This is a genomic window from Streptococcus sp. SK140 (genome assembly GCF_000259525.1).
In the GTDB taxonomy this organism is placed as follows: Bacteria; Bacillota; Bacilli; order Lactobacillales; family Streptococcaceae; genus Streptococcus.
Genome location: NZ_AJML01000014.1, coordinates 1 through 54,308 on the forward strand (window position 1 = coordinate 1; position 54,308 = coordinate 54,308).

General features: G+C 39.6%; 70 protein-coding genes and 1 pseudogene (1 of these 71 running past the window's edge). 9 read left to right on the top strand and 62 right to left on the bottom strand.

Translation table 11 applies throughout. From position 1 onward, the window contains the following. Positions 1 to 62: 62 nt before the first annotated feature. From HMPREF1116_RS04000 to HMPREF1116_RS0102005, 9 genes are all read right to left on the bottom strand, one after another. The gene (locus HMPREF1116_RS04000; RefSeq protein WP_000029143.1) at positions 63 to 1,019 is read right to left on the bottom strand and encodes an ABC transporter permease; all 957 of its coding nucleotides are present in this window, start codon (positions 1,017 to 1,019) and stop codon (positions 63 to 65) included. 2 nt (positions 1,020 to 1,021) lie between these two features. Then, a complete protein-coding gene (locus HMPREF1116_RS04005; RefSeq protein ID WP_000038693.1) occupies positions 1,022 to 2,080 on the bottom strand; it encodes an ABC transporter permease in 1,059 nt (352 codons plus the stop codon). Continuing rightward, complete coding sequence (locus HMPREF1116_RS04010) at positions 2,080 to 3,609, bottom strand: ABC transporter ATP-binding protein (protein WP_000929863.1); 1,530 nt, start codon at positions 3,607 to 3,609, stop codon at positions 2,080 to 2,082. The genes HMPREF1116_RS04005 and HMPREF1116_RS04010 overlap by 1 nt, the downstream gene beginning before the upstream one ends. Before the next feature lie 141 nt (positions 3,610 to 3,750). Continuing rightward, positions 3,751 to 4,806, bottom strand: a complete 1,056-nt coding sequence (locus HMPREF1116_RS04015; protein ID WP_001036116.1) for a BMP family lipoprotein — start codon at positions 4,804 to 4,806, stop codon at positions 3,751 to 3,753. 89 nt (positions 4,807 to 4,895) lie between these two features. Beyond that, complete coding sequence (locus HMPREF1116_RS04020) at positions 4,896 to 5,285, bottom strand: cytidine deaminase (protein ID WP_000246078.1); 390 nt, start codon at positions 5,283 to 5,285, stop codon at positions 4,896 to 4,898. Further along, the gene (gene deoC / locus HMPREF1116_RS04025) at positions 5,272 to 5,934 is read right to left on the bottom strand and encodes a deoxyribose-phosphate aldolase (protein ID WP_000773722.1); all 663 of its coding nucleotides are present in this window, start codon (positions 5,932 to 5,934) and stop codon (positions 5,272 to 5,274) included. The genes HMPREF1116_RS04020 and deoC overlap by 14 nt, the downstream gene beginning before the upstream one ends. A gap of 17 nt (positions 5,935 to 5,951) precedes the next feature. Beyond that, complete coding sequence (locus tag HMPREF1116_RS04030; protein WP_001202926.1) at positions 5,952 to 7,235, bottom strand: pyrimidine-nucleoside phosphorylase; 1,284 nt, start codon at positions 7,233 to 7,235, stop codon at positions 5,952 to 5,954. Beyond that, a complete protein-coding gene (locus tag HMPREF1116_RS04035; RefSeq protein ID WP_155811939.1) occupies positions 7,232 to 7,822 on the bottom strand; it encodes a class I SAM-dependent methyltransferase in 591 nt (196 codons plus the stop codon). The genes HMPREF1116_RS04030 and HMPREF1116_RS04035 overlap by 4 nt, the downstream gene beginning before the upstream one ends. A 107-nt stretch (positions 7,823 to 7,929) precedes the next feature. Next, positions 7,930 to 8,208: a hypothetical protein gene (locus tag HMPREF1116_RS0102005; RefSeq protein WP_000647568.1), complete on the bottom strand. Its 279-nt coding sequence runs from the start codon at positions 8,206 to 8,208 to the stop codon at positions 7,930 to 7,932. Between the two features lie 122 nt (positions 8,209 to 8,330). Here HMPREF1116_RS0102005 and coaA point away from each other — a divergent pair, with 122 nt between their 5' ends. The 3 genes from coaA to HMPREF1116_RS04050 all read left to right on the top strand — a co-directional run bounded on the left by coaA (position 8,331) and on the right by HMPREF1116_RS04050 (position 10,129). Then, the gene (gene coaA / locus HMPREF1116_RS04040) at positions 8,331 to 9,251 is read left to right on the top strand and encodes a type I pantothenate kinase (RefSeq protein WP_000180472.1); all 921 of its coding nucleotides are present in this window, start codon (positions 8,331 to 8,333) and stop codon (positions 9,249 to 9,251) included. 52 nt (positions 9,252 to 9,303) lie between these two features. Next, positions 9,304 to 9,552 (top strand): 30S ribosomal protein S20, encoded by a 249-nt coding sequence (gene rpsT / locus HMPREF1116_RS04045; RefSeq protein ID WP_029689628.1) that lies wholly within the window; start codon positions 9,304 to 9,306, stop codon positions 9,550 to 9,552. A 64-nt stretch (positions 9,553 to 9,616) separates the two neighbouring features. Next, a complete protein-coding gene (locus HMPREF1116_RS04050; protein WP_000684224.1) occupies positions 9,617 to 10,129 on the top strand; it encodes a DNA topology modulation protein in 513 nt (170 codons plus the stop codon). A gap of 227 nt (positions 10,130 to 10,356) precedes the next feature. Here the strand turns inward: HMPREF1116_RS04050 and HMPREF1116_RS04055 are convergent, their stop codons facing one another. The 9 genes from HMPREF1116_RS04055 to HMPREF1116_RS04095 all read right to left on the bottom strand — a co-directional run bounded on the left by HMPREF1116_RS04055 (position 10,357) and on the right by HMPREF1116_RS04095 (position 18,829). Further along, complete coding sequence (locus HMPREF1116_RS04055; RefSeq protein ID WP_000357685.1) at positions 10,357 to 11,088, bottom strand: NAD-dependent protein deacylase; 732 nt, start codon at positions 11,086 to 11,088, stop codon at positions 10,357 to 10,359. A 229-nt stretch (positions 11,089 to 11,317) separates the two neighbouring features. After that, complete coding sequence (gene deoD / locus HMPREF1116_RS04060; RefSeq protein ID WP_000022075.1) at positions 11,318 to 12,028, bottom strand: purine-nucleoside phosphorylase; 711 nt, start codon at positions 12,026 to 12,028, stop codon at positions 11,318 to 11,320. 543 nt (positions 12,029 to 12,571) lie between these two features. Then, positions 12,572 to 13,282 (bottom strand): type 1 glutamine amidotransferase, encoded by a 711-nt coding sequence (locus tag HMPREF1116_RS04065; protein WP_000862847.1) that lies wholly within the window; start codon positions 13,280 to 13,282, stop codon positions 12,572 to 12,574. Beyond that, the gene (locus tag HMPREF1116_RS04070) at positions 13,279 to 14,514 is read right to left on the bottom strand and encodes a chloride channel protein (protein ID WP_029694756.1); all 1,236 of its coding nucleotides are present in this window, start codon (positions 14,512 to 14,514) and stop codon (positions 13,279 to 13,281) included. The genes HMPREF1116_RS04065 and HMPREF1116_RS04070 overlap by 4 nt, the downstream gene beginning before the upstream one ends. A gap of 4 nt (positions 14,515 to 14,518) precedes the next feature. After that, complete coding sequence (locus HMPREF1116_RS04075) at positions 14,519 to 15,328, bottom strand: purine-nucleoside phosphorylase (RefSeq protein WP_000173180.1); 810 nt, start codon at positions 15,326 to 15,328, stop codon at positions 14,519 to 14,521. Next, complete coding sequence (locus HMPREF1116_RS04080) at positions 15,325 to 15,885, bottom strand: DUF1697 domain-containing protein (RefSeq protein WP_000197381.1); 561 nt, start codon at positions 15,883 to 15,885, stop codon at positions 15,325 to 15,327. The genes HMPREF1116_RS04075 and HMPREF1116_RS04080 overlap by 4 nt, the downstream gene beginning before the upstream one ends. Position 15,886: 1 nt before the next feature. Beyond that, positions 15,887 to 17,098 carry a phosphopentomutase gene (locus tag HMPREF1116_RS04085; protein ID WP_000032829.1) on the bottom strand — a complete coding sequence of 404 codons (1,212 nt, stop codon included), beginning with the start codon at positions 17,096 to 17,098 and terminating at the stop codon, positions 15,887 to 15,889. Positions 17,099 to 17,110: 12 nt separating this feature from the next. Further along, positions 17,111 to 17,794, bottom strand: a complete 684-nt coding sequence (gene rpiA, locus HMPREF1116_RS04090; protein ID WP_000429255.1) for a ribose-5-phosphate isomerase RpiA — start codon at positions 17,792 to 17,794, stop codon at positions 17,111 to 17,113. A 105-nt stretch (positions 17,795 to 17,899) separates the two neighbouring features. Beyond that, the gene (locus HMPREF1116_RS04095) at positions 17,900 to 18,829 is read right to left on the bottom strand and encodes a peptidase U32 family protein (RefSeq protein ID WP_000411186.1); all 930 of its coding nucleotides are present in this window, start codon (positions 18,827 to 18,829) and stop codon (positions 17,900 to 17,902) included. A 138-nt stretch (positions 18,830 to 18,967) separates the two neighbouring features. Between HMPREF1116_RS04095 and HMPREF1116_RS04100 the strand changes: the two genes are divergently transcribed. After that, positions 18,968 to 19,243, top strand: a complete 276-nt coding sequence (locus HMPREF1116_RS04100) for a DUF3270 family protein (protein WP_001145235.1) — start codon at positions 18,968 to 18,970, stop codon at positions 19,241 to 19,243. A gap of 108 nt (positions 19,244 to 19,351) precedes the next feature. On the opposite strand, the gene HMPREF1116_RS04105 is transcribed toward HMPREF1116_RS04100, so the two are convergent. The 36 genes from HMPREF1116_RS04105 to HMPREF1116_RS04270 all read right to left on the bottom strand — a co-directional run bounded on the left by HMPREF1116_RS04105 (position 19,352) and on the right by HMPREF1116_RS04270 (position 46,854). Next, positions 19,352 to 20,686, bottom strand: a complete 1,335-nt coding sequence (locus HMPREF1116_RS04105) for a sensor histidine kinase (RefSeq protein ID WP_000482112.1) — start codon at positions 20,684 to 20,686, stop codon at positions 19,352 to 19,354. Then, positions 20,679 to 21,350, bottom strand: a complete 672-nt coding sequence (locus HMPREF1116_RS04110) for a response regulator transcription factor (RefSeq protein ID WP_000590623.1) — start codon at positions 21,348 to 21,350, stop codon at positions 20,679 to 20,681. Before HMPREF1116_RS04110 ends, HMPREF1116_RS04105 begins: the two co-directional genes overlap by 8 nt. Before the next feature lie 115 nt (positions 21,351 to 21,465). Next, positions 21,466 to 24,012, bottom strand: a complete 2,547-nt coding sequence (locus HMPREF1116_RS04115; RefSeq protein ID WP_001149149.1) for a M1 family metallopeptidase — start codon at positions 24,010 to 24,012, stop codon at positions 21,466 to 21,468. Positions 24,013 to 24,134: 122 nt separating this feature from the next. Continuing rightward, a complete protein-coding gene (locus tag HMPREF1116_RS04120; protein WP_000188811.1) occupies positions 24,135 to 24,575 on the bottom strand; it encodes an ASCH domain-containing protein in 441 nt (146 codons plus the stop codon). After that, positions 24,572 to 25,420, bottom strand: a complete 849-nt coding sequence (locus tag HMPREF1116_RS04125) for a putative PEP-binding protein (protein WP_001180930.1) — start codon at positions 25,418 to 25,420, stop codon at positions 24,572 to 24,574. The genes HMPREF1116_RS04120 and HMPREF1116_RS04125 overlap by 4 nt, the downstream gene beginning before the upstream one ends. Before the next feature lie 41 nt (positions 25,421 to 25,461). Further along, the gene (locus HMPREF1116_RS04130) at positions 25,462 to 26,193 is read right to left on the bottom strand and encodes a GNAT family N-acetyltransferase (RefSeq protein ID WP_000418701.1); all 732 of its coding nucleotides are present in this window, start codon (positions 26,191 to 26,193) and stop codon (positions 25,462 to 25,464) included. Continuing rightward, a complete protein-coding gene (locus HMPREF1116_RS04135) occupies positions 26,180 to 26,680 on the bottom strand; it encodes an NUDIX hydrolase (protein ID WP_000403620.1) in 501 nt (166 codons plus the stop codon). Before HMPREF1116_RS04135 ends, HMPREF1116_RS04130 begins: the two co-directional genes overlap by 14 nt. 39 nt (positions 26,681 to 26,719) lie before the next feature. Continuing rightward, complete coding sequence (locus HMPREF1116_RS04140) at positions 26,720 to 27,325, bottom strand: DUF6707 family protein (RefSeq protein ID WP_000864987.1); 606 nt, start codon at positions 27,323 to 27,325, stop codon at positions 26,720 to 26,722. A 59-nt stretch (positions 27,326 to 27,384) separates the two neighbouring features. Continuing rightward, complete coding sequence (locus HMPREF1116_RS04145) at positions 27,385 to 27,936, bottom strand: hypothetical protein (protein ID WP_231161320.1); 552 nt, start codon at positions 27,934 to 27,936, stop codon at positions 27,385 to 27,387. 23 nt (positions 27,937 to 27,959) lie between these two features. Continuing rightward, a complete protein-coding gene (locus tag HMPREF1116_RS04150; RefSeq protein ID WP_000447967.1) occupies positions 27,960 to 28,547 on the bottom strand; it encodes an SMI1/KNR4 family protein in 588 nt (195 codons plus the stop codon). A gap of 54 nt (positions 28,548 to 28,601) precedes the next feature. Beyond that, complete coding sequence (locus tag HMPREF1116_RS04155; protein WP_000800850.1) at positions 28,602 to 28,961, bottom strand: hypothetical protein; 360 nt, start codon at positions 28,959 to 28,961, stop codon at positions 28,602 to 28,604. Positions 28,962 to 29,080: 119 nt separating this feature from the next. Continuing rightward, positions 29,081 to 29,566, bottom strand: coding sequence for a pentapeptide repeat-containing protein (locus HMPREF1116_RS0102015; RefSeq protein WP_001199625.1), 486 nt, complete (start codon positions 29,564 to 29,566; stop codon positions 29,081 to 29,083). A 262-nt stretch (positions 29,567 to 29,828) separates the two neighbouring features. After that, on the bottom strand, positions 29,829 to 30,191 hold the full coding sequence (locus HMPREF1116_RS04160) for a hypothetical protein (protein WP_231161321.1): 363 nt from the start codon (positions 30,189 to 30,191) through the stop codon (positions 29,829 to 29,831). A gap of 121 nt (positions 30,192 to 30,312) precedes the next feature. Beyond that, on the bottom strand, positions 30,313 to 30,864 hold the full coding sequence (locus HMPREF1116_RS04165) for a DUF4304 domain-containing protein (protein WP_025171241.1): 552 nt from the start codon (positions 30,862 to 30,864) through the stop codon (positions 30,313 to 30,315). A 230-nt stretch (positions 30,865 to 31,094) separates the two neighbouring features. After that, positions 31,095 to 31,379, bottom strand: coding sequence for a hypothetical protein (locus tag HMPREF1116_RS04170; RefSeq protein WP_000333246.1), 285 nt, complete (start codon positions 31,377 to 31,379; stop codon positions 31,095 to 31,097). Between the two features lie 98 nt (positions 31,380 to 31,477). Beyond that, entirely contained in the window at positions 31,478 to 31,918 is a 441-nt protein-coding gene (locus HMPREF1116_RS04175) for a hypothetical protein (RefSeq protein WP_001292491.1), read from the bottom strand. Positions 31,919 to 32,033: 115 nt separating this feature from the next. Continuing rightward, positions 32,034 to 32,507, bottom strand: coding sequence for a hypothetical protein (locus tag HMPREF1116_RS04180; protein ID WP_001103905.1), 474 nt, complete (start codon positions 32,505 to 32,507; stop codon positions 32,034 to 32,036). A gap of 48 nt (positions 32,508 to 32,555) precedes the next feature. After that, a complete protein-coding gene (locus tag HMPREF1116_RS04185; protein WP_000247515.1) occupies positions 32,556 to 33,074 on the bottom strand; it encodes an Imm26 family immunity protein in 519 nt (172 codons plus the stop codon). A gap of 100 nt (positions 33,075 to 33,174) precedes the next feature. Then, positions 33,175 to 33,897, bottom strand: coding sequence for a hypothetical protein (locus tag HMPREF1116_RS04190; RefSeq protein WP_000776426.1), 723 nt, complete (start codon positions 33,895 to 33,897; stop codon positions 33,175 to 33,177). 165 nt (positions 33,898 to 34,062) lie between these two features. Continuing rightward, a complete protein-coding gene (locus HMPREF1116_RS04195; protein WP_000870785.1) occupies positions 34,063 to 34,452 on the bottom strand; it encodes an Imm50 family immunity protein in 390 nt (129 codons plus the stop codon). A gap of 98 nt (positions 34,453 to 34,550) precedes the next feature. After that, positions 34,551 to 35,177 (bottom strand): hypothetical protein, encoded by a 627-nt coding sequence (locus HMPREF1116_RS04200; protein ID WP_000386785.1) that lies wholly within the window; start codon positions 35,175 to 35,177, stop codon positions 34,551 to 34,553. A gap of 364 nt (positions 35,178 to 35,541) precedes the next feature. Continuing rightward, entirely contained in the window at positions 35,542 to 35,694 is a 153-nt protein-coding gene (locus tag HMPREF1116_RS12305; protein WP_007554681.1) for a hypothetical protein, read from the bottom strand. 30 nt (positions 35,695 to 35,724) lie between these two features. Then, entirely contained in the window at positions 35,725 to 36,261 is a 537-nt protein-coding gene (locus HMPREF1116_RS04210; protein ID WP_231161322.1) for an immunity protein, read from the bottom strand. Between the two features lie 20 nt (positions 36,262 to 36,281). Further along, a complete protein-coding gene (locus HMPREF1116_RS04215) occupies positions 36,282 to 36,689 on the bottom strand; it encodes a hypothetical protein (RefSeq protein ID WP_025171242.1) in 408 nt (135 codons plus the stop codon). Positions 36,690 to 36,732: 43 nt separating this feature from the next. Continuing rightward, positions 36,733 to 36,939 carry a hypothetical protein gene (locus tag HMPREF1116_RS12310; RefSeq protein ID WP_231161323.1) on the bottom strand — a complete coding sequence of 69 codons (207 nt, stop codon included), beginning with the start codon at positions 36,937 to 36,939 and terminating at the stop codon, positions 36,733 to 36,735. Positions 36,940 to 37,174: 235 nt separating this feature from the next. Further along, on the bottom strand, positions 37,175 to 37,513 hold the full coding sequence (locus tag HMPREF1116_RS04220) for a DUF7716 domain-containing protein (protein ID WP_001225543.1): 339 nt from the start codon (positions 37,511 to 37,513) through the stop codon (positions 37,175 to 37,177). Positions 37,514 to 37,531: 18 nt separating this feature from the next. Then, the gene (locus tag HMPREF1116_RS04225) at positions 37,532 to 37,951 is read right to left on the bottom strand and encodes an SMI1/KNR4 family protein (protein ID WP_000490219.1); all 420 of its coding nucleotides are present in this window, start codon (positions 37,949 to 37,951) and stop codon (positions 37,532 to 37,534) included. An 18-nt stretch (positions 37,952 to 37,969) separates the two neighbouring features. Further along, a complete protein-coding gene (locus HMPREF1116_RS04230; RefSeq protein WP_000817381.1) occupies positions 37,970 to 38,305 on the bottom strand; it encodes a hypothetical protein in 336 nt (111 codons plus the stop codon). 36 nt (positions 38,306 to 38,341) lie between these two features. Next, a complete protein-coding gene (locus HMPREF1116_RS04235; RefSeq protein ID WP_000167126.1) occupies positions 38,342 to 39,040 on the bottom strand; it encodes a 3-oxoacyl-ACP reductase in 699 nt (232 codons plus the stop codon). Beyond that, the gene (locus HMPREF1116_RS04240; RefSeq protein WP_000141913.1) at positions 39,033 to 39,269 is read right to left on the bottom strand and encodes a DUF2829 domain-containing protein; all 237 of its coding nucleotides are present in this window, start codon (positions 39,267 to 39,269) and stop codon (positions 39,033 to 39,035) included. Before HMPREF1116_RS04240 ends, HMPREF1116_RS04235 begins: the two co-directional genes overlap by 8 nt. A gap of 109 nt (positions 39,270 to 39,378) precedes the next feature. Further along, positions 39,379 to 40,407, bottom strand: a complete 1,029-nt coding sequence (locus HMPREF1116_RS04245; RefSeq protein ID WP_000822920.1) for a DNA/RNA non-specific endonuclease — start codon at positions 40,405 to 40,407, stop codon at positions 39,379 to 39,381. Positions 40,408 to 40,558: 151 nt separating this feature from the next. Beyond that, positions 40,559 to 41,485, bottom strand: coding sequence for an aldo/keto reductase (locus tag HMPREF1116_RS04250; RefSeq protein WP_000875207.1), 927 nt, complete (start codon positions 41,483 to 41,485; stop codon positions 40,559 to 40,561). Positions 41,486 to 41,588: 103 nt separating this feature from the next. Next, the gene (gene metG, locus HMPREF1116_RS04255; protein WP_001291387.1) at positions 41,589 to 43,586 is read right to left on the bottom strand and encodes a methionine--tRNA ligase; all 1,998 of its coding nucleotides are present in this window, start codon (positions 43,584 to 43,586) and stop codon (positions 41,589 to 41,591) included. 134 nt (positions 43,587 to 43,720) lie between these two features. Next, positions 43,721 to 44,980 (bottom strand): ABC transporter permease, encoded by a 1,260-nt coding sequence (locus HMPREF1116_RS04260; protein WP_001180401.1) that lies wholly within the window; start codon positions 44,978 to 44,980, stop codon positions 43,721 to 43,723. Position 44,981: 1 nt separating this feature from the next. Next, positions 44,982 to 45,683 (bottom strand): ABC transporter ATP-binding protein, encoded by a 702-nt coding sequence (locus HMPREF1116_RS04265; RefSeq protein ID WP_000811466.1) that lies wholly within the window; start codon positions 45,681 to 45,683, stop codon positions 44,982 to 44,984. Continuing rightward, a complete protein-coding gene (locus tag HMPREF1116_RS04270) occupies positions 45,667 to 46,854 on the bottom strand; it encodes an efflux RND transporter periplasmic adaptor subunit (protein ID WP_000824154.1) in 1,188 nt (395 codons plus the stop codon). Before HMPREF1116_RS04270 ends, HMPREF1116_RS04265 begins: the two co-directional genes overlap by 17 nt. 239 nt (positions 46,855 to 47,093) lie before the next feature. Between HMPREF1116_RS04270 and gor the strand changes: the two genes are divergently transcribed. Together gor and HMPREF1116_RS04280 are read left to right on the top strand one after the other, a co-directional pair. Beyond that, entirely contained in the window at positions 47,094 to 48,440 is a 1,347-nt protein-coding gene (gene gor / locus HMPREF1116_RS04275; protein ID WP_001209547.1) for a glutathione-disulfide reductase, read from the top strand. A gap of 329 nt (positions 48,441 to 48,769) precedes the next feature. Next, positions 48,770 to 49,309, top strand: a complete 540-nt coding sequence (locus HMPREF1116_RS04280; RefSeq protein ID WP_000709005.1) for a biotin transporter BioY — start codon at positions 48,770 to 48,772, stop codon at positions 49,307 to 49,309. A gap of 57 nt (positions 49,310 to 49,366) precedes the next feature. Here the strand turns inward: HMPREF1116_RS04280 and HMPREF1116_RS04285 are convergent, their stop codons facing one another. After that, positions 49,367 to 49,582, bottom strand: a complete 216-nt coding sequence (locus HMPREF1116_RS04285) for a YdbC family protein (protein ID WP_000807425.1) — start codon at positions 49,580 to 49,582, stop codon at positions 49,367 to 49,369. Between the two features lie 95 nt (positions 49,583 to 49,677). Between HMPREF1116_RS04285 and HMPREF1116_RS04290 the strand changes: the two genes are divergently transcribed. Continuing rightward, a complete protein-coding gene (locus tag HMPREF1116_RS04290) occupies positions 49,678 to 49,998 on the top strand; it encodes a hypothetical protein (RefSeq protein ID WP_000653831.1) in 321 nt (106 codons plus the stop codon). A 30-nt stretch (positions 49,999 to 50,028) separates the two neighbouring features. On the opposite strand, the gene HMPREF1116_RS04295 is transcribed toward HMPREF1116_RS04290, so the two are convergent. From HMPREF1116_RS04295 to rpsP, 7 genes are all read right to left on the bottom strand, one after another. After that, positions 50,029 to 50,367: an ATP cone domain-containing protein gene (locus tag HMPREF1116_RS04295; RefSeq protein WP_001196044.1), complete on the bottom strand. Its 339-nt coding sequence runs from the start codon at positions 50,365 to 50,367 to the stop codon at positions 50,029 to 50,031. Between the two features lie 12 nt (positions 50,368 to 50,379). Then, a complete protein-coding gene (gene trmD, locus HMPREF1116_RS04300) occupies positions 50,380 to 51,099 on the bottom strand; it encodes a tRNA (guanosine(37)-N1)-methyltransferase TrmD (protein WP_000686938.1) in 720 nt (239 codons plus the stop codon). Then, positions 51,089 to 51,607 carry a ribosome maturation factor RimM gene (gene rimM / locus HMPREF1116_RS04305; protein WP_001105913.1) on the bottom strand — a complete coding sequence of 173 codons (519 nt, stop codon included), beginning with the start codon at positions 51,605 to 51,607 and terminating at the stop codon, positions 51,089 to 51,091. The genes trmD and rimM overlap by 11 nt, the downstream gene beginning before the upstream one ends. A 36-nt stretch (positions 51,608 to 51,643) precedes the next feature. Then, positions 51,644 to 52,426: an alpha/beta fold hydrolase gene (locus tag HMPREF1116_RS04310; protein WP_000819209.1), complete on the bottom strand. Its 783-nt coding sequence runs from the start codon at positions 52,424 to 52,426 to the stop codon at positions 51,644 to 51,646. A gap of 93 nt (positions 52,427 to 52,519) precedes the next feature. Next, positions 52,520 to 52,855, bottom strand: a complete 336-nt coding sequence (locus HMPREF1116_RS04315) for a MazG nucleotide pyrophosphohydrolase domain-containing protein (protein ID WP_000654200.1) — start codon at positions 52,853 to 52,855, stop codon at positions 52,520 to 52,522. Between the two features lie 43 nt (positions 52,856 to 52,898). After that, complete coding sequence (gene kphA / locus HMPREF1116_RS04320; protein ID WP_000379617.1) at positions 52,899 to 53,138, bottom strand: RNA-binding protein KphA; 240 nt, start codon at positions 53,136 to 53,138, stop codon at positions 52,899 to 52,901. Positions 53,139 to 53,157: 19 nt separating this feature from the next. Then, complete coding sequence (gene rpsP / locus HMPREF1116_RS04325) at positions 53,158 to 53,430, bottom strand: 30S ribosomal protein S16 (protein ID WP_000268760.1); 273 nt, start codon at positions 53,428 to 53,430, stop codon at positions 53,158 to 53,160. Positions 53,431 to 53,603: 173 nt separating this feature from the next. Between rpsP and HMPREF1116_RS04330 the strand changes: the two are divergent. Continuing rightward, positions 53,604 to 54,136 (top strand): annotated as a pseudogene (locus HMPREF1116_RS04330) (hypothetical protein). A 108-nt stretch (positions 54,137 to 54,244) separates the two neighbouring features. Continuing rightward, on the top strand, positions 54,245 to 54,308 hold the 5' end (the start) of the coding sequence (locus HMPREF1116_RS04335) for a DeoR/GlpR family DNA-binding transcription regulator (RefSeq protein WP_000284183.1). It continues 680 nt past the right edge of the window; the window shows 64 of its 744 coding nt (coding positions 1-64); the start codon lies at positions 54,245 to 54,247; the stop codon falls past the right edge of the window.

Sequence of the window (54,308 nt, forward strand, 5' to 3'; positions counted from 1 at the left end):
AGTTAGATTTTTTCTGTCTAACTTTTGGGATGCAGTTCAGTTTCAAACCGACGCTTTTTTGTTTATTTAGATTTGATATAGTTGATACCATCTGCTTTCGGTGCAACAGCTTTACCAAAGAAGGCTGCTAGTACGACAATGGTCAAAAGATATGGTGCAATTTGCAAGTAAACGGCTGGGACTCCTTGCAAGAAAGGAAGTTGAGAACCGATAACTGCTAAACTTTGTGATAGTCCAAAGAAGAGACTTGAAAGCATAGCACCAACAGGATTCCATTTACCGAAGATCATAGCAGCAAGTGCGATAAATCCAGGTCCAACGATGGTTGTAACTGAGAAGTTAACGGAAATTGACTGAGCGTAGATAGCTCCACCGATTCCTCCAAGGAAACCTGAAATCACAACTCCAAGATATCTCATCTTGTAGACATTGATTCCTAAAGTATCTGCTGCTTGTGGGTGTTCACCAACTGAACGGAGGCGAAGTCCAAAGCGAGTTTTAAAGAGGGCAAACCATGCTAAGAATGAGAAGGCAATTGCTAGGTAACCAAGTAAACTTGTTGACTTGAAGAAGATATCTCCGATAACTGGGATATTAGCCAAAAGAGGGAAATCAAAACGTCCAAAAGTTTGCGTTAAGTTATCCGTTTGTCCCTTGTTATAAAGCACCTTCACCAAGAAGACTGCCAAGGCTGGCGCCATCAAGTTAAGTACGGTACCACTGACAACATGGTCAGCACGAAAATGAACTGTAGCTACTGCGTGAATCAGTGAGAAGATAGCTCCGACTAATCCACCAACTAGAAGAGCCAACCAAGGAGTTAATGCTCCCAAATCTTGTGCAAATTCAAGGTTAAAAACAACTCCAGAGAAGGCACCCATGACCATGATTCCTTCAAGTCCAACGTTAACAACTCCACCACGTTCAGAGAAAACGCCTCCGATACTTGTGAAAATAAGTGGTGCTGAGTAAATCAACATTGAAGAAACCATAAGGGTTAGCATTGTTGTAATCGACATCCTTATTTACCTCCTTTAAGTTGTTTTCTTGGTTTGACAAAGCGTTCGATGATGTAGTGAACGCTGACAAAGAAGATAATTGAGGCTGTAACGATACTTACAAGCTCAGATGGTACTTGAGCAGCATTCATACCAGGGGCTCCAACTTGAAGCACTCCGAACAAGAAGGCTGCAAAGAGAATTCCAATTGGTGAGTTTGCAGCAAGTAGACTGACCGCCATACCATTAAATCCAATTGCCAATGATGAACCTTGAACATAGACGTTTTGGAAGGTACCAAGTCCTTCTACAGCTCCACCTAGACCTGCAAGAGCACCTGAGATAATCATTGATAGAATAATGGTGCGTTTAGCTGAAATACCTGCGTATTCAGAAGCATTTGGATTGAGACCAACTGCACGGATTTCAAAACCGAGAGTTGTCTTCTTAAGCAAGAACCAGATAACTGCAACTGCAATGATAGCAAAGAAAATCCCAATATTCATACGAGAGTTTCCTGTTAACTCAGCAAGCCAAGGTGTTTGATAAGTTGCGTTTGCACTTACTCGGATAGATGAGTCTGTACTTTGCATGATATCTTTAGGGAAAGAGTGGATAAAGGCATTACTTGTATAGAGAACAATGTAGTTCATCATGATGGTTACGATGACTTCAGATGTTCCAAGATAGGCTCTTAAAATACCAGGAATGGCACCAACGATTCCTCCAGCCACCAACGCAATGACAACCGTCGCAAGAATCAACAATGGACGTGGCAAATCTGGATTTGAAAGAGCGAACCAGCCACTCATAACCCAACCAGCGAGTGCTTGTCCTGGAAGCCCGACATTAAAGAAACCAGCACGACTCGCAACTGCAAATCCAAGAGCAATCAAGACTAATGGCCCCATGGCACGGAAAATTTCACCGATTCCACGAACACTACCAAAGGCTGTGTAGAACAACTCTTCATAACCCCAAATAGCATCATAGCCAAAAATCCACATGACGATGGCTCCAAGCAAGATTCCAAGGATAACAGAAATCAAGGGAACCGAAATTTGTTGTAATTTTTTAGACATCACTCTTCTCCTTTTTCCAATTCACCACCAGCCATCAAGACACCAAGCTCTTGCTTGTTGGTTGTTTCTGGCGTTACAATCCCTTGAATCTTACCATCATGGATAACAGCGATTCTATCTGAGACATTTAGAATCTCATCTAGTTCAAAGCTGACTACAAGGACAGCTTTCCCATTATCACGTTCTTGAATCAAGCGTTTGTGAATGTATTCAATGGCACCGACGTCCAAACCACGAGTTGGTTGGCTGACGATGAGGAGATCCGGATTTCGATCAATCTCCCGAGCGATGATTGCTTTTTGTTGATTTCCTCCAGAAAGGGCAGAAGCTGGAACAATCTCACTAGCAGCACGAACATCAAACTCCTGCATTAATTTTTTCGCATAGTCAATGATATTCGTATAATTTAAAATTCCCTTCTTGCTAAGAGGTTCTTTATAGTAGGTTTGAAGAGCGATATTTTCAGAAATCATCATTTCCAAGACCAAACCATCACGGTGACGGTCTTCCGGAACGTGACCAACGCTCAGTTCAGTAATTTGACGTGGATGCAATCCTACAATGGACTGGCCTTTCAATTCCACACTACCAGACTCAATCTTACGAAGTCCTGTGATAGCTTGGATCAATTCAGACTGACCATTTCCATCAATTCCGGCAATTCCGACAATCTCACCAGCTCGAACATCGAGTGAAAGATTCTTAACAGCAGGAACGCCACGGTTTTCATGAACAACCAAGTCTTTGATGGAAAGAACGACTTCTTTAGGTTGTGGTGCTTGCTTCTCAGTTTTGAAGGAAACAGAACGTCCCACCATCATTTCTGCCAAGTCAGCATTAGTTGCACCAGCAATTTCAACAGTCTCGATAGATTTACCACGACGGATAACTGTAACACGGTCAGACACAGCACGAATTTCATCCAACTTGTGAGTAATAAGGATGATTGATTTGCCTTCCTTAACTAGGTTCTTCATGATAGCCATCAACTCATCAATTTCTGATGGTGTTAAAACAGCAGTCGGTTCGTCAAAGATAAGAATGTCTGCTCCACGATAGAGAGTCTTCAAAATCTCAACACGTTGTTGAGCTCCGACAGAGATATCCGCTACCTTAGCAGAGGGATCTACCGCCAAACCATAGCGTTCAGACAATTCATTGATTTCTCGAGTTGCGCGAGCAATATCTAGCACACCGTTTTTGGTCAATTCACTTCCCAAAATGATATTTTCAGCAACTGTGAAGGCCTCTACCAACATAAAGTGTTGGTGAACCATCCCAATCCCTAGACTAGCAGCTTTCGATGGCGAGTCTAGTTTTACAACTTGACCGTTAACCACAATTTCACCACTAGTTGGTTCTAGAAGCCCTGCAAGCATGTTCATAAGAGTGGACTTACCAGCTCCATTTTCTCCTAAAAGTGCATGAATTTCACCTTTACGAAGTTCAAGGTTAATCTTGTCGTTAGCGACAAATTCACCAAAAACTTTGGTAATTTCACGCATCTCAATGACATTTTCGTGTGCCATGTGCTCTTCCTTTCAGAGTTTTATTTTGTTTCAATAAAACCTGCTAAAGAAACTTAGCAAGCTCTATTGAGACAAAACACTTTGTCTCAATTCTTAAAGAAGCGGCCACAGGCCGCTCCCCTAAGAAATGACTTTCATCCATTATTTTTCAGGAACTTTTACACTTCCATCAAGGATTTTAGCTTTTGCATCTTCAACAGCTTTTTTACCTTCTTCAGAAAGGTTAGTTGTTACTAGATCAACCCCTTTATCCTTCAATGAGTAAACGATCACTTGACCGCCAGGGAATTCACCTTTTTCAGTTTTGTTTGCAATATCTTGAACTGTTGTTCCGACTTGTTTCAAAGTAGAAGCAAGTACGAAGTTAGCTTCTTTACCGTCTTTAGAAGTATATTTACCTTCTTCAACTTGGTCACGGTCTACACCGATAACCCAAACTTTTTCGTCTTCATTTTTGCTTTCATTCAAAGATTTAGCTTCTGAGAAGACACCTGCACCAGTACCACCAGCTGCTTGGTAGATTACGTCTGCACCTGCAGCGTATTGAGCTGCAGCGATTGTTTTACCTTTAGCGGCATCACCAAATGAACCAGCGTAGTCTACTTGTACTTTGATAGATGGGTCAACTGACTCAACACCAGCTTTGAAACCAGCAGCGAAACGAGAAATAACTTCAGATTCCATACCACCTACAAAACCAACTTGTTTTGTTTTAGTAGTTTTAGCTGCTGCTACACCTGCAAGGTAAGCTGCTTCGTTATCAGCAAATGTTACACTTGCTACGTTCTTTTGATCTTTAATCACATCATCAATCAAAACATAGTTCAAGTCTGCATGTTCTTTCGCTGCTTCTTCAACTGCATTGTGAAGGGCAAAACCAACACCATAAATCAAGTTGTAGCTTCCTGCTGCTTGGTTCAAGTTGTTAGCGTAGTCAGCTTCACTTGTTGATTGGAAGTATGTGTAGCCTTTATCTTTTGCAAGATTGTGCTCTTTACCCCAAGCTTGAAGACCTTCCCAAGCTGATTGGTTGAATGATTTATCATCAACACCACCAGTATCTGTAACGATAGCTGCTTTAGTCTTCAAATCAGAAGATGAAGATGCTGCGTTACGAGAAGAGCGATTACCACATGCAGCAAGTCCAAATGCTGCTACTGCAACTAGACCAAGGCCTAGCCATTGTTTCTTGTTCATTACTGAACCTCCTAAATAAGATGCGCAACGAAGTTGCAAGTATGGATTGATTGGTCACAAGGACCTTGTCACTCAGAGAGTGACACAGACTATTGCAAGTCTGTAAATGAGTATGGAAGTAATTCCCCGACCGTCATCTCGACCGTCGTTTTATCTTTGGCGACTAGAGTCACCTTTAGATCTGGTTTAAAAAATTCGACCATAACCTGTCGGCAAGCACCGCAAGGCGAAATAGGTTTCTCAGTTTCCCCATAAACAATCAATTCTGAAAACTCTCGTTGTCCTTCAGAAACTGCCTTAAAGATAGCTGTCCTTTCGCCACAGTTAGTCAAGGGATAGCTAGCATTTTCAATGTTAACCCCTGTATAGATACTTCCGTCCTTGGCTACCAAAACAGCGCCAATCGGAAAATGTGAGTAGGGAACGTAAGCTTTTTTACTAGTTTCAATCGCTAAATCAATCAACTCAGTAGTCGCCATCTGCTAACTCTCCTTTTAAGATTGCTACACCAGAAGATGTTCCAATACGAGTAGCTCCAGCTTCAACAAAGGCAACAGCATCTGCATAAGAACGAGCACCACCAGCAGCCTTAACCCCCATATCAGGTCCAACTGTCTGGCGCATTAATTTAACATCCGGTAGGGTTGCACCACCTGTTGAGAAGCCTGTTGACGTCTTGACAAAGTCTGCTCCTGCTTTCTGAGCTAGCTGACAAGCTAGAACTTTTTCTTCATCAGTCAACAAACAAGCCTCGATAATAACCTTAACCAGTTTGTCTCCGCTTGCTTCAACAACAGCTCGAATATCTGACTCAACTAAATCAGCATTCCCAGACTTGAGTGCTCCAACATTGATAACCATATCAATCTCATCAGCACCATTTTGGATAGCTTCTTTGGTTTCGAAAGCTTTAACAGCAGATGTTGTGGCTCCAAGAGGGAAGCCTACAACCGTACAAACCTTAACATCTGTGTCTGCAAGACCAGATTTGGCATGAGCAACCCAGCAAGGATTGACACAAACACTGGCAAAATCATAATCTTTGGCTTCAGATAACAAACGATCAATTTGTTCCACTGTTGCATCTTGTTTTAAAAGCGTATGATCAATGTATTTATTTAATTTCATTTCGGTTTTTCCTTAAATTAGGAGATGATTTCGATAATTTCACGCGATTTTATCACTTCATCACTTATTTTAATTTTAACATATTTTTGGAAATCTGTAACTAGTTCCGGAGAAATTTTGCCATTTGTATATACTTTTGCAACAATTTCACCCTTTCTGACAAAGTCTCCAACTTTCTTCTCAAAAACAATCCCTGTCTCAAAGTCAAGGGCGTCTGTTTTCACTGCACGACCAGCACCCAATCTCATGGCAAAAAGACCAAACTCCATGGCTGGAAGTTCTGCGATAATACCATCCTCTTGAGCAGGAATATCAACTATATGGTCAACTTTTACTGGACGATAGAGGTCTTCTAAATCTCCACCCTGAGCTACAACCATCTCTTCGAATTTCTGGAGTGCCTTACCATTTTCAAGATGTTGCCTTACTTCCTCAACAGTTTTTTCAACATTTGCTAAAGATAGCATAATCTGGGCTAACTCGCAGATAAAATGACTAATATCTTCACGTCCCTTACCTTGAAGAATTTCTAGTGCTTCTAGGATTTCCAAGCGGTTTCCAATGGCACGTCCCAAGGGTTGACTCATGTCCGTAATGACTGCTACTGTCTTGCGACCTACAGCTTTACCAAGATTTACCATAGTTTGAGCCAATTCACGGGCCTCGTCCACTGTTTTCATGAAGGCACCTTCACCAACAGTAACGTCAAGTAAGATGGCGTCAGCTCCAGCTGCAATCTTTTTACTCATGACTGAGCTAGCAATCAAGGGAATAGTATCAACCGTTGCCGTCACATCACGAAGGGCATAGAGCAATTTATCAGCCTTAACCAGTTGATCAGACTGGCCAATAACTGAGACCCCAATCTCTTGAACTTGTTTGATAAATTCATCCTGATTTCGTTCGATCTGAAAACCTTTGATGGATTCTAACTTATCAATGGTCCCACCAGTATGACCCAAACCTCGACCACTCATCTTAGCCACTGGAACATCAAAACTAGCTACCAAGGGTGCTAAAATTAAGGTAACCTTATCTCCCACTCCACCAGTAGAGTGTTTATCAACCTTTATACCCTCAATAGCTGATAAATCAAATTCTTGACCTGTCTTCACCATGTTCATAGTTAAGTCAGAAATCTCATCGATAGTCATTCCCTGAAAATATACTGCCATAGCAAAAGCCGCCATCTGGTAGTCAGGGACGATTCCAGATACATACCCTTCAATCAGCCATTGGATCTCACTGGAGCTTAGTTCTTGGCCGTCTCTTTTTTTCTGGATTAGATCTACTGCTCTCATTCTTTTACACTTCTAAGGATGTAATATCCCTTATCTTTCTTTACAACCTCGCAATTGCCAAATACGTCTTCCATCTTACTTTTGGCACTTGGGGCTCCTTGTTTTTTCTGGATGACAATAGTCAAATCACCACCGTCTACTAAAAAGTCTATACTTTTTTCGATGATTTCGTGAACTACTTGCTTGCCTGCACGTATGGGTGGATTCGAAATGACATGGTCAAATTGTCCTTCTACCTGCTCATAAATATTAGACTGGAAGATAGTCGCTTGAACTTTGTTTTTTACTGCATTTTGCTGGGCTAAATCCAGGGCACGATTATTGATATCCACCATAGTCGCCTGAGCACCATAAGCCTTAACCAAAGACAAGCCTATTGGACCATAGCCACAACCAACATCAAGAATTTTTTCACCTTCTTCGACATCTAAACATCTTAGTAAGAGCTGGCTACCAAAATCAATCATTTTTTTACTAAAGACACCTGCGTCTGTCAAAAAGGTCATCTTTTGCCCAAGTAGCTCAACTCTAAGTTCATGAACGTCATGGGCTGCGTCTGGATTTTCTGCATAATACATTTTACTCATGACACTATTTTACCATAAAAATAAGTTATTTGTAAATCGTTTACAAAGGTATCAAGCCCTTGAATCACATTGTATTTTTTCAAAAATAATATAAGTTCTGATTAGGATTAGGGACCTAGTAAAAAGCTCCCTACTGCCATGGTAAGCGGAAAAGCAAAGATACAAGCTAAACCAAAAAAGAAGAGCCACCACTTTCTTTTAAAGAAAGCTAACACAAGGTAGCCAAGTCCTATGAGTGGCAATAAGATAAAAAGGACAAAGATAGTCCAGTTATAGGAGTAAGATCCTATTGAAAAGGAAAAATTCACCCAGTTTGGTGATAACCATAAAACAACTACAAATAGGCTGATAAAAACCAGCGTTTTTTCTCTTAATCTAGCTTTCATCTTAGTCCTCCTTTATAGGTTTTTCCTCTTAGATTTTAACAAAGAAAGCGCTTTTTCTCAATTGGTCAGATGGTTATTCTTTCTAAAATATGGTATACTAAGATATCAAACGAGGATATAGTATGACCAACGAATTTTTACATTTTGAAAAGATAAACCGCGAAACTTGGCAATCCTTGCATCGCAAAACAACCCCTCCCCTGACCGAGGAAGAGTTAGATTCTATTAAGAGTTTCAATGACCAGATTAGCCTTCAAGACGTTACGGATATCTATCTGCCACTGGCACATCTGATTCAGATTTACAAACGTTCCAAAGAAGATCTTGCCTTTTCAAAAGGCATTTTCCTTCAAAGAGAGAGCAAAAAACAGCCCTTTATTATCGGAGTTTCAGGAAGTGTTGCCGTAGGTAAGTCAACTACTAGTCGACTCTTGCAAATTTTGCTTTCTCGTATAGTTCCTGGAGCAAGTGTTGAACTGGTTACTACGGATGGTTTTTTATACCCAAACAGTGTCTTAATTGAGCAAGACATTCTCAACCGCAAGGGTTTTCCTGAGAGCTACGACATGGAAGCTTTGCTCAATTTCCTAGACCAACTTAAAAATGGGCAGGATGTTGATATACCTGTTTATTCCCATGAAATCTATGATATTGTCCCTGGTCAAAAACAACGAGTAGAAGCCGCTGATTTTGTCATTGTTGAGGGAATCAACGTATTCCAAAATCCCCATAATGACCGTCTCTATATTACTGATTTCTTTGACTTTTCAATCTATGTCGACGCCGCAGTCGAGGATATTGAAAGCTGGTATTTGGATCGTTTCTTAAAACTTCTTAGCTTTGCTCAAGATGATCCAAGTAGCTATTACTACCGTTTCACTCAACTTCCTCTTAGTGAAGTCAAGGATTTTGCCCACCAAGTTTGGACCAGTATCAACCTAACCAATCTCCAGAATTACATTGAACCTACACGAAATCGTGCAGAGGTCATTCTCCATAAATCTAAAAATCACGAAATTGATGAAATTTACTTAAAAAAATAATTTTCCCTTGTCAAAACGTAAGTTTTCAGATATAATGGTATAGTTAGTAAAAATGGAGGTAAGAACATTGGCAAACATTAAATCAGCTATCAAACGCGCTGAATTGAACGTTAAACAAAACGAAAAAAACTCAGCTCAAAAATCAGCTATGCGTACTGCTATCAAAGCTTTTGAAGCAAACCCATCTGAAGAACTTTACCGTGCTGCCAGCTCAGCTATCGATAAAGCAGAAACTAAAGGTTTGATCCACAAAAATAAAGCTAGCCGTGATAAAGCACGTCTTGCAGCTAAACTTGGTTAATTATTAACTGCATACAAAATGAGCTCTTCGGAGCTTTTTTTGTGCACATTTTCTGGAGGTTATTATGAAAATAGCTATCATTGGATATTCTGGATCAGGCAAATCCACTCTGGCAGAAAAACTAGCTAATCACTACTCTATCCCCAAACTTCATATGGATACTCTCCAATTTCAGCCAGGGTGGCAAGATAGTGACCGTGACTGGATGCTGAACGAAATGAAAACTTTTCTAGCCAACAACGAAAACTGGGTCATTGATGGCAACTACTCTTGGTGTTGTTATGAGGAAAGAATGGAGCAAGCTGACCAGATCATCTTTTTAAACTTCTCTGCTTGGAATTGTCTGCTAAGAGCCTTTAAGCGGTATTTAAAGTACAGAGGAAAAGTGAGAGAAAGTATGGCTAAGGGATGCCCCGAGCAATTCAATTGGGAATTTATTCGTTGGATTCTCTGGGATGGACGTACAAAAAATGCTAAGGAAAGATACCAATACTTAAACAATACTTACCCAGAAAAGATTCGTATTCTCCATTCTCAAGCAGAGATTGATTGTTTTTTGCGATCTTTAAAAAAGTAAACAATATAGTAGCATTTCATTAAAATCAGCATGTACTGATTGACTAAAAAAGGAAGATTTTCATCCAGAAAATCTTCCTTTTTTCCTTTTATTCAACAATTAAAAATAACTCAATCAAATTATAAATCAAATATAAGATTCCTTAGAAATGAAGAGAATCGTGTTCATAGTTTCTGAGGCGTGATACAAAAAACTGAAGGAAGTATAGTCCTACTTCTTTCAGTTTTTTATTGTCTCAATTTAGAAAAAACTTCTCCGATCTTACCTTCGATAACTAAATCAGCTTGGCTGTCTTGAGGAGTGCTGGACTTGTTGATAACGACAAGATTTGACCCTGAAAAATAATTGATGAGGCTAGCTGCAGGATAAACGACTAAGGAAGTTCCTCCAATAATCAATAAATCTGCTTGCTGAATGACTTGGGCTGCTCGACTAAATACGTCCATATCTAGCGATTCCTCATAAAGAGTTACGTCAGGTTTAACCACATTGCCACAATCTAAGCAGTGAGGAACTGGACCTTCAAGTGCCAAAAATGCATTCAAATCATAAAATCGATGACAGCCCAAACAGTAATTACGATCTGCACTACCGTGCAGTTTCAAAACTTTCTGAGACCCCGCCATTTCATGCAAGCTATCAATATTTTGCGTCACAATCGCCTTTAATTTACCTGTTTTTTCTAACGACGCTAGATAATCATGTGCTAAATTTGGCTTGGCATCTGGATAGACGAGATACTTTTTGTAGAAATCAAAAAAATCCTCTGGATAGCGTTCAAACATGGTGCGTGAAACCAATTGCTCGGCAGTAAAATGGCGCCCCAACTTAAGACTATAAACACCATCAGAACTTCGAAAATCAGGAATATTAGACTCTGTAGAAACCCCTGCACCACCGAAAAAGACAATTCTCTGACTTTTATCTATCAGTTCCTGTAATTGTTCAATCTTATCCATTTCACCCCTCCTTTAGTTTTTGTTCTAAAAAAGTTGAAAACCTTTAGCTTCTGTCAACCAGGCTTTCAACTTTATTTGATTATGATTTAAATGTTAAACTGACTACTTTTGATCCTTTGACACAATTTGACTTTCTTCAAAGTCCTTATTCTCATCTATTATAGGATTGAAGCAATGAACATGCTTATCATTTCGAGAACAAGAGTAATCACATGAATGGAATCTAACTTTAGTCTGCAATCAAGGTTTCTAGACCAACCTTCATCATATCTGTGAAATTATTTTGGCGCTCTTCTGCTGTAGTGTCTTCTTCTGGGTTAACCAAGCTGTCAGAAATCGTCATAATAGCAAGAGCATCAACATGGTGTTGGGCAGCAAGATAGTACAGAGCTGCTGCTTCCATTTCCACCGCTTTTACTCCCCACTTACCAAGTTCGATATTCTTCTCAAAGTAGTTTGAGTAGAAGACATCTGATGACAAAACATTTCCGACGTGAGTGGTCATGCCAAGGTCTTTGGCAATATGGTAGGCTTTATCAAGTAAATCAAAGCTAGCGATTTGTGGAAAATCATATTGAGGCCAATCATTGCGGATAATGTTTGAGTTGGTAGCAGCTGCTTGTGCCAAAACTAATTCACGGACATGAACATCCTCATTCAAAGAACCAGCAGTTCCGACACGGATCAATTTCTTCACTCCGTAGTCTACAATCAACTCACGGGCATAGATAGAGATTGATGGCATTCCCATCCCTGTTCCCATAACAGAAACACGGTGTCCTTTGTAGGTACCTGTGTAACCAAACATGTTACGGACTTCGTTAAAGCAAACAGCATCTTCAAGGAAATTCTCAGCGATAAACTTCGCACGAAGAGGATCCCCAGGAAGAAGAATTTTATCAGCAATTTCACCCTGCTTAGCAGCAATATGGATAGACATAATATAAGATACCAAGGGCGTAAAAGAGGCAAAGTAAAAATAGGAAATCCGACAAAGATGCCTCGCATCTAGGAGGATTTATCTTTTTTACACAGCCTCTAGCCCGGGTTCAGTTTCAAACCCGAACTACCCTTCCTTTCATTTTTTATAAACAAGACAGGCGACAGAGAACAAAGTAAAAATAGGAAACTGGCGACGCATTGTAAATGCTAGACAGTTTATCTTTTTTACACAGTTCTCCGCCCGTATTCAGTTCAGCTAATACGGTTAACCCATCCTTTCTTTTTTAATTGAGTAATTAGAAAAGCTTTCCGCTCGTGTTCAAATTAGAACACACGCTCTACCTTTCTATAAGATACCAAGCCCGTAAAAAGCACAGTGAAAATAGGGGATTGACGCAGCAAGTACTGGACTTGCAAGGCAATCGATCTTTTTCACACAGCTTTTAGGGCGGGTTCAATTGTAAGTTAGTTTTGAAAGTTGAGGCGATTACGGGTTCAATTTCAAACCCGAACTCCCTTTCCTTTTCTTTCATTTTTATATTTATTTTGTTAATGAATCCAAAAATGCATAGAGTTTTGCATTCATTTCTTGATAATCATATGCACGAATAGCTTCAGGCTTTTGAACATAAGTCAAATTCTTGCTTTGTTCTTCCAAAACTTCTTCACCATCCGCAGCAATTAAGAGCTCTACTGCTTCTGGATCAAATTCCAAATGAGCTTGGAAGGCATAGTGTTTAAGACTAAAGCGAATAATCTGACGTGGACAGCCTTGACTGGTCGCAAGGACGATAGCATCTTCTGTCAATCCTGGCATATCGCCATGCCAGTGTCCTGTATTTAGAGTCGGTCCAAGAACTTTGACATGTTCATCTTTTAAACCAGCTTCAGTAAGTGTTATTGGATAAACACCAATCTCACGCTCTGGACTATGTTCATACTCTGCGCCATAAGCAACAGACAAGAGCTGAGCACCAAGACAGACACCAACAATATAACGATCTGCCTTCATAGCCTTTTGAATCAGCTCAATCTCTGCCTGAGGATCGTAGTATGGAAAAGTTTCCCGATCTTCATCTGGCGATTGAGGTCCTCCCATTACGATCAAAAAGTCGATCTCATCCACTGTCTCTGGTAATGCTTCATTCTCATAGACTTTGGTCGTGGTCACTTGATGGCCACGCTCCTGCGCCCATTTTAGATAAGCGCCCGGCACTTCAAAGGTTTCATGTAAAATAAAGTGAACCTTCATCCTTTCTTCTCCCATCTCTTTCGAATCACGTAAGACAGACCAGCCGCAAGTACAAGCGGAATTGTCAAACTCCAAGTTTGGCCTGTAAATCCAAGGCTCAGGGCAATGGCTGTCAGAGGAGCTTTTAAGGTCGTCCCTAAAAAGACGGTCGCTCCTAGTAACATCCCTAGAGCAGGATCTAGATGAATCCCAACTGCTGTCAAAAGCAAGGTCACTAGGTAGCCAGAGCCAATCCCTAAGGCAAATGATGGTGTCAAAGTTCCCCCATAAGCACCATTGCGCAAGAGGAGATAAACCAGAAACCCCTTCACTGCAAGAGCCAGTGGAAGATAAGGAATCGACTGGCTAGACAAGAGGGCTTGCGCTAGTACCTGGCCATTTCCCATAAAGATAGGGAAAAAGGCTACTAGGCTCCCCAGCACTAGAAAGGCTAGAGGAAGAGCCCAAAGAATCGTCCCATCCTTCCGCCGTTTGTGACTAGCCCGCTTGGCGAGGAAAGTAAAGACCAGAGCCAAGGGAGTAACCAAGAAAGCAATCACAATAGCCTGAAAGAAACTGCTAGCCGACCATGAGACTGCGGACAGGTGATAAATAGCCTCTTGACCAATGATGGACTGAGCGACCCAGGTGGCCAGATAAGTGCTGATCAAAACCAGTAGAAGGTTTTGCCAACTGTAGGCGAGTCCTAAGGTCTCAAAGACAAACAAGCTACTGGCAAAGGGAACTTGATAGACCGAAGCTAAACCAGCTCCAGCACCACAGGCAATCAAGACTTTTCGCTCTTTGAGGGCTAGAGAAAAACCTTTCGCCAAGCGACCAGCTAGAAGAGCCCCGACCTCACGTGGTGCTCCTTCTTTTCCGACCGATGCACCTGCTCCGACAATCGCAACCTGCATACCTGCATGAAGGAGCTGGGCTAAGGGCGCTGGTTCTCTGTCTCCAGCTAAGTCAATTTGCTGGCGAATAGACAGAATCTTATAACGCTTTTGCAGGACATACCAGAAGCCAGCTGACAAGCACCCAGTCACACATAAGACCAAAAATCTACGGAGACCTCCAGCTTCTTGAAATTGCTGGAGTAAATCCGACTCATCTTGGCCAAAAGCCAGCCCTTGCACCCCTTCTAGTAGATAATGACAGGCAATTCCGACCAGACCCGTCCCTATTCCTAATGATAAAGTGGCTAGAAGCACTCTCAGTCCATAGGGAATACTTTGGAGTCGTACTCTCATAGTCTTACAATTCAGCAAGAATCGCTTTCAGCAAGCCTTTAAAGTCGCCTTTGACACGTTCGGTCACTTCTACTACTTCTTCGTGGTTAAGTTCCTCTTGGAAACCAGCCGCAAAGTTGGTAATACATGAAATACCAAGAACTTTCAAGCCAGAGTGAGCTGCCACGATAACTTCAGGAACAGTGGACATACCAACCGCATCTGCACCAAGTGTCTTATATGCACGGATTTCAGCTGGAGTTTCATACGTTGGACCAGTTACACCGATATAAACACCATCATCAAGTTTAACACCAAGTTTTTCAGCAACTGCATGAGCTGTAGCACGATATTCTGGAGTGTAGGCTTTTGACATGTCTGGGAATCGTGGACCGAAGTCATCCAAGTTTTCACCGATTAGAGGGTTTTGGCCTGTCATATTGATGTGGTCAGTGATAGCCATCAAAGTACCAGGACCAAAGCCGATACCTCCAGCAGCATTGGTAACAATCACACCTTCACAGCCTAAAACTTTCATAACACGAACTGGAAAAGTCACAACTTCAAGAGGATTTCCTTCGTAGAAGTGGAAGCGTCCTTGAAGGGCTAAGACTTTACGTCCTGCAAGCTCACCGTAAACTAATTTTCCAGCGTGTCCAACAACAGTTGAACGTCCCCAGTTTGGAATTTCAGCGTAGTCTACAACAACTGGATTTTCGATTTCTTCAGCAAGTTCTCCCAGTCCTGATCCAAGAATCAAACCGAACTCTGGTGCTTCTACTCCCTTTTCTTTTAAGAAAGCAGCTGTTTCATTGATTTTTGCTAATAATGTCATTGTCTGTCTCCTTCATAATCTTTTAAAAATTGACCGATTTTGTCAAAAGTTTTAGCATTTCGAATAGTAATATTACGATAGAAAGGCATCTTTAGCAGGTACTTGTGATAGGCTGTTTTGCTATAGGTTTCTTCTGAGAATTTGCCCCAGAAGATTCCCAGTTTCCCGAAATGAAGCACTTCATCTACCAGTTCCATACTTTCGACTTTCTCGATGACTTGCTTGGTATCCAGTCCCTCAGTATAAAAGAGAACATCCTTTCGAGCCATTTCTTGGAACCACCATTCCGGAAGAGTTCTAAGCTCCTCTTCGTAATCTTCTTGACTTAACAAGGAAAAATGTTGGATAAATGGATAATGCTTGTCAAAGAAAGCCTGTAAGATCTCCACTAGTTGAGTCTTCGAGATACTTGTGTCAAAGAAAATATTGCCACTATTGATGTAGGTTTCAACAGTTTCCAATCCCAACTCTGTCAATTCTTGACGAAATTGGGCCATGACCACCTTATGTTTCCCACCGACATTGATCCCTCTAACCAGTAATGCCAAGCGAGTCATCTTAAACCAATTTATCTAAGAAGCTTTCACCAATCATAGCCTTATCTACGCCAAAGTTATCAGCGATTGTCGCAGAAATATCAGCAAAATGACCGATTGGTAGGTGTCCATTTCCTTTTAATGATGGGCTGTAGACCAAAAGTGGAATGTATTCACGAGTATGGTCTGTACCAGCATAAGTAGGATCATTACCATGGTCAGCAGTAATCATGAGTAGATCATCTTCAAGCATAGCTGCGATGATTTCTGGCAAGCGTTCGTCAAACTCGTGCAAGCAATCGCGGTAGCCGTGGGCATTGCGACGGTGACCATAGAGAGCATCAAAGTCGACCAAGTTAGTGAATGAGAATCCTTTTTCAAACTCAGTAAGGCCCATTGTTGTCAAAAGCGTATCAATTCCATGGCTATTTGACTTATTGTGGCCCATATCATGGTTCACCCCAGCACCATTAAAGATATCGCTAATCTTACCTACTGAGTAAGTATCAATACCTGCTTCGTTGAGTTTGTCCAAAACTGTTGGAGCAAATGGTGATACAGCCAAGTCACGACGATTTGCAGTACGTGTGAAGTTTCCAGGCTCACCAACATAAGGACGTGCAATGATACGACCTAGAAGAGCTGGACGTTCCAATGTAATCGAACGAGCGTACTCACAAATACGATAGAGTTCATCCAAAGGAATAATGTCTTCATGGGCAGCTATTTGAAGAACCGGGTCAGCTGATGTATAGATAATCAACTCACCTGTTTCCATTTGGCGTGGTCCAAAATCATCGATAACAGCAGTTCCTGAGTAAGGTTTGTTTGCTTCACGGATTACTTTACGACCTGAAAATTCTTCAATCTTTGTAAGGATTTCTTCTGGGAATCCATTCCAGAAAGTATCGAAAGGTTCAGTGATATTGAGGCCCATGATTTCCCAGTGACCTGTCATGGTATCTTTACCTAATGACACTTCCTCAAGTTTAGTGTAGTAACCACTAGGATTTGCTTCTGCGGGAACAGTTTTTAGTGCTGTCTCACGCTCGATATTCCCAAGACCAATCTTAGCCATGTTAGGGACATTCAAACCAACTGATTTTGAAATATGGCCAAGTGTATCAGATGCTCCATCTGGAACCCCTGCATTGACAAAGTTATTAGCATCTGGTGCTGCACCGATTCCTACAGAATCAAGTACCACCAAGTGAATACGTTTAAATTTTGACATTGTTTGCCTCCTTTATTTCCCTTTTGTTGAAGTTAAAATCTGAACGCCAGCTTGCCCTGCAACAATGACTTTATCAACCATTTGATTAAATAAACCGTGCTCAACAATACCGACCTGAAGATCCAGTTGATGACCAAAAGCAATCGGATCTTCAATAACACCTAAATCAAGATCAATGATGAAATTTTTCATATCCGTCACAAAGCGTTGCCCATCTTTTTCACGAAAACTTGGCTTGTAACCAGCTTTTTCAAAACGACGGAAAACCTGTTCTGCTCCGTATTGGACAACTTCGACAGGTAGTTTGAAAGCGCCCAGTTTCTCAACCATTTTGCTCTCATCTACCACCCAGATATACTGTTTGGTTGGTGTCGCAACTACTTTTTCCATTAGAAGCGCACCACCGCCTCCTTTGATACCATTAAACTGGCGATCTACCTCATCAGCTCCATCAACAGTCACGTCCACCTCATCCACCTCGTCAATCGACTTAAGTGGGATATTCAATCCTTGTGCCTGTTTTGTCGTTACACTCGAGGTCGTTACTGCTGTAATTTGAAGTCCTTCTTCTTTAATTCTACGTCCGATCTCCTCTACGAAATAATAGGCAGTCGAGCCTGTTCCAAGTCCTACAACCATTCCGTCGGTTACGAACTCAGCAGCCTTGATGCCTGCTATTTTTTTCAGATTTTCCACTTAAACACCTCCAAACAAAAAGCTACTTTTATTATAACATGAATACGCTTTAAATTCATCCTTGCACTAGAAAAACCCGAACATTTTATTTCGGGTTTCTGATTCTTATTTAACCATGTCAGGATCGTAGTCATAAAATCCTGTGTCAAGGAAACGATTTTTGGGATGTAGTTTACGGACTTGCTCATCCAACAAGAAGGCTTGGTCATGCGTAAAGCTTCCCTCTTGAATCAAACTACGGGCTTGGATGAAGAGTTTTGCAATCTCAACAAAATCTTGCCCTGGAGTATAAAGTCCTTCTAGCTTCCAATGAGTGAAACCATGTTCTACCAACTCTGGCAATTTAGTCATCAAATCAAGGTCGTTATTGGCAAAAATGTGAGTTCCATGATTGTCTTCAAAAATAGAGTAATGGCTATCTGGATCACTAGGCTCTGCTAAGAAGAGGTCACGTTGACGTGTTTTTTCATCATCAATCTGAGTAAAATTATAGTAATTCTGCAGGAGTGGACGCTTAGAGTGGTGGATAACACTTGCTCCATAGACCAAAATTTCAGCAGGAATTTCCAAAATTTCAGGCATTTTAAAGAGCTCTGCAGATGGAATTTCGCGAGCCAATACTGCCTCAGAAGCGCCAGCCTTTTGTCCCCAGAAATTAATCTGACGGCTGCTAGTTACCATCGTTGAGGCATCATAGATAGTTTTAAAAGAATAACCATCACGATTGACAACATAAAAGACACCCGCATCCCCAACAGTAATGTAGTCTGTTTTAATTTCTTCCAAGAAATCAAGAAAGGGTTTGATACGATCCATCATATCCTGATGCATAAGGGCATTGACCGCTACGATCAATTCCTTACCTGCATCATGAACCAGACCAGCGATGGTTCTCAGTTCATCATAAGAAAAAGTCTTTGGTAGGCGAAGCCCAAAATCTTTCTCACCGACATAGATGCGGTCAACTCCCGCCTCTAGTAATTCTTTTACTTGTTCAATGCTTTCAGCAGTTGCTGTAATAATAATCTTTTCCATAAGAAAAATTATACCACATTTCTGAAAAATCAGCTATTCCCTAAAATGATAAATTTACTTATTATTTTTGTAACCTTACTGTAATAATTTTTTTCTTGAAAAATGGTAAAATGAAAGAGTACTGTTAAGGAGAGAATCATGCCCGTAAGAAAATATCAATCGTATGAGTTTGAAGAAGAGGAAACTCAAACAACGCTATACCAAGACTATGTTCCAGAAACCACTTCCGTTGCTAGTTTGAAGGAAGTTCTTTTCTTTGTAAACATTGCTTGTTTTTGCGTCTTTTTAGCCTTATTTAGCTTCATCTTTTTAGCCCTCAAGTTTAATACAGTTCTGGCTTTTAGCCTAGCAATTGCCTTGAGTTTAGCGGCATCAAACTTTCAACGTTCAATGATTAAGAAGAAATTATATTAGATTCAAAAGGTCGGGATTTTTGTCCCGACCTATTTTTTCTACGATAACTAAAGAGCTGCGACTAGAAAAGCGATACTTGGTCTACCGCTTTCTAATTCACAGCTTTTTTTATTTATTTTTACGCTTGGATGGTGTTTGGATGGCGATTTTTACTTCAAAAATCGTACCATGTGGTTTGTTATCCTTAACACTGATGGTTCCTTTTAAGGCATCGACAATCTGTTTTGCTAAAGACAAACCTAACCCAAAGCCGCCTTTTTGGCGAGTACGAGCTTTGTCAACTCGATAAAAGCGATCAAAAATTTTCTTTTTATCTGCTGCAGAAATACCAATTCCATCATCAGCTACTGACAAATAGAGATTACGCTCCGTCGTAGCAATGACAAAATGAATATCTCCTTCTTCTTCAGTGTACTTGACAGCATTGTCAAACAAGATAGTCATCAGTTGCTTAAGAAGAAGCTTATCTGTTATGATGGTCCGATGAATACGATTTTCAAAATGAAAAGCACGGTTATTTTCAGACGCAATCATTTCATAGTTGGTAAAAGTTGTGTTAAAGAAATCCGGCTCTACCTCTCCTAACTCCGGTTTAATACCGTCATCACGACGAGCTAAATTAAGTAGATTAGTCGTTAAAAATCGCATGTTCCGAACTTCTTCTAGACTGGAGGCAATACTCTCACTTGACTCCATAATGGTTGCCTCAGGTTTTCTGAAAAGAGTTTCTAGACGATTTTGAAGAACAGCCAACGGAGTTCGTAACTCATGACTGGCATTTTCCACAAAGCTCTGTTGCTTTTGCATGCTCTCAAGTAAAGGTTTGACACTGACACGCGCAAGATAAAGGCTGGCAAGGATGGATAAAATCCAGAAGCTAGCCATGACTACCACGATTAATTGCTCGTGATTTTGACTGATTTGCTCTATCTGACTGGTATTCATCAAAACCGCTGCATACTTGATATTGGTCGAGACAGAATCGATATTTATTTCAGATAAAATCACTCGGTAAATCTCATCCTGCCCATAGCTATTCTGAACATGAAGCTGTCTAATGTGATTCAAATCCTTTTTATTAAATGTAACCCTATCAAGACCTAAAAAGCGATTTCCAGCTACTAGTTGATTTAAATTAGAGTCCAATAAAATCACTTCTGTATTGGAACTGACCGTTGGTTTTTTATCCGTTGATGGAGTCACGGATTGACTATTGAAATCTTTGACTTCATCTGTTGCTCGATTAACAGCCAACTGGATGACATCTTGAGGATTGCCACTGAGAGACAGAAGCTTCTCATCAACCGATGTGTAGAGACTGGAGTGCATAACCTGCAAGATAATCAAGGTCATAGCAGAGAAAATCAGAGTAAATACTCCAAAGTTACGGATAAAGTAGCTAAAATCTTCTGCATACCAATTCTTTTTAAATTTATTAAACATGTTTTAAAATATACCCAACACTACGCAAGGTTTGGAGGTTTTCAGCAAAGACTGATCCCTTTAATTTCTTACGAACTTTTGATACGTAAACCTCTACGACAGAGATAGTGGTGTCACTATCAAATCCCCACAAACGGTCAAAAATCTGGGTTTTGGGTAAGATTACATTTTGATTTTGGAGGAAATAAACCAAGAGATCAAATTCTTTACCCAATAATTCAACAGCAGTCTCATTGACTTTAACCTCATTAGTAGAGAGATTGACAGTCAAATCACCATAGGAAAGGGTATTTTCATTGAATTTGCCAGAACGTTTGAGCAGGGCCTGGATACGCATCTTGAGTTCTTCTAGATAAAATGGTTTTGTTAGATAATCATCTGCCCCAAGCTCAAATCCGTGTCCCTTATCATCGAGACTTTCCTTGGCTGTCATGATCAGAACAGGAGTCGAAATACCTTTTTCGCGCAATTCTTTTAAAACTTGGAACCCATTTTTTTCAGGCAACATCAAGTCCAATAGAATCAAATCATAAACACCACTTTCAGCCTCATAAAGACCTTCTTCTCCATCAAAAACCTGCATGACATCTGCAAAATCATCCAAGAAATCAAAGACTGAATTTGACAGGCCTAGGTCATCTTCCACTAATAGAATTTTGATCATCAAAAATTCCTCCTTATTATACCTATTATAGCAAAAATATCTTAAAAAAAACTCAACTTCCCTTGTTTTTCCAAGAGAAAGTTGAGTTTTTGTCATCTATTTAGACTAGAATCTTTTAAGCTTTGCTATATTGAGCTACAACTGCTTCAACTGCTGCTTTTTCACGCTTAATCAATTCAACGCGAGCTGCGATATCCTTAATTCCCATGCGGATATTACGGCTAAGGGCAAGGTCAGAAAGTTGTGGTTCATAGAATGCCTTGTATTCTGCCAAGCGTTGCTCTGTTTTAAAGATGTGTGATGGGAAGATGACAAAACTGTCAAAACTCATATCACCACCAAGAGCTGCCTTAATCCAATCCCAGTTTTCACGTGCCCACACCCATACAATTTCTTGAGTTGCTTGGTGTCCGAGGAATTGGAGATACCATGCTGAAAGGTCCTGTGGTTTCACGACAAATTTGTCCTTCCAAGTTGCAAGCAGTGTTTGGATGTTCTCTGCATCTGTCGCATAAGCAAGGGCTGCTGCCAATTGGCGTTTAAAGGCGGCATCTGTCGCATGAGTATAGAGATCGAGATAAGTTGCGACCAATTCCTTAGTCTCATGGTGTTTCATTTCATTGATGAGAACTTGTGAACGAATAGCTGCTGGAAGTCCTGAAAGATTATCCTTGTGGGCTGCGAAAATTTGGCTAGCAACTTGACTAGCTTCTTCATCATTTGAACGAATCATCATAGAAATGGTTAATTGACGAACCAATTCATCCTCATCAGATTCACCTTCTTTAGCTTCAAAGCCAAGACGGTCATAGTTGTAACGAGCCAGTTTAGCAATAAGGGCTTTAAAGGCTTTTTCTGCCTCTGTTCCTTCATCAATGAAGCGTTCAAGGGCTGTAATAACTTGAGAAACGGCAGCAACAACTAGGTAAGATTCTTCTTGTGCCAATTGATCCACTACTGGAAGCAAGTCTGCGTATGAAATGTGACCAGCTTCAGCTAGCAAACGACGTTCTTGAACGATTTGAAGTTTGCTTGTGTTATCAAGTTCTACTAATTCTGAAAGAACAGCATCCAATAAGTCGCCTTGATAGTCTGTAATGTAATGTGCTGTATTTTCTGTGTTAAGACGAAGGGCTCCTTTGTTTTCAGCAAGAAGTGCTGCATAGCCAGGAATTTCGATGCTTTCTGTTTCGAGAGTATCTGGTAGTCCTTTCCAGTTGCTGTTAAGTGGCACTACCCAGAGACGGTTCTTGTCTTCGTGTTCACCGATGAAGAATTGTTTTTGTGAAATCTTCAAAACATCATTTTCAACTGTGGCAGTAAGGACTGGATAACCAGGTTGTTCCAACCAAGAATCCATGAAAGCTGCTACATCACGACCAGATGCTTGTCCAAGTGCATTCCAAAGGTCACGACCAATGGTATTTCCGTATTGGTGTTTTTCAAAGTAAGCATGCAAACCTTTAGCAAAATCAGCATCTCCTAACCAACGGCGAAGCATGTGCATGAGACGGCTACCCTTAGCATAAACAATAGCAGGGTCAAAGAGAGTATTGATTTCGTCTGGATGAGTCACTTCTACGTGAACTGACTGAACACCATCTGTCGCATCACGTTTAAGAGCTGAAGGAACACCACTTGTTTGGAAGTCTTCAAAGATATTCCAGCTTGGTTCGATGGCGTCCACACAGACATATTCCATCATGTTAGCGAAGCTTTCATTGAGCCAAAGGTCATCCCACCACTTCATAGTCACAAGGTTACCAAACCATTGGTGAGCAAGCTCATGGGCAATGACAAGAGCAACTTGTTGACGACTGGCAAAGGTTGAGTTTTCGTCCACAACCAAGTAAACTTCACGGTAAGTGACAAGACCCCAGTTTTCCATAGCACCTGATGAGAAGTCAGGAAGGGCGATATGAAGAGATTGAGGAATTGGATATTTGACACCATAGTAGTCTTCGTAAAATTCGATTGAACGAACAGCGATGTCTAGTGAGAATTCAAGGTTAGAAAGTGGATGTGCTTTGGTTGAGTAAACACCTACCAAAGTACCATTTTTAGTTGTAGCAGTTACCCCTTGCAAGTCTCCAGCCGCGAAAGCTAGCAAGTAAGAAGACATACGTGGAGTTGTCTCAAATTTCCAGATACCAGTTTCCTTGCGGTTTTCAACGTCAATCTCTGGCATGTTAGACAAGGCCAATTCACCTTCTGCTTGGTCAAATCGAAGAGCTAGATCAAAGGTTGCTTTGGCTTCTGGTTCGTCCACACATGGGAAGGCTTCACGAGCAAAGTGACTTTCAAACTGAGTTGACAAAACTTCCTTCTTAACACCATCAACTGTATAGTATGATGGGTAGATTCCTGTCATGTTGTCTGTGATTTTACTTGAAAATGCTAGAACCAATTCAACTGAACCAGCTTCTTCAAGTTCGATATGAAGAGCTTCGTTTTCATTATCAACTGTAAATGGACGAGCTTGGCCTGCTACTTCAACAGAAGCAATTTCTAGGTCTTTTTGGTGAAGGGAAATACGGTCACTTTTAGCTTGACCAGAAATGGTTACTTTTCCTGAAAACGTCTTGGTCTCACGACTCAAGTCTAAAAACAAATCGTAATGTTCAGGAACAAATTTTTCGATATAATGTTCTACTGCTTGCATCATTTTCTCCTATTCTAAATTTCTGAGCAAATGCTCTAGTTCAAACATACCTATTTTATCATATTTTAAGTCAGAAAAAAGCTTTGGACGATGATTTCCAAAACTTTCTTCCTTCTAGTAGTCTACAGAGGGTAGACCTTGCGAAATTCTTCCAAAACAACCTTGCTTTCAGGTGTAAAAGTCAAACCTGCTTCTCCTAGGCAGTCTCTGAAAAAGTCCTCATGAACCTGACGCCAGTAGGCCAGAGATTTGTCTCCTTCGCCTTCCTTGTAGGCATGGTCGGCTGAAACCTGATGGAAAGGCTGAACGGAAACCTTTGTAATTTCGACGATGCAAACAGCTTGATCCTTACTGTCTAAAATAACATCAAAGGTCCCTTCTTGGGGAAGAGGTTCGTCCTCTACTGCGTAAAGATCGTAAGCTGAAGCTGTTGCTGTTTTTTCTCCTTTAAAGACCAGATCCGCTAAAAGGTCTGGATCCACTCCAAAGGCCCAGGCGTCTATCTCATCTCCGATAGAGGGGTTGATTTGCTTGTAGGCATTCCACATTTCTTGAGGTGTCATAGGTTGCTCCTTTGTATTTTTTTACTTTCTTCTTTTACACGTTTGAGATGGTCTGGATGGTCAATCTCTAAATTAAAAATCTCTGGAATAGAACTGTAGTGGATCATGCATTTGATATCCATCTGATTCATTCTTTGCATGAAAGAAGCATTCAGATATCCTGCCACGGCGAAATCTATCTTTTTCGTCCTTGCTTTATCCTGTATCTGTCTCAGCATTTCTAACATAATGGGACTTTCCATATCATGCCATTGACTGTTCCTCACAGTCGCAAAAACAAAAGAAGTCAAATCATTCATTCCCACTACAATCTTTGAAATACCAGTTTCCAGTATCCTGTCCAAGTCAAAATAAGCTGACGGTAATTCAATCATTGTGCCAACTTTTCCAGCAAAACCATACTGATGTAACACTCTAATAGCTTGTTTTAATTGGTCGGCATCATTGACAAAAGGAAAAATAACGGACAAATTGGGATTGGTTTGATAAACTTCTGTAACGACATATGCCTCAGCCTGAAATTCATCCAAACACGCCAGTAAACGCCTAGTCCCTCTATATCCAAATAAGGGGTGGCGTTCATCAAAATACTCTTTAGTCCCGTCTAGACAATTTGCTTCTGCATTTGTTAACTCTGAAAAGCGATACCAGACTTCTTCATCTGGGTACAAATGGCAAATAGTGTCTAGATAATCTTTTACAAATTGCTGACAACTTTTTAGCAGTATATTTTGACTAATCTCCCTCACCAAATATTCGCCACGAATCATGCCGACGTGGTGCAATAGTTGTGGGTAAACTTTTTCAACAATTCTTTCGCCACTAAGAGCTAGTTGATTTTGCATAGCCATTCACCTCGTCTTAAAAGATACATTATCACATATCATTATATGACACTTTCCTCTAGTTCAAAAGCTTCATAAGGTTCAGCTAACTTATATCCTAAAAATTCTGCTACTTTTTTAGAAGCCTCGTTATGAGCATCCCAAAGTGGAAACATATCTCTATTATTTAAACTCTCTAGAATCATTGTAGCACCAAGCTTTTTTGCAAATCCATTTCCTTGTTCGTTTGGTCTAGTTGCAACTTCCACTTCAACTGCTCCACGGTAAACTAACCCTGACGAAATCCCAGCAATCACTTCATTATCTTTAAGAATAACAAAGCCAAATCCACCTTTTAAAGCAAAATCTTGGTAGGACTCAAATTCCCCCTGTAAATCTTGTGACCATTCTTCCTCAGAAAGGCAGTTATAAATACGATTATCAATAGGCACAATATTGTAACCTTCCTCTATATGAGTAACTAGATCATTTAGAAATTCAACTTTAAAATTTGCCTTATCCTTAAAAGAATAGCGAGTAAAAGAAATTAACCCACCTTGCTGATGCAGAAAATCTTGCCACTTAGTGTCTTCTGAAATAATAATCTTATAATCTAAACCATATTGCCTAACAAAATCTTCCCAAAATCTGGAATCCAACTCCCCTGCTAGGTATAGAAAATTCCCAATATCATAAAAGCTCGTTGTCCTATCACTGTTTCGATAAACAGTCCCGATTTGAGATTTAAGACCATAGAGAACCATATATTTCTTCCATGTTTTAAATAGTTCCATTATTCCTCAATTTTACCTTCCAATTCTTATAGCTTGTCATGTCCAATTCTGGAAATCCTCGTAACTCTGCCTTCGCCTTCAATACTAAGGGTGAGGCATTTTCTTGGGTCATTTGCTCAATAGGGACCCAAACTACATTTGCTGAATCATTGCTTCCATCAAGAACCTCTTGAGGAAGGGATTGTTGAGTGCCTTCGAAATCGAGTACGATATCATAAAAGGCCATGATATGGTGAACTGCGAAGTCTTCACCATTTTCTTGAACCATCACATCGTAAATTCTAGGATTTGAATAACTGCTAAGAGAATACCCTGTCTCTTCAAGAACTTCTCTCTTGAGAGTTTCTGTCAGCCCCTCCACTACTTCCTGACTACCACCAGGTAAATCAAAACGATGTTGATAAGGTCCTCTCGTTTTCTCAATGCAAAGCAATTTCCCATTCTCATAGCAAATGCCATAGACACCAAAGTGATTTTTGATTTCCATATTCCACTCTTTCTAAAAGTCAAAGATTTCTAGCTCACCTTATCCCTTAAAAGGAAAGAGGCTATAGATTTCATGTTCCTTGATATACTTCTTCAGTATCTCCATATTCTCTTCAATTTTTGCCTGAATATCTGTCTCTTCACACGTTGACTCAGCAATAAAGAGGTGAATCTTCAATAAATCTGTCAAGTATAGCAGACGACGTTCCATTTCTGATTCAGGACTTGAAGCTTGCTTAATTTTTGCAAGCTTTTGCTCCAAGCTATCACCATTCAAAAATCTCTGATGAACTCTCCTTCTTATGTTTTGAGTGGATTCCTCCCCTTGTTCTAACGGAGACAAAAGGAGTTTTTTATAGGCAGATAGCTTATTTTCTGTTTCTCTTTCCATATAGGCCAATAAAACCAGAGAACTATCAACAAAGGTCCAAGTGTTATAATCCCCTTCAAATGGGACTTGTATGACATTCTCCAATAATTTCTTAGCCATTTCCTCTTGACTATCCAGATAAAGTAAATAGGCCAGATGATTCAGCGACTCGAGATAGCTAGCTTGGGGTTTTTTATTCTTTTTGGGAACCTGGTTTAAATACGATACTAACTCAGCATCATTTTCAACCTCTTCGATTAGTTCTTTCACTTTCATTTCTTTTCTCCTATCCAGTTCACTTTTTGTTATTTAGAAAGGCTTTTCTCAGATAAATTTTATCGAAATAGATATTCTTTCGCTGTCGCTTGGACATCCGGGGAAAGGTAGCGCTCTATCAAGTCACCTGTCCCTGTAGTATATTCCTCCAGAGGGACATCTTCTCTTTGGTTCCAAAAATTTGAAAAAGCAAAATAGAATTCAAAAAACTCCGTCAAACTTGCGCTGAGTTTATTGAAGTTAGGATCTCCTGGACTGCCCGCGTAAACTGGAGAACTTTCATCTTTCATATCACAGAAAAGAATATCGTCTGTATCTGTAGTAGCGAATATCTGGTATTGTCCTTCACTAAACTGAAGAATATCTTGTAAGGCCCAACATTCGACTGTCCTTGCAGGAGAATCTAATGCCAACAAAATGATATTAAAATTTTGATTAGCAAAAAATAAATCCTCATTGAACACTACATGTTGATAATAATCAAGTAATTCTCCTGTAAAATCTGAGGACTGGATCCTTAATTTTTCGTTTGAAAAACTCACCGATTGGGGAATAAACGTTGTTTCCTCATAGAGTTTAATGATCTTTTTTAATACAGTAACTACTGTCATTTTTCTCTCCTCAGTCATTCGTCTTACGTCTCCTTTAAGAATTCCAGCCATATCTTCACATCTGGATTTATCTCATGTGCTACCTCAGCATGCTTTCTATAATCCATATCCAAGTAGCCTTGTTCATTCCGGAAAATGATACCTTGCTCATAACACGTTTTAAGGGTTGCAAGCATAGATTTCAATGACAGGTATTCGACCTGATCCCCCTCTTCAAATACATAAAAACCAAGTATTTTCCCCTGAGCTTCTGGAGCCAGGATCATGGCATAAAAATCTCCTCCTCCGCTAGCAAAAATTGGGAACCAAGACTTCTCCCAATCATCCGTTTCTTTTAGTTCCAAGTAGGTCTGGATACTTTCTTCCAGAGACATCAAATAGAAACCAGGAAAAAATGCCAGCTCACCGAGTGTGATTCCGTCACTATCTTTTGATCCGTTTCTCCAAGCATAAAGGGCATGCAAATCCTGGTTCGGCTGTAATGGAATTTCCTCAAATAATTCTTGAATTTTTTGAGAAGATAATCCCGGATTTAGATGATCTAAACAAGAATGATCTAGCTGTTGGAGACTTTTTTCAATCTCATTTAATAATTGGGTGATCGTTTCCATTTATTCTCCTTACCTTGTAGTTCAGTACCTTCGTCCCTAAAAAAGAGCTTGCGATTATTCAATCCCATCCTCTTTGTTATACTCTATCATGCATTTTACCGCATATTCTACCCATTCCCAAAAATCGTTAAACTCATTCCGTTGCTCCCATCCTTCGGCAGCAAAGTCATGAATAAGTTGGACCTTATTTCCCTTTCCTATTTCAAAACAAGCTGTATCATCACAATCTCCTCTTTTAGCAAATGGAATCAACTTTCTGCTTGGGTACCTTTCCTGCAATCCCTTGTACAGAGATAGAGCCCATTCTGAATCCAACAGATACCAAATCTCAAAATCAACTAAATTGAGTTCGATCAATTTTTTAAACGATTCAGGATACTGAAATAGCCTTTCATCAAGTAAATAGTTTTTCATTTCTTATTTCCTTTTTGGTACAAGACCGACATAGAATGCCAGCTCAAGATTATTTTCAACCTCTTCGATTAGTTCTTGCATCTCTTTCAACTGTTTAGGCTGACTCTTAAGAACCAGCATTACATCACTGAAATTGTTTTGGACAACTTCGACTTTTGTTTAAGAGATAAGGGAGAAGCCCCAAAAAACTCACAACCGTAAAAAGGCGCAATATTCACTAATCTTTTTAACAGCGTTGTCTTAAAAAGAACTTTATCAAAAGTACAATGAATAAACTTGCACTGTTCAACCGTAGAGTTGCCATAAAAGATAGCTCCCGTAAAGTCGCAGTTTCGAAATACAAGTCCTGAAAGAAGGGCATTCTGAAACTTGACATGACGAAAACTACAATTGACTATTTCTTGGCTTACTCCTAGACCTCCACCATCAATCGTGGCATAGTCAAAACAAGAAGAGGATAGGAGAGATCGAATACAACCTGATAATGCTGCATGAGCAAAGTTACAGTTTTCAATAATGGAATCACTAAAAACTAAGCGATTCCTAAAGTCGAACGCCCGCTTCGTTGTTTGCTGACAGATTTCAAAAGATTTTTTGTATTGCAATAAGAAAAATCTACTCCATCTAAGTCCTGAAAACTCAACCCAACATCAAAATAAAAGCATCTAAGGTCTATTTTTTCATCTAAGGTTAAGCCAAACTTGTCCTTAGAAAAGAGAATATTTTCTCACGCTTATTCTTCCAGTTATCTCTATTTTCATAGTGTAAGCTATTCAGAGCAAGATAATCCTCCCTGGTCCATCTCACATATAAGTCATCAAAAAAACAAATTCATACCATTCCTCCAATTTAAGGGAAAAATGACGACTAGTCAGAGAAGGTTAAATATGAGACTAAAATATCCTTTACTAATTTTAGAAAGGCAACTTTATTTTTTGGCTCTTTTGAAGCAAAACCAAATTCATATTCAAAGAAATACTCAACTACGTTATTTCCAGCCTGTAATATATCCTCAATGACCTCTAGCACTTGGTGCTGTTTTTCTTCTTCTAAACTCAAGAAATACTCTTTCACAAATGCATCAAATACTGTAACAACATCTTTCTCTTTGCTCATGTCAAAATGATACAGAAACTCAACCTCTTCACTTGATACTACATTACTTTCTATGGACATCATTAAATTCCACAATACTGAATATTGTCTATGAAAATTGTCTCTACTTGTCAACTTTTCCCCCAATTCTAGCGACACATCCTTTATTGAACAGGATTAGACTAGCATTCTGGCTATTACTTTAATGAGAAAGCCTCTCCTCTGACCATCATCCCTTCCTAATCTCAATGTACTACTAACAATTTTTTAAAACATCTCCCAAACGAATATAGGTTTTAAAAAAGTTTCTTGGAATAGTAGCCATTTTTGAGGTAATAGATAATCCATAATTGGCAAAATCCAAAGCTATCTTTTTAGAATCGATGGCATCATAATACTCAACATACAATCTGCATAAGTTCACTTTGGTGATAGAGAATTGTTTTAACAACCAATCCTTCTCAAGATCCTTCTCGGGATCTATGCTCGAAAATACGGTAGGATACGACGCATACTGAGCAGTAAAATCAATGGCCTCTTGGACAGCCTTTTCCAATTCAGCTTGATCCATGCCATTTCTATGTTCGATAGAACCTAATCGCGTCCGTAAAGCACAATCCACTTCTTCTAACAGTCCTGACTCCAGAAAGAGAGGATGAAGGCCAACATTTACGAAATAGGCACTACCATCTGATTTTCGTTGAAAATAGACGACAGTGTAAAAATCATGATCGATTTTATAATAGTTATTGGTTCGCTTTAGTCGCGAAAAGCCATTTTTTAGGAAGAGTTCTTTGGCCTCTTTCATTTCTTTACCTCTGTTTCTAGCAGGATGTGGAGAGTTCCTCATTGCATTTTCCTAGGAATCTAAATGGATATAGGTTATCCTTGCAATACCTGGCAATTGCATAGACTATTGACAACTACCATCCATTCTACACAACTAGTCTAAGATCATTCCTAGAATCATCTTATTTTGCTCAGAATTGAACTTCTCTCACATTTTTGGGATTATATTTGGCTATTTTCAACTGACGATTATGTATCATTCTGACCGCTAGCGACAGCCTGAGCCCAAATTCGTTCAAATTCCTCTTGACTAATCTTGATGGAGTCTGATAGATCCAACTCATCTTTTCGACCATCATAGAGTAGAAACCCTACTTCTGGAACATAATCCTGTAGGCAAGAAGAAGCATAAGAGTGCCCATTCAAAACGTTAATTTGTCGAGTTGCACGCTGACCAGTAAACTCTGTATAAATACCTCCTAGGCCTGACATAAACTCACTATTGCCATAATAATAATATTCTTTTTCACACATTAGAATCTTCCTTTACCATCTATCTCTCCAAGAATGGCGTTCTTTCCTCTTTGCCTCTTTCATTGACTAATTCTATGTTCATTTTCAATTTATAGAATCTACGGGCTCTTAGTCTTATTTTCCAAGACTCTCACTTCTACTTTATCCTCCGCTAAATGGAGATCCAGTACTTTTTCCTGATCGCGAAAGAAAAGCGTCAGGTCTCTGGTAGAAAATTCAGTAAAATAAGAGGGCAAAAAGTCATCCAGGGACTCCATTTGAAACAAGACGTAAACTGGCGAAAACTCCCAAAAAACTAGGATAAACTGACTACTATTGCCAACTAGACTTTGAATTGACTTACTTAGACCTTTAGTCGCAAGGTCAACAGGAACCTCATAAAGGCAAGGAAGCGGAGAGTCTATAGGATTCAACTCCCCACAATACCAATCAATTTCTTTAGGTTTATCGGTCAGAAAATGGACATCCTTTATTCCCTTCAACTGATTGATTCGTTTTTCTACTTTTAATAAAGATAATCTCTTTTTTAACTCACTCATTGTTCGTACTCTCTCGTTAGCTAAAGGGTGCTTGCTTCATGAAAAACATTTGATAGGTCAGAATAAATCTCTAACAAAGCCTCATACTTTTGTATTTACTTTTAATCATGTTATCTTAAATAGCAAACAGGATCCCTTCAAAATACCCTATCGGCCAATGTCCCATATAATACAAGTTAACAATATTTTCCCAATAAGACCCTAACGACAAGGACTTTTCTACTAAATATTGTCTAAAAGCAAAGGCCATTCCCATTTTAGCAACATTTGAAAAATCATGCGCTCCGGATACAAACAGGCTTTTGTCCATCTCTCTTGCCTTTTGTAATATAATTTGACTAACCCTTTTCCTATAATCTACAAGTTCTTCTGGAACCTTAAGATCCCCATAAAATGGATCTATATCACTCAGCGACGACGGAAGCCAATTCATTATTTTATATAGATTCTCAAAAGCTTCTTCCGTAGGATTTATAAAAGCTTCATTGACGTTTTTTATAAAGATAACATGATCTATTTGTTCAGTTTCTCCCATTTTAAAAAAGAAATCACTTTTTATAAGACGTTCAATCTCATCATCCCAATTCATCCAGTCTACCTCAATTCTGTCATTTAAAAAAATTATCTGATTTCATAACTAAATGTTGATTCCTCTTGCTTTTAAACTTTCAATAATTCTTTTTTCTAAATGAGAAGAAAGCCAAACTGTCCATTCTTCATAATCCTTGCTCTCCTCAAAAGAAATAAACTTTTCTTGACCATTCTGCCATAATCTTGGCTTTTCATGCGGTAAGGCAGGAAGAACTAACTGTATTTGAGAAAAATGAGAATCTATTTCGCAGTCATACTTCTCTTGTTGTCCGACTTTCGGCCAACGTTTTTTATATATTCCCAGACCATTTATGGCAATTGGCGGAAATAACCTTCCTGATTGGATGATGTCCTCTATTTCAGGAGACAATCCATCGATTAAAGTAAAAACCTCTATGAGTATACCGCCACCACCTAGATCTTTGATGATTCTACAATAGGCGAATTTTTTATTTTCCCCAGAGAAATCAGATTTTTTAAATCTCTCTAAATCAGATCTATCCGATAAAAACAATGGAATTGCGAAAATTTCTCCTTCACGAACATTTGCTAATTTATTCACCATAGTTTTTGACCCTTAATCTTTTGTATTCTATTTTGTTATATGGCCATTTCCTACTATCTTACTTACTTGCTTTTATGGACAATGGCTAGTTTTTTTGAGTTCATTCAGCTATTGTTTCCAGCTCTAGCTTGCTCACAACCTCATTCTCTTTATCCAACAGATATAGGAAGTTATCTTTCGCTTCCAGTCTACCAAGTTTGCCCCCATAGTCCATCTCGTGAGCAGGGCAGGATTGAATCAACTGACGGATGCTCATATCCTTGTGTTCTATCTTCCAAAACAAATCCACCTTATCAAGCTGATGCTCCACTTGAATGGAATAGCTCGTGGATTGGATCTTCTTCCTTTTCCACTCCCAGCTATTTTCATAATCGTTTTTCTCTATTTCATTGATTACATCCTCTATCAAGGAGCATGGAATAGAGAGCTCCTGAAACACGCGCCTCGCCCCTTTTACCAAGACCTCTAAGAGCATCTTTTTCTGATCCAATGGACTCAAACTTTCATAGCTAGAAAAATCAAATAAGACCTGAACAGTATAGACACCAAGTAGATTCATGATAGCTGGATTGCTAATCGTATCTACACATTCTACGTTGATTTTCCAACAATCCTTGGTCACAACCGGTTTAAAGAGGCGCTCTATCATAGAGGTCATACATTTGGATTCATATACGAACGCTCTTCGCTGACCTTTCCAATTCTGTCGATAGTCTTCAACTCTAGCTTCCTCGTAAGTTAGCGCAGCTGAATCCATCAGCTCCTCAATCCTCTGTTGATTTTCTACATAGGGCTTATCTAATTCAAAATACTGTAACTTCATATTCGTGGTCTCGTAGTTTTTTTCTTGTAGAAAGGTTTAGCCTTAGGTCAAGGTCTAATGTTTGTGCTCTTCCTTCACCCTTTTCCCATAGTCGTGATGTCCCTCCTAGCAATGGAGGATTGTTTATTCATCCTGAATCTCCTCAAATAAGCTGGGAATACATCTTTAAGTATCAATCTTCACAGGACCAATCTCAGCAATTCTAACTAGGTCAGAAGATCCTGATAACATCACATCATTTTGGTTTATAAAATTGAATTCAACCTTATTCTCTAAAAAGAGCAGCTCCAGTTGTCCCTTCACCTTATGAATCCCCTTAGAATAAAAATGAATTTCATCTAAATTAAAAAACTCTAAATTAATTTTTATGGCATTGAATGAACTTTTCTGCCACTTTTCAGGGAAGTTAGTTGGTAAATCATATAAATAAAGGACAAGATCTAATTTGTAATCGTAACATAATACAGTATCAAGAAATACATTATTCAAGTCCAAATCACCATCAAACAAATGAATAATCTTTTCCTTCCCCACTACTTTTTCAAACCATTTCACAGTATGAACCCCTTTTTAAAAAATGAATAAAAGACTTATTTTTAAAAGTTAATGTTTCGCTCTTTAAGGAAGTGACAGCTTCTCTCTTTAAGGAGATTTTAGAATAGGCTAACTCTTCTGCCGTCCTTTCCTTTTGTAACGTCATTGATTAAGTCCTTGACGATAGATATATCGAACTGACGGGAAAAGTCTATAATTTTCTGGCGATTCTGTTCTGGATATAGATAAGAAGCAGCTAAAATAAATAAAAATGGATTTGTGACTTGACCAATATGCTCAAGGTATTTAGGCTGAGTCACATAAGACATAATTTTGTTAAAATCGTCATCTTTCAGCACTATCTTTCTCTGATATATCGCTGCACAAGCACCTGCAGCTTGAGATGAGTTATTCGATTCCAAAGACTCATAAACAAAAGACAAGTTCTCTGTTTCTAAATTTTCTAGATAAGCAATCGCCACTGCTAAAGAGCGGTAGGTTACAGGTGTTGGGATGTTTCTCAGCAGCAATGACTTGAGATAGGGAATTTCTTCTGTGCATTCCGTTGCGGCCATGGCGTAGAGCAAGTACATTTGTGATTCCCACGATTTAGGTTTTTCCATCTCGCCTTCCAAGGCCTGATGCAAAAATGGTCCATATCCTTTTAGTTTACTCTTTAAAATTTTTTTCGCAGCTTTTTTTACCAAGGGCGTACGTCCTGAAGTTAACTCATCTACATAGTCCATCTCAAATTCTTTTACTTCATCTGCTTACCAGTTCTTCTTCCAAGATTCTGTTATAAACTATACTTCCGACACAGGCTTCCCAGTCTAGGTCCTCAACTTCTTCCCTAGAAAAAATCTTAGGTTCCCGCCTACCATCTAGCCAGACCTTCCCAAAGTGAAGACCATTTGGGTCTCCCCACTTAAAGGCTAAATTTTTAAAAGGGCTTAGATCAAAATCCACTTGGTGACCAATTATCTGCCAAGACCATACTGGACTTCGATCAAACAAGGTGTAGGAGTCTACAATGATGGACTTACCTATAAATTGAGCACTACTTAGCTTTTCAACTGTTATAGTAGGACTTGCTTGAAAGAAATCGAAAAATTAAATGACATGACCAACCTTCACTTTTCCAAGAATTTGACCAAATACAAACATTTCCTCCGAAAATTGATAGCAAAAAATATCACCAGTTTTAATAAATCGAAGTTTTGTTCTTGGCTTTTCATTCCACTCACGAATCTTTATCTGGGTCATTTTTTCTCCATTATTTATATAATTCCATTCCTACTGCTCTTTATTTAAGATATGAAAGAGATCATCTCTTAGAACAATTCCATCTTCTTCTATCAAATAGGCCATGTGCTCCCAGAAGGGCAATTCTTGTTCAAGAGGCTTTTCCAAGGTAAGTACTTGATCCTTCAAGTTTACTGCAATTTCTTCTACTTCAACTTGCTCAATTTCATAAAACTTTGCTTTCAAAAGAAAGACCGCTGACAGAAAGAGCGAATAAGAGGAAACAAAAGTATGCAAGGAAGTATTGACATAAATCCTCTCTTCTTGAAAAACTTCCCTTCCTTCTTGATTGCAAAGTAAGAAGACTTGCTCCTCTTCTCCTATTACAAAAGCACCTAAAAAACACTGACCAAAAAGCCTATAGCTCTCCTGATTTTTCCTTAGTTCGACTAGTTCGTCACCTGCTTTAACAAAAGAAAATCCCATTTTAGAATAATTCTCTAAATATGCCAAAAGGTTAAAACGAATTTCGTCAAGAGTAAGTGATTTCTCCTCTGTAGGCACCACACAAAAACCTTGCTCCTTCACTAATTCATCGATATTGACTGTCATTTCTCTATCCGATCTCCTAGGTTATTTTCACCCAATTTTTTCAACTTCCAAAGCTTGATAGCCGCATCTTTTCTGAGTCCCATAAAGAGGTTTGCTAAGGTTACTGCTTCCTCTTTTTTATAGACCTGAGAGCTGATACTGGCCCATCCATCTTGCAGGCATTCAATTTTTAAATAGAAATCGCGCTCATGTCCAAGTTTCCCTGTTACATCGTCTATTTCATAAGAAGCAGATAACAAAGATACTGAGACAAAGTCCCCCGGTCTTCGATACATCCGCATGACGGCTTCTTTCTGATTGACAGAGTGGATATCCTCTTTTGTTTCAGCCCTATCACGATCTGATAAAATCACCCAATCCCTATCATCCTCTGATGAATAAATACGCCATTCTTTCTCAACCATATCCTGCTCCATCTTCTAGAGATTCTCTTGTCATCGACTACACCTAATAGTATGCCACTTCGCCTATACCATATTCTAAAATTTCAAAACTATTGAGGGAGAATTTAAGTCCTCTACCATGCTCCGAATTCTCTCTTAGTCCAAATTCCAAACCAAAAATCAGGTCTATGTCCGTCTGTTCAGACAAGATAAAAATGGATAGGAGTCTGGCGTGCGCTAGTTCTGGAAATTCCTCCTGGATTTTTTCCAAAGCTTTAGGATACCATACTGATGATTGATCCAGTAGATTATCGAGTTTTGCTCTATAAGACAGTGGCAACTCCTCATTGATAACCTCTAAAGAATCACTTAAAACTAGGCAGACCTTTTCATTTTCCTCTGGAATTGCTACATAGTCTCGTTATGGATACCAAATTTATATTCTCTCATCATTCTCTATCCTTATAGTTATCAGTCATTGGATACCATTTCTCTAATCGACCTGCTTAATCATCAAAAGGCATAAAACTATCATGCTGCTGATAATATTTCAAAGCTTCGACCAAGTCTTGGAGACTTGCATCTGGTTTTTCCTCAAGTGCGACTGCAAGAACATCAATCAACTGCTCTCCATAGTAGACTAGCTGGAAATGTTGATCCGTTGCATCAGCTGGGTAGACATCAGAGTCTTCCACAACATCTGGATAATCGGATACCCAATAGAGACTATCCAGTTTCAGTTCTCCATCCTCCTTGCCATAGAGACAAAAATTATCTGAAGATAACTGGTCCACGCGTAGCTGCTGGATAATCTGCCCTAGTGAAAGTTCTTGGTGTTTTCGCATCCCGTCTCCTTTTTAATCTCACTCTTCAACAAAAGAGTTCAAAAATTCCTCAAAAGAATCCCATTGACCATAGATCTCAGCTTTCTCTTCTAAAACATAGAAGTAAACCATACCATAATCTTCTTCCCTTAGAGAAAGAGCGTAATTGCCAGAACCAGGATCATAGGCAAAATGAAGAAAGTCTGTAGCCCTAAATCCTGCAGGCACAGCCTCATCGTCATACCATGTAAGAGACTTCCTCATCTCCTCAAGTGAATTAAAGGAATTGAAAGGAAAGAGGTGATGTTCATCGTGGACACCACTTACTTGAGGCTGACCACCGTTGTACTTGAGATAAAAGTCCATCATAGCCTCCGGTAATTTCTTCCCAAGAATCTCCTCAAATTGTAAAAATTCTTCTTTTGAAATTGGCGAATCTGAATCTAGCACTCTAAACATGATTACTTCCTTCCTTTTTTACAATTCTTCTTTTAGTACCTTTTCAATAAAGTCATAGACATTTGCAGCAACTATTTTCATTTCTAAGGAGCCTAAAGCACCCAGGTCATTTTCATAAATGCAATCATCAGAATTTTTCTTGATAAAGTAAGCCAAATCTCCTTCCTGTCCAATCATAAAGTAATCTGGCTCTACTTCCTCAATCTGATAAGTCTCATTACGCTCTTGAAGATCCTCCTTAGCGTACAAACAGATGCCTGAATCTCCAATTTCATATGGGTCAATCTCTTCCCACTCTGATAAAAACTGATAGTAGAGATTGGGCAAGACAAATCCAAACTCATCTCTTTTCATAGCTTACCTCCACATATTCACTGAATATCAACTATATTACTTCAAAGACCAACCACCATCAATAGTGAGAATTTGCCCTTGCATGGCAGATGCATTTCCACTTGCTAAAAAGAGGCTAACTTCAGCAACTTCACTTGGCTCAATCCAGCGTTTGATGGGTGTTTCACTAGCTACCCAGTCCGCCAAACCACCTGGTTCAAAATCAGCTGCCGTCATACCCGTCTTAACTGCACCTGGTGCGATGCCGAAAACCTGAATGCCAGCTTCTGCATAGTCCAAAGCCAACTGTTTGGTAAATCCTGCTAATGCATGCTTGGATGAGGTATAGGCGTGCCCACCTCCGCCTGCCAGACTTGAAGCAATGGAGCACATATTGATGATGATTCCTCTCTTGCTTTCCAACATTTGAGTTAGATAATAGCGAGTCAACTCTACTGGAGTTACGTAATTGATTTCAAAAATCTCTTGAATTTCTTGGGCGGATTGTTCTAGTAAGGGCTTGTAGTCATCCAAAACACCTGCCGTATTACAAAGAATATCGACTCGAGGGCACCAATCAAAAATAGGTTCTAAGTCAAGTGTTAAATCACGTTGTAGAAAGTGAAAGTCTCCTTGTAAGGCAGGCTTTTCACCCTGATCCACACCAAAAACTTGATAACCATTCTCTAAAAAGAGTCGAGCTTGAGCCATACCAATCCCTGAACTAACGCCCGTAACTAAGACACGTTTAGTCATGGACTTCCACCCAATCCGTCGCTAGGACATCACAAGGAGTCGGACTCCACATGGAAAAACCTTCTCCTTCACCAGATACGTTGATGAGGAAATAGGGTGTCACTTCAAGAGCGACCCCGTTTTGTTCGATGGTATCAAAAAGCTGGACATAGTTTTCAGCTCCTCCCCAACCAGTACGCACGTATTTCTTTTTTGCCTTTAGTCCTGGTAAAATTTCTTCAAATGTCATGTTTTCCTCCTTTGTTATCTATGAATCTTAATTTAATTATAACAAAAAACCGTTTTCCAACGGCTTTTTGACTGTGATTATTCTGATTTATATAAACTTGAGAAAACTATCACCATTGCAATCCAGCATCTCTAATTTCCTTTTTAGAGGCAAACTTTCCATTTGGTCGATGCCATCTTCCATTTCTATCTCTAAAGTAGCCACCTGTATTACTACTTTGTGATTCTTCTTCTGCTGGTGCTTCAGTTTCCTTCTGTGTCTGTTCTTCTTTAGCCTTCTCTTCTGCTTCTTTTTTAGCTTTTTCTTGTGCTTCTTTTTCTTCAGCCTCTTTCTTGGCTTTTTCCTCGGCTGCTTTAAGCTCTGCAGCGCGTTCTTCAGCTGACTTGACCGTATTCTTTGCAGTACCATCTGCATAATTTATTTCAGCATTGGCTGAAACGTTATCCAAGGCGACATGGGTTACGGAATACTTATCAATTTTTTCCTTGCTACTACCTAATTTAATTTCAAGCAAATTTCCATCCTGATCAATTCCTACGTACTGTAAGATAATCTGTCTTGGAATCAATTCATTATCCTTATAGACAGCTGTCACCTTATAGTCAAGGTAATAGTTTGGATGATTTGCAAGCCATGAATCAAGCCCATTTTCATAATAGAGCATGCTACTTTGATTTTTGTCATCCGTTCCAGTAAAGGCACCTGTATTTAACCAAGCTGTCATAGGAACTAGATTTCGGCCTTCATCGTTAAGTCCGCTAAATTGATACCCAACTAAATGACCGCGATTCATCAGCCAAGCCTCTTTAGAACCATCTCCATAGTAAAATTTATAGTTATGCCATCCAACTGGATCAAAGGTTAATTTAGCTTCTCTCTTTTCTTTAGGCTCATCACTATCTTTTAGCTGAATGTGAGCATAAGTTGCACGGGATTTTGAATCAAGTTCCCCGAGTTCTAGCTGCTTTTCATTTTTAAAAGTAAGTAAGCCAGCTTCCTTGTATAACTTTGTATTATCCTGCGTAGTCTGTTCAGTCGTTACAGGTTCAGCTACTTTCGCCTCTTCTTTATGTTTCGAGCAGCCAACAGATGTCAGTAATGAAAGTAAAACAACAGAAGTCAAAACTATTCTTTTCATTCCATATTCTCCTAAATTATTAAAATATTTATTATATTGTTACTTTATACCATTTTATCATTTATAGTTTGTATTTTCAAACAATTATATAAATTTTTAAACAAAAAGAGCGAGATAGAATCTCGCTCTTGATAGGATTTCATTTTAGTTTCTACGGCAAATCATTCCCCGCTGCTAGGTAAATCTCATACCATTCTTTTCGAGTTAGAGTCAGGTTACTTGCTTGACTGGCTTCTAGCAAATGTTTTGGATTGGTTGTGCCAACGATGGCCTGCATCTTGGCTGGGTATCGCAACACCCAAGCGATAGCAATAGCTGATGGGCTTACTCCATATTTTTGCGCAAGGCGGTTTAAAACTTGATTCAAAGCTTGAAACTGTTCATTGCCAACAAAATTCCCTTTGAAGAAACCAAACTGTAAAACTGACCAAGCTTGAATGACCATGTCGTTTAATTTGCAGTATTCAAAGACGCTTCCATCACGCACAGCTGCCTTATTACCTTCCATATTGACATGGAAACCTGATTCAAATCCTGGCGTGAAAGCTGCGCTTAGTTGTAATTGATTGATAGATAAAGGTTGTTTGACCTCTTTCTTCAGTAATTCCATCATCATAGGATTTTGGTTGGATACACCAAAATCTCGAACCTTACCTGATTTGTGAAGGATATCAAAGGCCTCTGCTACTTGATCAGCTTCCATTAAGGCATCTGGGCGATGGAGAAGCAAGCTATCTAGATAATCAACCTGCAATCGTTGTAGAATCCCATCAACTGACTCTAAAATATAATCTTTTGAAAAATCAAAATAGGTAAATTCTTCTATGCGAATGCCACACTTGGACTGAATCCACATCTTCTCACGCAAGTCAGGGCGATGTTTTAAGACTTGACCCAGTAATTCTTCGCAACGTCCACGACCATAGATATCTGCCAAGTCAAAAGCATTGATTCCGACAGATAAGGCTGTTTCTACCAGCTCCTCCACTTCTTTGACCGACTTGTCACTGATTCGCATCATGCCCAGGACGATTTCGGACAATTCTCTTTTCTCATGACCAAATGGAATGTATTTCATGGCAATTTCCTCCGTTTTTCTTCATTATAAAGCAGAATGACACTTTTATCAACTGATACCTTACATAAGAAAAGAACCAGCTAAAACTGGTTCTTTTTTAATTTTACCCAATCACACTTCCATTTGGTACAGCTGGATCAACTGTAAGAAGGGTTAATTTGCCATCATGTTCAGCTGAGAGGATCATACCTTGGCTGACATATTTTTTCATCATCTTACGTGGTTTAAGGTTGGCAACGATTTGTACTTTCTTGCCTACCAATTCTTGTTCGTTTGGATAGTACTTAGCAATTCCTGAAAGGATTTGACGATCTTCACCATCTCCAGCATCCAAGCGGAATTGAAGCAACTTATCAGAACCTTCCACTTTAGAAACTTCTTTGACTTCTGCAACACGAATTTCAACCTTATCAAAGTCTTCAAACTTGATTTCATCCTTGTTGAGTTTGAGTTCAACTTCATCTGGATTCCATTCTTTTTCGACGGCTGGCTTGTTACCTTCCATTTGTTCCTTGATATAGGCGATTTCTTCTTCCATATCCAAACGTGGGAAGATAGGTGTTCCTTTGGCAACTACCGTTACACCTGCAGGTAAATCAGCCAAGCCCAAGTTTTCAAGGCTAGAAACTTCTGCGAGTCCAAGTTGAGTCAAGACTGCACGACTGGTTTCCATCATAAATGGCTCAATCAAGTGAGCTACGACACGAAGGCTAGCTGCCAAGTGGCTCATCACACTTGCCAATTGGTCACGGTGTGCTTCGTCCTTAGCCAGTACCCATGGAGCTGTCTCATCGATGTATTTATTAGTACGTGAGATAAGAGTCCAGACTGCTTCAAGTGCACGTGGATAGTCAACTGCTTCCATATAGGTATTGTAGTCAGCGATTGATTGTTCTGCCACTTGAGCAAGTTCATTGTCAAAGTCTGTTACACCTTCTACATAGGCAGGGATTTGACCATCAAAGTACTTGTTAATCATTGAAACCGTACGGTTGAGGAGGTTTCCAAGGTCATTTGCCAATTCATAGTTAATACGACCTACATAGTCCTCTGGAGTGAAGGTTCCGTCTGAACCAACTGGAAGGCTACGCATGAGGTAGTAACGAAGTGGATCGAGACCATAACGCTCTACTAACATTTCAGGATAAACGACATTCCCTTTAGACTTAGACATCTTGCCGTCTTTCATGACAAACCAACCGTGGGCAATCAAACGGTCAGGTAATTTGATATCCAACATCATAAGAAGGATTGGCCAGTAGATTGAGTGGAAACGAAGAATATCCTTTCCTACCATGTGGAAGACTGTTCCATTCCAGAATTTATCGTAGTTAGCATGATCCTCTTGACCATAACCAAGAGCTGTCGCATAGTTAAGAAGGGCATCAATCCAAACGTAGACTACGTGTTTAGGATTTGATGGGACTGGTACACCCCAGGTAAAGGTTGTACGAGATACTGCTAAATCTTCCAAACCAGGCTCGATAAAGTTTTTCAACATTTCATTGAGACGACCATCAGGAGTGATGAAGTCAGGATGTGATTTGAAAAATTCTACCAAACGGTCTTGGTATTTGCTGAGGCGAAGGAAATAAGACTCTTCAGATACCCACTCCACTTCGTGACCTGATGGAGCAATACCACCTGTTACATTTCCAGCTTCATCACGGAAAACTTCCGCAAGTTGACTTTCTGTAAAGAATTCCTCATCTGAAACTGAATACCAACCAGAGTATTCACCCAAGTAAATATCATCTTGAGCAAGCAAGCGTTCAAAGACTTGTGCTACCACTTTTTCATGGTAGTCATCAGTTGTACGAATGAATTTATCGTATGAGATATCGAGTAATTGCCAGAGTTCTTTAACTCCAACTGCCATACCGTCAACATAGGCTTGAGGCGTGATACCAGCTTCTTCAGCTTTCTGTTGAATCTTTTGACCATGCTCATCCAGACCTGTCAAATAAAAGACATCGTAGCCCATAAGGCGTTTGTAACGAGCTAGGACATCACAGGCGATAGTTGTGTAGGCAGAACCGATATGAAGTTTACCAGATGGATAGTAAATCGGTGTTGTAATATAAAAATTCTTTTCAGACATAATATTTCCTTTCCAGGCAAATGAAACCTGTTTTTCTAACACTTCATTATATCATATTTTGATGATTTTCGATAAGGAAATCCATACAAAAACAAGACAGACTAATGTCCATCTTGTTTTTCCTGTTGATTATCTTATTCATAGCGAAGTGCTTCAATCGGATCTAGTTTAGAAGCCTTGTTGGCTGGTAAAACACCAAATATCATACCGATACCAGCTGAGACCGCTAAACTAAAGAGAGCGATTGGGATGGATACGCCAACTTCGATTCCTGCAATCATGTTTTGAAGAAGGACACCTGCAAGCATAGTCACCCCTGCAGCCAGCACAAGGCCGATGACCCCACCTAACAAGGTTAAAATCATGGATTCAATCAAAAATTGAACCAGAATATTCCCACGCGTTGCTCCTAGTGCTTTACGTAGACCAATCTCACGAGTACGCTCTGTCACTGAAACGAGCATAATGTTCATAACACCAGTACCACCGACAAAAAGGGAAATCCCTGCAATGGCACTAATAATCGTTGTTATGAAGCCAAAGAGTTGTTGAACTTCTTGGAAGGCTGCAGACGCATCTGCAACTTGATATTCCCCTTGTTGAAGACCTGCAATCTCTGTCATTCTTCTTGCCAACTCAGGTCCCAAAGTCTGGGTTAAGCTAGTATCATTGACACGGAAGACAATATTTGAAATCTCATCTGTGTTAAAATTAGCTGCTAAGGAAATATTGGTCGTGATTGGTAGTCCTCCGACTCCAAAGGCTTTGACTGCCTTGGCTTCTTTACTTGCATAAACACCAATAACACGATAACTAATTTCGTTTACTTCAATAATCTGATTAAGCGCATCTTTTGCTGAACCAAAAAGGCTATTGGCTAGTTCTTCATCTAGGATGATCACACTTGCGAAATCCTTATAATCTTGCGCTCTAAGGCCACGACCTGCAATGATTTCATTTTCGACCGCATCCATATAGGTGACATTCCCACCCGTCATGTTAGCGTGTTCGACCTTTTTATCCTTATAAGTCAAGGTCACATTGGCTGAGTTGGTCACATAGTAGCTATCCACTCCCTTGAGCTTAGCAGCTTCCTTGACCCATGCTTCTTGAGGTTTTGGTGGTTCAACAATAACATCTTCCTCTTTACCAGACATGGTTAGAGCAGATTGCTTCTGGGTAAAGGAACCGTCCTTACTCTTGGTAGGTGAGAAAAAGACATGGATATCTTTCTGGGACTTGGTCATATTTTTATTGACCTGACGAGACATGGAATCACCTAAGGCCATAATCACGACAACGGAGGATACACCGATGATAATCCCGATCATGGTCAAGAAGGACCGCATCTTGTGGGCCATAATGGATGAAAAGGCAAATTTCAGATTCTGCATCTTAGTTTTCCTCCTTTTCTACGAGACCACTATCAGATGAAATGACGCCATCACGGATGACAATTTGACGTTTCGCATAGGCGGCAATTTCAGGCTCATGCGTAACCATGATAATGGTTTTTCCTTCTTTGTTTAATTCAACCAAGAGTTGCATGATTTGATTTCCTGTTTTGGTATCAAGTGCCCCAGTCGGTTCGTCTGCCAAGATAATCGAAGGATTATTGACCAATGCACGCGCAATGGCAACCCTTTGCTTCTGACCACCTGACAACTCCGAAGGTAAATGATGGCTACGCTCGGTCAGTTCAACCTTTTCCAGATACTCTTCTGCTAATTTGCGACGTTTTGAAGCTGAAACTCCAGCATAGATCAAGGGCAGTTCTACATTTTGAAGAGCATTGAGCTTGGACAAGAGAAAGAATTGTTGAAAGACGAAGCCGATTTCCTGATTTCGAACCTTGGCTAATTGTTTTTCACCCAAACCAGCTACTTCTTTTCCATCTAGAAAATACTGCCCACTTGAAGGGGTATCTAACATACCAATGGTATTCATGAGAGTAGATTTCCCAGAACCAGATGGTCCCATGATTGCTACAAATTCTCCCTCATGAACTTCTAGGTTAATATTCTTGAGGACTAGTAGTTCTTGATCACCATTGCGATAGCTACGACAGATATTTTTGAGGCTAATTAGTTGCTTCATCAGTCTTCACCTCTTTTCCTTCTTGCAAGGAAGCTGTCGGATTACTGATGACTTTTGCTCCATCTGTCAGACCAGATGTGATTTCTTGATTTTCTGCATCTGCATTGCCCAATCCAACTTCAACTTTTTTGGCCTTTTGATTTTCATCAAGGATCCAAACATAGTTTTTATCTTCTTCCATGACTACGCTGGTGATCGGAACAATCAATGCTTTGCTAGTGCTTTTCACTTCGACACTGACTGTAAAGCCCTGTTTCAAATCACCGATTTCGCTAGTTACATCGATTGTATATGGATATTTAGAACCTGTGTTTGAAGCAGCTAAGCTACTACTTGCTTCACTGTTATTTTTTGGATAATTTGAAATATAGCTAATCTTACCATTCCAAGTTTTATCTGGGTAAACCTTGGAAGTAAAAGTGACTTCTTGGCCTACAGATAGATTGGCAAGGTTGTACTCAGAAAGCTCTCCCTTGACCTGCAAGTTATCGTTACTTACGATATGAACCAAAACTTGACTATTTCCTGTTGGAGATTTTGAAACGTTACGATTCACTTCAACAACTGTTCCCTCCACCGTACTCAATACCGTAGCAGCATTCAACTGGGCTTGAGCTTTTTCGAGTTGCGCTTCTGCATCTGCACGCACATCACGAGCATCGCTGATTTGAGAATCAATAGCAGCTGTGGCAGAACCTGATGACTGAGCTGGCGCTTGTCCAGTTGCTCCTTCTAGACCTGCTTGCGGAAGGCTAGGTGTTGCTGTGGCGGTATTTCGAGACTCATTCAGTTCATTGATATGACGGTCAGCTTTAGCAACAGCACGACTGGCAGCATCATAGGCAGCCTGGGCTTCTGTGCTACTATACTTGACGAGAGCCTGTCCTTCGCTGACCTGATCACCAACAGAGACCAAGACTTCATCCAAGTCTCCCTTGCTTGCATCATAATAGATGTATTGTTCATTCTGAGCAGTAACACTCCCCGATAGGAGAACTGAAGATGCCACAGACCCCTCTTTGGCAAGGACAATCTTAGCAGTTTCATCTTTTGCTGCGGCTTGATTTGGTTGTCTTAACAGAAGAACAGCTGCTGCTCCCACTACAAGTACAGACGCCACTCCAATAGCAGTAAATAAAGGCCATTTCTTAGCTTTTGACTTTCTTTTCATAGCAATACCCCTTTTATAAATATATATGTTAAGATTATAGCACACATCCTAAAAATGGACAATTTATTTCTCATTATCCAAAAACATTTGCTGAATCTTTTATTGTTGTATTAGTTATATAATACACTTTCTTTTTTATTTTTGCAAGCATTTTCTTAAAAATTTTAAACGTAGCAGATTTTTGCATTGACCTTCAAAAAAAGATAGAATATGACTAGAAAACAACAAAGGAGCTTTCTATGAGAGAATACGATATTATCGCCATTGGAGGAGGTAGCGGGGGTATTGCTACCATGAATCGTGCTGGTGAACATGGCGCTAAAGCGGCAGTTATTGAGGAAAAGAAATTAGGTGGAACCTGTGTCAATATTGGCTGCGTTCCTAAGAAAATCATGTGGTATGGAGCTCAAATCGCAGAGAGCATCCACAAATATGGACCTGACTATGGTTTTACAAGTACTGGCAATGAATTTGATTATGCAAGGCTTCGTAAAAATCGTGAAGCCTATATTGATCGTGCTCGCTCTTCTTATGGTGGAAGCTTTAAGCGTAACGGAGTTGATTTTATTGAAGGACGCGCCGAGTTCGTTGATGCTCATACAGTCAGTGTCAATGGTGAGTTGATCCGTGCTAAGCACATCGTGATTGCAACTGGGGCACATCCTCATATTCCTGCCATTCCTGGTGCGGAACTAGGTGGTAGTTCTGATGATGTCTTTGCTTGGGAAGAGTTGCCTGAATCAGTAGCCATTCTGGGTGCTGGTTACATTGCTGTCGAATTAGCTGGCGTGCTCCATACCCTTGGTGTGCAGACAGATTTATTCGTCCGTCGTGAGCGTCCACTTCGTGGATTTGATAGCTATATTGTTGAGAGTCTAGTTCAAGAAATGGAGAATACTGGACTAAACCTCCACACCCATAAGGTTCCTGCTAAACTTGAAGAAACTGAACAAGGCATTACCATTCATTTCGAAGATGGTAGTACTCATACTGCCAGTCAAGTTATCTGGGCAACTGGCCGCCGTCCAAACGTTGAAGGACTCCAGCTAGAAAAGGCAGGCGTTACTCTCAATGAACGTGGTTTCATCCAGGTTGACGAATACCAAAACACAGTCGTTGATGGTATCTACGCTCTTGGCGATGTCACAGGTGAAAAAGAACTGACTCCTGTTGCTATCAAGGCTGGACGTACCCTATCCGAAAGACTCTTCAACGGTAAAACCAATGCCAAAATGGACTACACTACTATTCCAACTGTAGTCTTTTCACACCCAGCTATCGGAACTGTCGGTCTGACTGAGGAAGAAGCTATCAAAGAGTATGGACAAGAAAACATTAAAGTTTATACTTCAAAATTTGCTTCTATGTACTCCGCAGTCACAAGTCACCGTCAAGAAGCTCGCTTCAAGCTCGTTACAGCAGGTGCAGATGAAAAGGTCGTTGGCCTTCATGGCATCGGCTACGGCGTTGATGAAATGATTCAAGGTTTTGCAGTAGCAATCAAGATGGGCGCTACAAAAGCTGATTTTGACGCTACAGTTGCTATCCATCCAACAGGATCGGAAGAATTTGTGACTATGCGTTAACAATTTTAAATGAGATCATCTCGGTCACTCAGATTGAAGAAAAAGTCTATTTTGGACCATTTTCTTCAATCTTTTTCTTTTACTAGAGCAAATTAAAGAACTCTTTCCCATCAGGATTCCTAAGTGTTTGCACTATATGATAGCCAACTTCCATAAGGCTCATCTTTTTATTACTGATAAGATTTACCTGTGTTTTGAAAAATCTCTTGGCCTCCGGTTCTCTCTAAATCGGCCGTTACAAATTTGTAACCTTTGTTTTTAAAATAGGTTGACAATTATGTTTCTTAAAGTATAATAGTTACTATAAATTACAAAAGAGGTTAACTATTATGAAAAAAGCACACATTTACGCTATTCCTGCTATTGGGGCTGCTCTGATTGCAGTATTAGCCCAAATCAGTATCCCAATTGGACCTGTACCATTTACTCTACAAAACTTTGCTATCGGTCTCATCGCTACTGTTTTTCGACCTAGGGAAGCTGTTCTCTCTGTTGGAATCTATCTCTTACTGGGTGCCATTGGTCTTCCTGTCTTTGCTGGTGGAGGAGCTGGTTTTCATGTTTTAGTAGGACCAAGTGCTGGTTATCTTTGGTTTGACCTTGTCTATGCTGGGCTTGCTTCCTATCTGACTCATACGAATAGCAGTGTTGTACGTATTTTCCTAGCCAATCTCTTGGGTGATTCACTTGTTTTTGTCGGTGGTATCCTCAGCCTCCACTTCCTTGCTGGTATGCCTTTTGATAAGGCACTGGCTGTCGGTGTCATTCCCTTTATCATTCCTGATCTTGCAAAAATTATTGCCATTAGTTTTATCGGAAGACCACTCCTTCAACGTCTTAGTAATCACCCCTACTTTTCACATAAATAAAGAAAGGAGGTCGGGAATTTTCTCCCAACCTCCTTTCGTCTGTTTTTATATGATTGCTTATTGATTTTTGAAGGCATCGACCATCACTTGAAACTCCTCGTTTGAGAGGGTGATTCCTTTCCCCATCTTAGTGTGGTCTGGACTCCAAGCACGAATGTCAAACTTTGCTGGTGCTCCATTAAAGCTGACACGATTGATTTCCTTGGTCCAACCTTTTTCATTCTCTGAGAGTGTGAGTAGGTGTTCTTCGATTTCAAATGTAAATTCTGCCATTGTATTCTCCTTTTGATTGTCTTCACTTGATTATTCGTAAAATCTTGTAGATTTTTTTAAAATTGTATATAATGGTAAAAAGAAGGGAGGCTCCGATGAAAGATTTATTTAACTACATTCAACAAAAGTTCCAAAGCTTTCTCGACGGGCGAGAAGAACCAGATCATTCCAAAGCCGACTCCCTGACAAGTGCCATTAAAGAGGGCCTCCTAAAAAAAACTGCTGTCCACATTATTTTTTCAGATACAAGTTTTACAGGGGATATCATCAAATATGATACGGACCGCCAGCAAATTATCGTTAAAAATTTTGCAAAAAATGTGACCCGCATTATTCGAATCCCAGATATTCAGAAAGTGAGTTTTGTTCCCTCAACTGTCCAAACAGCCCAAAAAAATCGATTTAAGAAAGAGTGAGATGAGTTTACTTCATCTCACTCTTTTCTATTAACGAATTTGTTCAAAATGAAGGTGAACAGCAATGTGTTCTCCGTAACCACTTCTCTCTAAATCACGTTGCAAACGATACGAGATATAGTGTTCAGCAATGGTAATGTAGCCTGCGCCAAGCAAGCGATGCTCAACCATTGATTGAATCATGCTGATAGTGGCACGCTCCACTTTTGCCTCTTCTAGATCCAAGACAACCTTCTTAGTTACCTGAGCTAGATTTTGACGTAAATCATCTGTCAAAACATAAACTGTTTGAGCAGCTTTGAGAATGGCTTGATAGATTTTATCTGGATCAAAGTCGGCAACTTGTCCATCACGTTTAATGACTTGCATAGGCTTCTCCTTTTAATTTGTATTTTCTTTAATGTCTGCTAACATTTTGGCTTCTTCTGCTGTTAATTCGTAATGTTCCAACAAATCTGGTCTACGCTCATAAGTTTTTTTGAGACTTTCATAGAGACGCCATTGACGAATCTTCTCATGATGCCCACTCATAAGCACTTCTGGAACCACCATCCCACGATAATCATAAGGACGTGTGTACTGAGGATATTCGAGGAGCCCAGATGAGAAGCTATCATCTTGGTGACTGGTTTCCTTCCCAATTACTTCTGGTATCAAGCGAACCGTCGCATCAATCATGGTCATTGCTGCCAGTTCTCCACCAGTTAGAACATAATCACCGAGAGAAATCTCATCTGTTACCAAGGTCTTAATGCGTTCATCATAGCCCTCGTAGTGACCACAGATAAAGATGAGTTCTTCTTCTTGGGCTAAATCTTCAGCATAAGCCTGGTCAAACTGCTTACCTGCAGGATCCAAAAGAATCACGCGCGGATTCTTCTTTTGAATAGCATCAAAGGCATCAAAGATTGGTTGCGCACGTAGCAACATCCCTTGACCCCCGCCATATGGTTCATCATCCACATGACGGGCCTTTTCAGCATATTCACGAAAATTATGATACTGGATATCTAAAAGCCCTTTTTCACGGGCCTTTCCAACGATAGAATGTTCTAGAGGCGAGAACATCTCTGGAAAGAGGGTTAAAATATCAATCTTCATCGTCTAAACCTTCTAAGAGTTCTACATCCACACGATTATTAGGAATATCAACATTGAGGACAACTGGTGGGATATATGGTAAAAGCAGATCCCGTTTTCCCTTACGCTTAACTACCCATACATCGTTAGCACCTGGTTGCAGAATTTCCTTGATGGTTCCAATCAAGTTATCACCCTCGTAGACCTCTAGTCCAATAATCTCGTGATAGTAAAATTCACCCTCATCTAGGTCATTAAGGTTTTCTTCTGCAACCTTCAAACTGTGGCCCTTGTATTTTTCGATATCATTAATGTGATACATATCCTTAAATTTGATGATATCAAAGTTTTTATGCTTACGGTGACTTGCGATAGTCACTGTTTTAACAAATTGATCCTTCTCATCAAATAAGGCAAGTTCTGCACCTTTTTTAAAGCGTTCTTCCGAAAAATCCGTCACAGATAAGACTCTCATCTCACCTTGCAAACCTTGTGTATTGACGATTTTTCCAACGTTAAAATAGTTCATTTGATCTCCTGTAATTTCCTTATCTCCATTTTCTTCTTACAATTTTTTAATAATATCTACAATTTTTTCTGATTCAGACCACTGCAAATAATGATGACTTCCACCTAGAATAAGTCTAGTCTTAGAAATCCAATATTCTGATTCTCTGTACTCTTTTTCTCTATAAGCCTGACAAAAAATAAATACAGGGATGCGATCCGTTATTGACACATCCTCAAAATCTTCCTTGGTGATCTCAACAGATACATGAAAGCCCGGAACTTGAGATTCCAACTCTGAGCCTTTTTCTTGCATTAATTCCCATATCTTTTTATTAATTTCAGGGCTAAAGGTGGTTTGAGTTAAGTTCTTAAAATAAAGTTCAGGACCGAATTCTTCAATCAGTCTCATTTGCTTTTCCATTTCTGGATAAGGATTCTTTGAAAAATCAGCAAACATTACTTTTTTAGTTGTCGGTTCAATCGCCACTAAAGCTTGACAATTAAAATCTTTGTTCATCAATTTGCAAGCTAAGATTCCACTCAAGCTATGAACACAAAGTACATAATCAGAAATATTTAGTTTTTTAAGAATTTCATAAACTGCATCTACCAGATTGTCCAGATTTTTTCCAGCTAGGTTCTGAATCGAACTCCTACCTGTGTTTGGAAAATCAATTGTCAAATAACCAATTGTGGGAGGAAGTTTTTCAAGTATAAGTGAAAAATTTTCATAACTTGGTATCAAACCTGCTCCATTTAGACAAACAAGCATTTTCTTTTGCTTTTGATAAGTAACAGAGAGAGTACCGATTTCTGTAGATACTTCAAACCTCTTCATAAAGAAATCCACTCATTCTATATAATGAATTATTAAAAATCCTTATCCTTTATTTTATCACGTTCTAGGTATTTTCACAAGTTAGAGAAAAAGCTAGTTCTGACCTTCCGCTTCTAAATATCCTTCCAAATCTCGTTCATGGTGATACTTGATGGCAGCTTTCTTATCTTTTTCAAAAATGGTCTTGGTTAGGTCAATATCGTTGATAGCTGCGATTGCAACCGTATAATGAATAATATCAGCAAGTTCTTTAGCAAGTTCCTCATTTGAGTCCTGAACTCCCTCTTTTCGTCCAGAACGTCCATTTAAAACCTCAGCTACTTCTCCGACTTCTTCAACTAGTTTTATAAAGAGCCCTTCTTCTGTTCTAGATTGCTGGTAATGTTCTAGCAAATAGGCTTGTAGTTGTCTAACTGTTAAATCCTTCATATCCTACTCCTAGCAAAAAAGCGAGACATCCGTCCCGCTTTTCTTATTTTTCGTCAATAACGATTCTTACTTTTTTGTCTTCAGTTGGGACAGAGTAGACAATCGTTCTTATCGCAGAGATAGTGCGACCCTTACGACCAATCACACGACCCACATCGCTTTGGTCAAGATCCAAATGATACTCCAAAAATTCTGGTGTATCTTCAATCTTGATAGTTAAGGCATCTGGTTGTGAAATCAAAGGTTTCACAATTGCAATAATGAGATTTTCAATCGTATCCATCTGTCAACCTACTTTAGAATTATTTAGAGAATTTAGAATCGTGGAATTTCTTCAATACGCCTTCTTTTGAAAGGATGTTGCGTACTGTATCTGAAGGTTGAGCTCCATCAGCCAACCATGCAAGAACGCGGTCTTCTTTCAAAGTTACTTGATTTTCAGCAACAAGTGGGTTGTAAGTTCCAACTGTTTCGATGAAACGTCCGTCACGTGGTGAACGTGAATCTGCTACGTTAATACGGTAGAAAGGTTTTTTCTTAGAACCCATACGAGTCAAACGGATTTTTACTGCCATTTTTAATATCTCTTTTCTTTTATTTTTTTAGTTCGGTGAAATAGCTGAGCTATTTAGCACATGTTCTATTATATCAGATTTCTGATAGGTGTCAAGAAAAAAACTTGACAGAGTTTAAATATTTTTATATTTTTGGGAAATTTGTTAGACTAAAAAGGAGAAAGAGAAATTTTATGAATACTACTTTAAATTCTATCTATAAAGACTACCCTGTCAAGCCCTATATCTCTCCTAATCGTGATATGGAAGCTTGGCTACTAAACCCTAAGCCTGTTCCAAAACGCAACATGGAACTACTTGAGGACAATTTATTAGCAGGTGATATCATCCTTCTCTGGAGAATCAACTTTGGAACTTTCACCACTGAAACTTGGTTTCCAAAGTATTTTGAGTATACTTATGGAATTGACGCACCAAAACATTTAGAAACGCTTGTTGAAAAAGGCTATGCTATTATTGAAACAGCCTTTGACTCTCTTGATCATCTAAATGCTACCATGAAAAAGAATATTCTTAAAAGAAGGGGGTTACTGGACTCTCCAAGATGAAGGCTTCTGACTTGAATCAAGCACTTCATGATCATTTTTCAGAAGAAGAATTAGCTAACTGCTTTTCGATTCGTGGCTATAAACTAACTCCAAAAGGTGAACAAGCTCTCAAAGGTCATCAAGCAATCATTGACCGCCATCCTAAAAAGAATCTTTAATCAACCATAACTGGTTGATTTTTTTAACGCAAAAACACTTACAAACCATTACATTTATTGACAATCACTTACAAAAGAGTTATATTAGTATTAAAAGGGGGCTTTCCTATGTACCAAGAACAACGATTAGAAGAAATCATAAAACTTTTAGAAGAGAGAGGAAGTCTATCAG

Bases quoted from the DNA above. Each gene is read 5' to 3' on its own strand.
- HMPREF1116_RS04000 (WP_000029143.1), bottom strand. From the start codon at position 1,019: ATGTCGATTACAACAATGCTAACCCTTATGGTTTCTTCAATGTTGATT.
- HMPREF1116_RS04005 (WP_000038693.1), bottom strand. From the start codon at position 2,080: ATGTCTAAAAAATTACAACAAATTTCGGTTCCCTTGATTTCTGTTATC.
- HMPREF1116_RS04010 (WP_000929863.1), bottom strand. From the start codon at position 3,609: ATGGCACACGAAAATGTCATTGAGATGCGTGAAATTACCAAAGTTTTT.
- HMPREF1116_RS04015 (WP_001036116.1), bottom strand. From the start codon at position 4,806: ATGAACAAGAAACAATGGCTAGGCCTTGGTCTAGTTGCAGTAGCAGCA.
- HMPREF1116_RS04020 (WP_000246078.1), bottom strand. From the start codon at position 5,285: ATGGCGACTACTGAGTTGATTGATTTAGCGATTGAAACTAGTAAAAAA.
- deoC (WP_000773722.1), bottom strand. From the start codon at position 5,934: ATGAAATTAAATAAATACATTGATCATACGCTTTTAAAACAAGATGCA.
- HMPREF1116_RS04030 (WP_001202926.1), bottom strand. From the start codon at position 7,235: ATGAGAGCAGTAGATCTAATCCAGAAAAAAAGAGACGGCCAAGAACTA.
- HMPREF1116_RS04035 (WP_155811939.1), bottom strand. From the start codon at position 7,822: ATGAGTAAAATGTATTATGCAGAAAATCCAGACGCAGCCCATGACGTT.
- HMPREF1116_RS0102005 (WP_000647568.1), bottom strand. From the start codon at position 8,208: ATGAAAGCTAGATTAAGAGAAAAAACGCTGGTTTTTATCAGCCTATTT.
- coaA (WP_000180472.1), top strand. From the start codon at position 8,331: ATGACCAACGAATTTTTACATTTTGAAAAGATAAACCGCGAAACTTGG.
- rpsT (WP_029689628.1), top strand. From the start codon at position 9,304: ATGGAGGTAAGAACATTGGCAAACATTAAATCAGCTATCAAACGCGCT.
- HMPREF1116_RS04050 (WP_000684224.1), top strand. From the start codon at position 9,617: ATGAAAATAGCTATCATTGGATATTCTGGATCAGGCAAATCCACTCTG.
- HMPREF1116_RS04055 (WP_000357685.1), bottom strand. From the start codon at position 11,088: ATGGATAAGATTGAACAATTACAGGAACTGATAGATAAAAGTCAGAGA.
- deoD (WP_000022075.1), bottom strand. From the start codon at position 12,028: ATGTCTATCCATATTGCTGCTAAGCAGGGTGAAATTGCTGATAAAATT.
- HMPREF1116_RS04065 (WP_000862847.1), bottom strand. From the start codon at position 13,282: ATGAAGGTTCACTTTATTTTACATGAAACCTTTGAAGTGCCGGGCGCT.
- HMPREF1116_RS04070 (WP_029694756.1), bottom strand. From the start codon at position 14,514: ATGAGAGTACGACTCCAAAGTATTCCCTATGGACTGAGAGTGCTTCTA.
- HMPREF1116_RS04075 (WP_000173180.1), bottom strand. From the start codon at position 15,328: ATGACATTATTAGCAAAAATCAATGAAACAGCTGCTTTCTTAAAAGAA.
- HMPREF1116_RS04080 (WP_000197381.1), bottom strand. From the start codon at position 15,885: ATGACTCGCTTGGCATTACTGGTTAGAGGGATCAATGTCGGTGGGAAA.
- HMPREF1116_RS04085 (WP_000032829.1), bottom strand. From the start codon at position 17,098: ATGTCAAAATTTAAACGTATTCACTTGGTGGTACTTGATTCTGTAGGA.
- HMPREF1116_RS04095 (WP_000411186.1), bottom strand. From the start codon at position 18,829: ATGGAAAAGATTATTATTACAGCAACTGCTGAAAGCATTGAACAAGTA.
- HMPREF1116_RS04100 (WP_001145235.1), top strand. From the start codon at position 18,968: ATGCCCGTAAGAAAATATCAATCGTATGAGTTTGAAGAAGAGGAAACT.
- HMPREF1116_RS04105 (WP_000482112.1), bottom strand. From the start codon at position 20,686: ATGTTTAATAAATTTAAAAAGAATTGGTATGCAGAAGATTTTAGCTAC.
- HMPREF1116_RS04110 (WP_000590623.1), bottom strand. From the start codon at position 21,350: ATGATCAAAATTCTATTAGTGGAAGATGACCTAGGCCTGTCAAATTCA.
- HMPREF1116_RS04115 (WP_001149149.1), bottom strand. From the start codon at position 24,012: ATGCAAGCAGTAGAACATTATATCGAAAAATTTGTTCCTGAACATTAC.
- HMPREF1116_RS04120 (WP_000188811.1), bottom strand. From the start codon at position 24,575: ATGACACCTCAAGAAATGTGGAATGCCTACAAGCAAATCAACCCCTCT.
- HMPREF1116_RS04125 (WP_001180930.1), bottom strand. From the start codon at position 25,420: ATGCAAAATCAACTAGCTCTTAGTGGCGAAAGAATTGTTGAAAAAGTT.
- HMPREF1116_RS04130 (WP_000418701.1), bottom strand. From the start codon at position 26,193: ATGGAACTATTTAAAACATGGAAGAAATATATGGTTCTCTATGGTCTT.
- HMPREF1116_RS04135 (WP_000403620.1), bottom strand. From the start codon at position 26,680: ATGGAAATCAAAAATCACTTTGGTGTCTATGGCATTTGCTATGAGAAT.
- HMPREF1116_RS04140 (WP_000864987.1), bottom strand. From the start codon at position 27,325: ATGAAAGTGAAAGAACTAATCGAAGAGGTTGAAAATGATGCTGAGTTA.
- HMPREF1116_RS04145 (WP_231161320.1), bottom strand. From the start codon at position 27,936: ATGACAGTAGTTACTGTATTAAAAAAGATCATTAAACTCTATGAGGAA.
- HMPREF1116_RS04150 (WP_000447967.1), bottom strand. From the start codon at position 28,547: ATGGAAACGATCACCCAATTATTAAATGAGATTGAAAAAAGTCTCCAA.
- HMPREF1116_RS04155 (WP_000800850.1), bottom strand. From the start codon at position 28,961: ATGAAAAACTATTTACTTGATGAAAGGCTATTTCAGTATCCTGAATCG.
- HMPREF1116_RS04165 (WP_025171241.1), bottom strand. From the start codon at position 30,864: ATGAAAGAGGCCAAAGAACTCTTCCTAAAAAATGGCTTTTCGCGACTA.
- HMPREF1116_RS04170 (WP_000333246.1), bottom strand. From the start codon at position 31,379: ATGTGTGAAAAAGAATATTATTATTATGGCAATAGTGAGTTTATGTCA.
- HMPREF1116_RS04175 (WP_001292491.1), bottom strand. From the start codon at position 31,918: ATGAGTGAGTTAAAAAAGAGATTATCTTTATTAAAAGTAGAAAAACGA.
- HMPREF1116_RS04180 (WP_001103905.1), bottom strand. From the start codon at position 32,507: ATGAATTGGGATGATGAGATTGAACGTCTTATAAAAAGTGATTTCTTT.
- HMPREF1116_RS04185 (WP_000247515.1), bottom strand. From the start codon at position 33,074: ATGGTGAATAAATTAGCAAATGTTCGTGAAGGAGAAATTTTCGCAATT.
- HMPREF1116_RS04190 (WP_000776426.1), bottom strand. From the start codon at position 33,897: ATGAAGTTACAGTATTTTGAATTAGATAAGCCCTATGTAGAAAATCAA.
- HMPREF1116_RS04200 (WP_000386785.1), bottom strand. From the start codon at position 35,177: ATGGACTATGTAGATGAGTTAACTTCAGGACGTACGCCCTTGGTAAAA.
- HMPREF1116_RS12305 (WP_007554681.1), bottom strand. From the start codon at position 35,694: ATGACCCAGATAAAGATTCGTGAGTGGAATGAAAAGCCAAGAACAAAA.
- HMPREF1116_RS04215 (WP_025171242.1), bottom strand. From the start codon at position 36,689: ATGGTTGAGAAAGAATGGCGTATTTATTCATCAGAGGATGATAGGGAT.
- HMPREF1116_RS04220 (WP_001225543.1), bottom strand. From the start codon at position 37,513: ATGCGAAAACACCAAGAACTTTCACTAGGGCAGATTATCCAGCAGCTA.
- HMPREF1116_RS04225 (WP_000490219.1), bottom strand. From the start codon at position 37,951: ATGTTTAGAGTGCTAGATTCAGATTCGCCAATTTCAAAAGAAGAATTT.
- HMPREF1116_RS04230 (WP_000817381.1), bottom strand. From the start codon at position 38,305: ATGAAAAGAGATGAGTTTGGATTTGTCTTGCCCAATCTCTACTATCAG.
- HMPREF1116_RS04235 (WP_000167126.1), bottom strand. From the start codon at position 39,040: ATGACTAAACGTGTCTTAGTTACGGGCGTTAGTTCAGGGATTGGTATG.
- HMPREF1116_RS04240 (WP_000141913.1), bottom strand. From the start codon at position 39,269: ATGACATTTGAAGAAATTTTACCAGGACTAAAGGCAAAAAAGAAATAC.
- HMPREF1116_RS04245 (WP_000822920.1), bottom strand. From the start codon at position 40,407: ATGAAAAGAATAGTTTTGACTTCTGTTGTTTTACTTTCATTACTGACA.
- HMPREF1116_RS04250 (WP_000875207.1), bottom strand. From the start codon at position 41,485: ATGAAATACATTCCATTTGGTCATGAGAAAAGAGAATTGTCCGAAATC.
- metG (WP_001291387.1), bottom strand. From the start codon at position 43,586: ATGTCTGAAAAGAATTTTTATATTACAACACCGATTTACTATCCATCT.
- HMPREF1116_RS04260 (WP_001180401.1), bottom strand. From the start codon at position 44,980: ATGCAGAATCTGAAATTTGCCTTTTCATCCATTATGGCCCACAAGATG.
- HMPREF1116_RS04265 (WP_000811466.1), bottom strand. From the start codon at position 45,683: ATGAAGCAACTAATTAGCCTCAAAAATATCTGTCGTAGCTATCGCAAT.
- HMPREF1116_RS04270 (WP_000824154.1), bottom strand. From the start codon at position 46,854: ATGAAAAGAAAGTCAAAAGCTAAGAAATGGCCTTTATTTACTGCTATT.
- gor (WP_001209547.1), top strand. From the start codon at position 47,094: ATGAGAGAATACGATATTATCGCCATTGGAGGAGGTAGCGGGGGTATT.
- HMPREF1116_RS04280 (WP_000709005.1), top strand. From the start codon at position 48,770: ATGAAAAAAGCACACATTTACGCTATTCCTGCTATTGGGGCTGCTCTG.
- HMPREF1116_RS04285 (WP_000807425.1), bottom strand. From the start codon at position 49,582: ATGGCAGAATTTACATTTGAAATCGAAGAACACCTACTCACACTCTCA.
- HMPREF1116_RS04290 (WP_000653831.1), top strand. From the start codon at position 49,678: ATGAAAGATTTATTTAACTACATTCAACAAAAGTTCCAAAGCTTTCTC.
- HMPREF1116_RS04295 (WP_001196044.1), bottom strand. From the start codon at position 50,367: ATGCAAGTCATTAAACGTGATGGACAAGTTGCCGACTTTGATCCAGAT.
- trmD (WP_000686938.1), bottom strand. From the start codon at position 51,099: ATGAAGATTGATATTTTAACCCTCTTTCCAGAGATGTTCTCGCCTCTA.
- rimM (WP_001105913.1), bottom strand. From the start codon at position 51,607: ATGAACTATTTTAACGTTGGAAAAATCGTCAATACACAAGGTTTGCAA.
- HMPREF1116_RS04310 (WP_000819209.1), bottom strand. From the start codon at position 52,426: ATGAAGAGGTTTGAAGTATCTACAGAAATCGGTACTCTCTCTGTTACT.
- HMPREF1116_RS04315 (WP_000654200.1), bottom strand. From the start codon at position 52,855: ATGAAGGATTTAACAGTTAGACAACTACAAGCCTATTTGCTAGAACAT.
- kphA (WP_000379617.1), bottom strand. From the start codon at position 53,138: ATGGATACGATTGAAAATCTCATTATTGCAATTGTGAAACCTTTGATT.
- rpsP (WP_000268760.1), bottom strand. From the start codon at position 53,430: ATGGCAGTAAAAATCCGTTTGACTCGTATGGGTTCTAAGAAAAAACCT.